At 73.5% G+C, this 57073-nt stretch carries 46 protein-coding genes and 2 tRNA genes (1 of these 48 running past the window's edge); 12 read left to right on the top strand and 36 right to left on the bottom strand.

Features of this window, described 5'->3' with window-relative positions:
* Nucleotides 1–394 precede the first annotated feature (394 nt).
* The 5 genes from ACIQVZ_RS19735 to ACIQVZ_RS19715 all read right to left on the bottom strand — a co-directional run bounded on the left by ACIQVZ_RS19735 (nt 395) and on the right by ACIQVZ_RS19715 (nt 8095).
* Nucleotides 395–1759 carry a hypothetical protein gene (locus ACIQVZ_RS19735; protein ID WP_402451506.1) on the bottom strand — a complete coding sequence of 455 codons (1365 nt, stop codon included), beginning with the start codon at nt 1757–1759 and terminating at the stop codon, nt 395–397.
* A gap of 266 nt (nt 1760–2025) precedes the next feature.
* Nucleotides 2026–4587 (bottom strand): SUKH-4 family immunity protein, encoded by a 2562-nt coding sequence (locus ACIQVZ_RS19730; protein WP_402451504.1) that lies wholly within the window; start codon nt 4585–4587, stop codon nt 2026–2028.
* 60 nt (nt 4588–4647) lie between these two features.
* Nucleotides 4648–5649: an SMI1/KNR4 family protein gene (locus ACIQVZ_RS19725; RefSeq protein ID WP_402451501.1), complete on the bottom strand. Its 1002-nt coding sequence runs from the start codon at nt 5647–5649 to the stop codon at nt 4648–4650.
* 104 nt (nt 5650–5753) lie between these two features.
* Complete coding sequence (locus tag ACIQVZ_RS19720) at nt 5754–6920, bottom strand: DegT/DnrJ/EryC1/StrS family aminotransferase (protein WP_402451498.1); 1167 nt, start codon at nt 6918–6920, stop codon at nt 5754–5756.
* Nucleotides 6917–8095 carry a Gfo/Idh/MocA family oxidoreductase gene (locus ACIQVZ_RS19715; protein WP_350877743.1) on the bottom strand — a complete coding sequence of 393 codons (1179 nt, stop codon included), beginning with the start codon at nt 8093–8095 and terminating at the stop codon, nt 6917–6919. The genes ACIQVZ_RS19720 and ACIQVZ_RS19715 overlap by 4 nt, the downstream gene beginning before the upstream one ends.
* Before the next feature lie 380 nt (nt 8096–8475).
* Between ACIQVZ_RS19715 and ACIQVZ_RS19710 the strand changes: the two genes are divergently transcribed.
* Both ACIQVZ_RS19710 and ACIQVZ_RS19705 read left to right on the top strand, forming a co-directional pair.
* Nucleotides 8476–8937: a YwqJ-related putative deaminase gene (locus tag ACIQVZ_RS19710; RefSeq protein WP_350877742.1), complete on the top strand. Its 462-nt coding sequence runs from the start codon at nt 8476–8478 to the stop codon at nt 8935–8937.
* A gap of 83 nt (nt 8938–9020) precedes the next feature.
* Complete coding sequence (locus tag ACIQVZ_RS19705; protein WP_350877788.1) at nt 9021–9530, top strand: SUKH-3 domain-containing protein; 510 nt, start codon at nt 9021–9023, stop codon at nt 9528–9530.
* A 66-nt stretch (nt 9531–9596) separates the two neighbouring features.
* Here ACIQVZ_RS19705 and ACIQVZ_RS19700 read toward each other — a convergent pair whose 3' ends face one another.
* The gene (locus ACIQVZ_RS19700; protein ID WP_402451495.1) at nt 9597–10865 is read right to left on the bottom strand and encodes a sensor histidine kinase; all 1269 of its coding nucleotides are present in this window, start codon (nt 10863–10865) and stop codon (nt 9597–9599) included.
* Nucleotides 10866–11124: 259 nt separating this feature from the next.
* Between ACIQVZ_RS19700 and ppc the strand changes: the two genes are divergently transcribed.
* Entirely contained in the window at nt 11125–13935 is a 2811-nt protein-coding gene (gene ppc / locus ACIQVZ_RS19695; protein ID WP_402451493.1) for a phosphoenolpyruvate carboxylase, read from the top strand.
* 144 nt (nt 13936–14079) lie between these two features.
* On the opposite strand, the gene ACIQVZ_RS19690 is transcribed toward ppc, so the two are convergent.
* The 6 genes from ACIQVZ_RS19690 to ACIQVZ_RS19665 form a co-directional block, all read right to left on the bottom strand.
* On the bottom strand, nt 14080–14403 hold the full coding sequence (locus ACIQVZ_RS19690; RefSeq protein WP_350877739.1) for a hypothetical protein: 324 nt from the start codon (nt 14401–14403) through the stop codon (nt 14080–14082).
* 137 nt (nt 14404–14540) lie between these two features.
* Nucleotides 14541–15119: an aminoacyl-tRNA hydrolase gene (gene pth, locus ACIQVZ_RS19685; RefSeq protein ID WP_063348046.1), complete on the bottom strand. Its 579-nt coding sequence runs from the start codon at nt 15117–15119 to the stop codon at nt 14541–14543.
* A 109-nt stretch (nt 15120–15228) separates the two neighbouring features.
* A complete protein-coding gene (locus tag ACIQVZ_RS19680) occupies nt 15229–15816 on the bottom strand; it encodes a 50S ribosomal protein L25/general stress protein Ctc (protein ID WP_350877738.1) in 588 nt (195 codons plus the stop codon).
* A 284-nt stretch (nt 15817–16100) separates the two neighbouring features.
* A complete protein-coding gene (locus ACIQVZ_RS19675; RefSeq protein ID WP_350877737.1) occupies nt 16101–17078 on the bottom strand; it encodes a ribose-phosphate diphosphokinase in 978 nt (325 codons plus the stop codon).
* Nucleotides 17079–17278: 200 nt separating this feature from the next.
* Nucleotides 17279–18733 carry a bifunctional UDP-N-acetylglucosamine diphosphorylase/glucosamine-1-phosphate N-acetyltransferase GlmU gene (gene glmU / locus ACIQVZ_RS19670; protein WP_350877736.1) on the bottom strand — a complete coding sequence of 485 codons (1455 nt, stop codon included), beginning with the start codon at nt 18731–18733 and terminating at the stop codon, nt 17279–17281.
* 145 nt (nt 18734–18878) lie between these two features.
* Nucleotides 18879–18949: transfer RNA gene (locus tag ACIQVZ_RS19665), tRNA-Gln, on the bottom strand.
* A gap of 248 nt (nt 18950–19197) precedes the next feature.
* Here ACIQVZ_RS19665 and ACIQVZ_RS19660 point away from each other — a divergent pair.
* Together ACIQVZ_RS19660 and ACIQVZ_RS19655 are read left to right on the top strand one after the other, a co-directional pair.
* Complete coding sequence (locus ACIQVZ_RS19660; RefSeq protein WP_350877735.1) at nt 19198–20199, top strand: acyl-CoA desaturase; 1002 nt, start codon at nt 19198–19200, stop codon at nt 20197–20199.
* A gap of 26 nt (nt 20200–20225) precedes the next feature.
* On the top strand, nt 20226–20993 hold the full coding sequence (locus tag ACIQVZ_RS19655) for a TetR family transcriptional regulator (RefSeq protein ID WP_402451488.1): 768 nt from the start codon (nt 20226–20228) through the stop codon (nt 20991–20993).
* Nucleotides 20994–21056: 63 nt separating this feature from the next.
* Here the strand turns inward: ACIQVZ_RS19655 and ACIQVZ_RS19650 are convergent, their stop codons facing one another.
* On the bottom strand, nt 21057–21848 hold the full coding sequence (locus tag ACIQVZ_RS19650; protein ID WP_402451485.1) for a methyltransferase domain-containing protein: 792 nt from the start codon (nt 21846–21848) through the stop codon (nt 21057–21059).
* A 110-nt stretch (nt 21849–21958) separates the two neighbouring features.
* Here ACIQVZ_RS19650 and ACIQVZ_RS19645 point away from each other — a divergent pair, with 110 nt between their 5' ends.
* Nucleotides 21959–22456 carry a MarR family transcriptional regulator gene (locus ACIQVZ_RS19645; RefSeq protein WP_350877733.1) on the top strand — a complete coding sequence of 166 codons (498 nt, stop codon included), beginning with the start codon at nt 21959–21961 and terminating at the stop codon, nt 22454–22456.
* Nucleotides 22457–22471: 15 nt separating this feature from the next.
* On the opposite strand, the gene ACIQVZ_RS19640 is transcribed toward ACIQVZ_RS19645, so the two are convergent.
* The 5 genes from ACIQVZ_RS19640 to ACIQVZ_RS19620 all read right to left on the bottom strand — a co-directional run bounded on the left by ACIQVZ_RS19640 (nt 22472) and on the right by ACIQVZ_RS19620 (nt 26404).
* On the bottom strand, nt 22472–23419 hold the full coding sequence (locus ACIQVZ_RS19640) for a LuxR C-terminal-related transcriptional regulator (protein WP_402451483.1): 948 nt from the start codon (nt 23417–23419) through the stop codon (nt 22472–22474).
* A gap of 300 nt (nt 23420–23719) precedes the next feature.
* Entirely contained in the window at nt 23720–24682 is a 963-nt protein-coding gene (gene galE / locus ACIQVZ_RS19635; RefSeq protein ID WP_402451481.1) for a UDP-glucose 4-epimerase GalE, read from the bottom strand.
* Between the two features lie 151 nt (nt 24683–24833).
* Entirely contained in the window at nt 24834–25502 is a 669-nt protein-coding gene (locus ACIQVZ_RS19630) for a LuxR C-terminal-related transcriptional regulator (RefSeq protein WP_350877730.1), read from the bottom strand.
* 195 nt (nt 25503–25697) lie between these two features.
* A tRNA-Thr gene (locus tag ACIQVZ_RS19625) sits at nt 25698–25773 on the bottom strand.
* 184 nt (nt 25774–25957) lie between these two features.
* Entirely contained in the window at nt 25958–26404 is a 447-nt protein-coding gene (locus ACIQVZ_RS19620) for a winged helix-turn-helix transcriptional regulator (protein ID WP_402451477.1), read from the bottom strand.
* Nucleotides 26405–26607: 203 nt separating this feature from the next.
* On the opposite strand from ACIQVZ_RS19620, the gene ACIQVZ_RS19615 reads away from it, so the two are divergent.
* Nucleotides 26608–27204 carry a flavodoxin family protein gene (locus tag ACIQVZ_RS19615; RefSeq protein WP_063348057.1) on the top strand — a complete coding sequence of 199 codons (597 nt, stop codon included), beginning with the start codon at nt 26608–26610 and terminating at the stop codon, nt 27202–27204.
* 20 nt (nt 27205–27224) lie between these two features.
* Here the strand turns inward: ACIQVZ_RS19615 and ACIQVZ_RS19610 are convergent, their stop codons facing one another.
* The 4 genes from ACIQVZ_RS19610 to ACIQVZ_RS19595 form a co-directional block, all read right to left on the bottom strand.
* Nucleotides 27225–28559, bottom strand: a complete 1335-nt coding sequence (locus tag ACIQVZ_RS19610) for an MFS transporter (protein ID WP_402451474.1) — start codon at nt 28557–28559, stop codon at nt 27225–27227.
* A 123-nt stretch (nt 28560–28682) separates the two neighbouring features.
* Complete coding sequence (locus tag ACIQVZ_RS19605) at nt 28683–29951, bottom strand: S8 family serine peptidase (protein ID WP_402451472.1); 1269 nt, start codon at nt 29949–29951, stop codon at nt 28683–28685.
* A 132-nt stretch (nt 29952–30083) separates the two neighbouring features.
* Nucleotides 30084–31763 (bottom strand): WXG100 family type VII secretion target, encoded by a 1680-nt coding sequence (locus tag ACIQVZ_RS19600; protein ID WP_402451470.1) that lies wholly within the window; start codon nt 31761–31763, stop codon nt 30084–30086.
* 43 nt (nt 31764–31806) lie between these two features.
* On the bottom strand, nt 31807–32253 hold the full coding sequence (locus ACIQVZ_RS19595) for a hypothetical protein (protein ID WP_402451467.1): 447 nt from the start codon (nt 32251–32253) through the stop codon (nt 31807–31809).
* Nucleotides 32254–32669: 416 nt separating this feature from the next.
* Between ACIQVZ_RS19595 and ACIQVZ_RS19590 the strand changes: the two genes are divergently transcribed.
* Nucleotides 32670–34568 (top strand): FUSC family protein, encoded by a 1899-nt coding sequence (locus ACIQVZ_RS19590; protein ID WP_350877722.1) that lies wholly within the window; start codon nt 32670–32672, stop codon nt 34566–34568.
* An 81-nt stretch (nt 34569–34649) separates the two neighbouring features.
* On the opposite strand, the gene ACIQVZ_RS19585 is transcribed toward ACIQVZ_RS19590, so the two are convergent.
* The 8 genes from ACIQVZ_RS19585 to rsmI form a co-directional block, all read right to left on the bottom strand.
* Nucleotides 34650–36506, bottom strand: a complete 1857-nt coding sequence (locus tag ACIQVZ_RS19585) for an ABC-F family ATP-binding cassette domain-containing protein (protein ID WP_402451464.1) — start codon at nt 36504–36506, stop codon at nt 34650–34652.
* Nucleotides 36507–36754: 248 nt separating this feature from the next.
* The gene (locus ACIQVZ_RS19580) at nt 36755–37672 is read right to left on the bottom strand and encodes a 4-(cytidine 5'-diphospho)-2-C-methyl-D-erythritol kinase (protein WP_402451462.1); all 918 of its coding nucleotides are present in this window, start codon (nt 37670–37672) and stop codon (nt 36755–36757) included.
* Nucleotides 37669–38592 carry a 16S rRNA (adenine(1518)-N(6)/adenine(1519)-N(6))-dimethyltransferase RsmA gene (rsmA, locus tag ACIQVZ_RS19575; RefSeq protein WP_402451459.1) on the bottom strand — a complete coding sequence of 308 codons (924 nt, stop codon included), beginning with the start codon at nt 38590–38592 and terminating at the stop codon, nt 37669–37671. The genes ACIQVZ_RS19580 and rsmA overlap by 4 nt, the downstream gene beginning before the upstream one ends.
* Nucleotides 38593–38620: 28 nt before the next feature.
* Entirely contained in the window at nt 38621–39220 is a 600-nt protein-coding gene (locus ACIQVZ_RS19570) for a Uma2 family endonuclease (protein ID WP_350877718.1), read from the bottom strand.
* 70 nt (nt 39221–39290) lie between these two features.
* Entirely contained in the window at nt 39291–40169 is an 879-nt protein-coding gene (locus ACIQVZ_RS19565; protein WP_402451457.1) for a TatD family hydrolase, read from the bottom strand.
* Entirely contained in the window at nt 40169–41788 is a 1620-nt protein-coding gene (metG, locus tag ACIQVZ_RS19560) for a methionine--tRNA ligase (RefSeq protein ID WP_363619213.1), read from the bottom strand. Before metG ends, ACIQVZ_RS19565 begins: the two co-directional genes overlap by 1 nt.
* A gap of 188 nt (nt 41789–41976) precedes the next feature.
* Nucleotides 41977–42402, bottom strand: a complete 426-nt coding sequence (locus ACIQVZ_RS19555; protein ID WP_350877715.1) for a hypothetical protein — start codon at nt 42400–42402, stop codon at nt 41977–41979.
* A gap of 287 nt (nt 42403–42689) precedes the next feature.
* Complete coding sequence (gene rsmI / locus ACIQVZ_RS19550) at nt 42690–43565, bottom strand: 16S rRNA (cytidine(1402)-2'-O)-methyltransferase (protein WP_350877714.1); 876 nt, start codon at nt 43563–43565, stop codon at nt 42690–42692.
* A 106-nt stretch (nt 43566–43671) separates the two neighbouring features.
* Here rsmI and ACIQVZ_RS19545 point away from each other — a divergent pair, with 106 nt between their 5' ends.
* Both ACIQVZ_RS19545 and ACIQVZ_RS19540 read left to right on the top strand, forming a co-directional pair.
* The gene (locus ACIQVZ_RS19545) at nt 43672–45564 is read left to right on the top strand and encodes a dolichyl-phosphate-mannose--protein mannosyltransferase (protein WP_402451453.1); all 1893 of its coding nucleotides are present in this window, start codon (nt 43672–43674) and stop codon (nt 45562–45564) included.
* 174 nt (nt 45565–45738) lie between these two features.
* On the top strand, nt 45739–47514 hold the full coding sequence (locus ACIQVZ_RS19540; protein ID WP_402451450.1) for a penicillin-binding transpeptidase domain-containing protein: 1776 nt from the start codon (nt 45739–45741) through the stop codon (nt 47512–47514).
* 25 nt (nt 47515–47539) lie between these two features.
* On the opposite strand, the gene ACIQVZ_RS19535 is transcribed toward ACIQVZ_RS19540, so the two are convergent.
* The 6 genes from ACIQVZ_RS19535 to ACIQVZ_RS19510 form a co-directional block, all read right to left on the bottom strand.
* Entirely contained in the window at nt 47540–48949 is a 1410-nt protein-coding gene (locus tag ACIQVZ_RS19535) for a glycosyltransferase 87 family protein (protein ID WP_402451448.1), read from the bottom strand.
* Between the two features lie 124 nt (nt 48950–49073).
* Nucleotides 49074–50642, bottom strand: coding sequence for an amino acid permease (locus ACIQVZ_RS19530; protein WP_402451446.1), 1569 nt, complete (start codon nt 50640–50642; stop codon nt 49074–49076).
* A gap of 210 nt (nt 50643–50852) precedes the next feature.
* Entirely contained in the window at nt 50853–52373 is a 1521-nt protein-coding gene (locus tag ACIQVZ_RS19525; RefSeq protein WP_402451444.1) for a penicillin-binding transpeptidase domain-containing protein, read from the bottom strand.
* Nucleotides 52373–53737 (bottom strand): FtsW/RodA/SpoVE family cell cycle protein, encoded by a 1365-nt coding sequence (locus tag ACIQVZ_RS19520; RefSeq protein ID WP_402451440.1) that lies wholly within the window; start codon nt 53735–53737, stop codon nt 52373–52375. The genes ACIQVZ_RS19525 and ACIQVZ_RS19520 overlap by 1 nt, the downstream gene beginning before the upstream one ends.
* 186 nt (nt 53738–53923) lie before the next feature.
* Entirely contained in the window at nt 53924–54607 is a 684-nt protein-coding gene (locus ACIQVZ_RS19515) for an ABC transporter (RefSeq protein ID WP_402451438.1), read from the bottom strand.
* Nucleotides 54604–55449 (bottom strand): ATP-binding cassette domain-containing protein, encoded by an 846-nt coding sequence (locus ACIQVZ_RS19510; RefSeq protein ID WP_402451436.1) that lies wholly within the window; start codon nt 55447–55449, stop codon nt 54604–54606. Before ACIQVZ_RS19510 ends, ACIQVZ_RS19515 begins: the two co-directional genes overlap by 4 nt.
* Before the next feature lie 186 nt (nt 55450–55635).
* Between ACIQVZ_RS19510 and ACIQVZ_RS19505 the strand changes: the two genes are divergently transcribed.
* Together ACIQVZ_RS19505 and ACIQVZ_RS19500 are read left to right on the top strand one after the other, a co-directional pair.
* Nucleotides 55636–56955, top strand: coding sequence for a VWA domain-containing protein (locus ACIQVZ_RS19505; protein ID WP_371517392.1), 1320 nt, complete (start codon nt 55636–55638; stop codon nt 56953–56955).
* Nucleotides 56956–56957: 2 nt separating this feature from the next.
* Nucleotides 56958–57073 carry the beginning of a peptidase gene (locus tag ACIQVZ_RS19500; protein ID WP_402451433.1) on the top strand. 772 nt of this gene lie beyond the right edge of the window, so only the first 116 of its 888 coding nucleotides appear in the window; it begins with the start codon at nt 56958–56960; its stop codon lies beyond the right edge, outside the window.

Here is a 57073-nt window from a genome sequence, read left to right as displayed (position 1 = left end):
GGATGGCTGTGGCGGCACTGTCGCACCCCCGATGGGGGTCGGAGGTGCGAGGCCGGGCGACCCTGGGTGGGGGCGCCCGCCCAAGCGCCGGGAACCGTGGCGCCCTTTCCTGGAGGGCGCCACGGGTCTCGGCCTCACTCATGGCCGCCGCCCCGCCGGACCGCGTTCCGGCCCGCCGTCGCCGCCACGGGTGCATCGACTACCAGCGCGGCAGGCCGACGTCGTACGCCTTCGAGGACCAACCCGGCCGGCCCCCGGTTCGCCGCCCTGGCCGGCTACCGGCGCCGGCTGGTCGACCGCAACGCGAAGGCCCTGACCGCCCCGGGGGGAGGCGGTCAGGGCCCAGGGCGCGGAGCCCACCCGGCCGATCGCGGACGAGCCGCCGGCGCGGCGGTCAGCGACGCCGGTAGCTCACCGTGTTCGGGGTGGCGTAGCCGGCGCCGTCGTCCACGATGACGATCTTCGGAATGATCCGGGTCTCCTCCTGCGGCTCCTTCTCGACGCCTTCGCCGTCCCCGTCGGCCTCGGCCGACCGGGGCGGGCCGACCGGCTTCGGCGGCGCCGCGGCCGGCGCGACCGGACCGGTCGCCACCGCCCCGGCGGGCGCCTTGCCGGCGGGTGCACCGGACGTACCGGAACCGCTCGCGGCCCCGGCGGCGGCCCCGCCCACGACCGGCATCCGCGGCCCGGCCACCGGCTTCTCCCGCGCCGCCGGTGCGACCGGGGCGACGGGGGCGACGGCCTTCCGCAGGTCGGCCACCGCGATCTCGCCGGTGTCCGCCTCCGAGTCCACCGGCGCCTCGTCCACCGGCGCCTCGTCGGCGGCCGACCGAGCGTCCGCCGGCCCGGCGACCGCCGCCGCCAGCCGCTCCGGCTCGATGGCGCCGACCGCTGCGCCGGTGAGCGAGGCCAGGGTGGCCTTGATGTGGTCCAGGTGCTTCTGCACGGTGTCCAGACGGCCGTCGAACTCGCCCTGCTCGCGTTCGCTCGCCGCGTTGATCCGCTCGGCTTCCCGGCGGGCCTGCTCGATCAGCTGGTCGGCCTTGGCCTGGGCGTCGGTCTCCAGCTGCTTGATCCGGCCGAGCACGGTCTCCCGGTGCTGCTCGGCCTCCTTGACCCGGCGCTCGGCGGTCGCGGAGACCTGGGCGTCCTCGGCGTCGGCCCTGGTCTGGGCCTGGGCGAACGTCTCGTCGGCCTTGCGGCGCAGTTCGGCGAGCGTGGCCTCGGCCTGCTCGCCGGCCTCGGCGGCGGCCACCCGCACCTTGGCGGCGTAGGAGGTGGCGGCGTCCCGGGCGCTGCGGCTCTCCCGGTCGGCCTCGGCCCGGATGCCCTCGGCCTCGGCGCGGGTGCGCTCGTCGGTGCGCCGGGCGGCCTGGTCGGCCTCGGAGCGGGTGGTGGCGGCGTACTCCTTGGCGGCGTGGCCGAGGGCCTGGCCGGCGTCGTAGACCTCGTCCCGGAGGTCCTCGGAGAAGCGCTCGGCCTTCTCCCGGACGGCGCGCGCCTCGTTCTGGGCCATCACCGCCAGTCCGGCGGCCTGCTCGCTGAGCACCTCGTAGTCGGGCTCCGGGGCGTCCTCGGCGGCCCGGCGGATGTCGGCCAGCCTGGCCTCCATCTGCCGGAGCCCGGCGCCGAGGACGCTCAGCCGCTCCCACGCCTCGTCGCGCTGCGCGGTGAGGGCGGTGAGGGCTCGGTCGACCTGCTCGGGCGCGTAACCGCGCCGGGCAAAGGTGAAGCCGTACTCGGGGACGGCGTCGCTCATGGGCTCTTCCCCTCATGTCGCGGGCTGCGGAGCCCATGATCGGACGGAACGGACGGATCCGGAACCGGTTCGGCGGCCAGGGCCGAAATCGGACGCCTGGCGGACCGGAATACGTCGAGGACCGGACGAATAGACCCATCCTCTTGACCTATTTTGCGCAGATCTGGGCGAAACCCCAACGAGGCACAGCCGGGACGGCATGCCGGAGGGGTCGTCCCAAACACCGGAACGACCCCTCCCCACCTGCGAGGATCCGCGACGACCCGCTACAGCAGGCCGTCCCAGAACTGCTCCAGCAGCACGGCCCACCACGTGTCCGCGGTCTGCAGGGCCGCCGGGTCGATCGCGGCGAGCTGCGCCTGGAAGTCGGTCGTCCAGCGACCGGCCTGGTCCGGGGTCAGCCCGTACCGCAGCCGCCACATCCGGCCCAGCAGGGCCAGCGCGCGGACGAACTCCGGTACACCCGTGTTGACGAACCGGGGTGGCTGGCCGGTTCCGTCGACGTCCACGGCGACCACGTTCGCGGTGCCGTACTGGACGCAGAGCTGGCGGCCGTAGTCGTTGCCGAGCACCAGGTAGCCGCCGAAGTCCGGGGCCGCGGGCAGACCGCGCTCGGCGGCCAGCTCGGCGAGCGTCGGGATCGGCCGGCCCTCCTGCGCCTGCGCCCAGAAGAACGGGCCGAAGTCGCGCGGCAGCCCCGCCCACACCAGGGACTGCGACACCGGCTCGGGCACGCCCTGGCGGGAGACCGCGCGCTGCTCGTAGCGGAACACGTTCTGACCGAAGGCCGCCCCGAGCTCCTGGGCGAGCTGCTGCGGCGGGAGCGGCGGCAGCGGCTGGACCGTCCCCGGCGCGGGCAGCGGCACCCGGGACGGGCGGACCCGCTGGGCCCCGGAGGCCAGCTGGTGCAGCTCGTCCAGGTGGTCGAGCAGCTCGGCCATGCCGGCCTGCCGGGACGCGTGGTCGCGGCCGTAGGCGGCGGTGTGGGTGAGCCGGACGTTCGGCCAGGACGCGGCGATCATGCGGTTGCAGTAGCCGCCCGGCAGGTCGCACGACTCCAGCTCGGTGTAGAGCTCCAGCACCTGCTCCGGCGGAACGTTCAGCCGCCGCAGGTCCTGGAGGATCTTCCACTCGGGGTGCGGGGTGCCGGGCTCGCTGCGGTGCAGCAGCTTCTGCTCGGAGCCGTCCGGGCCCCGGTAGCTGAGCGCGGCGAAGTAGCCCGGGCCGACCGCCGGCACCCCCGGCGGGACGGCGGCGCCCTGCGGCACGCCGGGCACCGGCGCCGGCGGGACGGCCGGGGCCGCACCGCCCGCGTTCGGGTAGCCGTAACCGGCCGCGGGCGCGGCGGGGGCCGCCGGACCGCCGGGCGGCGGCGGGACGGCGGGGCCTCCGGACGGCGGGGTGCCCGGGTCGGCCGGCACGGCGCCCGGCAGCGCCGGGTCGACCGCCTCGGCCAGCTGGGTCGCCTCGTACGCCGCGCCGGAGGCGGGCGCGGGCGGCGGCACCGGGGCGGGCGACGGCGCGACGGCCCCGCGCAGGCCCGCCGGAGGCGGGGGCGGCGGGGTCGAACCGGCCGCCCGGCCGCCGGGGCCGGCGGCGGGCGCGACGGCACCCGGGGTGTGCCGCAGCCCGGCGGGCGGGGGCGGCGGCGGAGCGGAGGCCGGACTGCGGCCGAGCGCGACGCCGTGCGCGCCCGGACCGGACGCGCCACCGCGCAGCGCGGCCGGAGGAGGCGGCGGCGGGGCCGACGCCGGGTTGCGGCCGAGCCCGGCCTGCGGCGCCGGGGCCGGGGCCGCAGGAGCCCCGGGGGCCGGGGCGGCGGGCGGACCGCCCAGGCCGGGCGGGCCGCCGGGCGCGGCGAGCACGGTCGGCGCGTGATCCACCGGCGCGGCCGCAGCGGGGGGCGCGGCCGGCTGCGGGGCGGCGGCGGGCGGTGCCAGGACGGTCGGCGTCTGCTCCACCCCGCCGGGCGGCCCGGACGGCGCACCCGGCAGGCCCATCAGCCCCGGCGCGGCGTCGGGCGACGCGAGCAGCGTCGGCGCCGGCTCGACGGCCGCGGGCGACACGGCCGCGGGCGACACGGGCGCGGACACGGGCGCAGGCGGCGGGACGGCGGCGGGCACGGGCGCCTGGGCGGCGGGCGGCGGGACCGGCGGCATGCCGTAGCCGCCCTCCGGCGGCATCAGCACGGTCGCGGCCTCGGCCCCGGCCGGCGCGGGCGCGTCGGGCAGGTCGGAGCCGGTGGTCCGCAGCCCCTCGGGCATCAGGACGGTGGCCGCCTCGCCCCCGGGCGACGGCACCGGCACGGGGGCCGGGGCCTGCGGCGGAACGGCGAAACCAGCAGGACCGGCCGGCACGGCGGGCACGGGCGGCTCGGCCACCGGAGCAACGGCAGCCGGAGCTCCCTGGCTCCCCAGCCGCTCCGCCTCCGCCGCGATCGCCGCGGCCCCCGCCTCCTGCAGCCACTGCGGCGGGCTGAGCAGGAAGGACGTCGCCTCGACCGGCCCGGGCGCGGGCTTCGCCGCCCCCGCCGGGTTGGCCGCGACCGGCCGCCCGTACGCCTCCTCGTACTGCCGGACCACCTCGTTGACGGGCAGCGCGGGCCAGAGCGTGGTCGCGCCGGAGTCCCGGGCGATCACCAGTCGCGCCTCGCCGGCCGACCCGTCCCCCGGACCCGACGGCCCCGCCGTCCCGTCCCCGGGTGCCACCGCCCAGCAGACGAAGCCCAGGTCGAACTCCCGGACCCGCACCTCGCGCTGCTGCGGCTGCGGCACCCCGCCGTTGATCCACTCCTCGGCGAGCTCCTGCGCCTGCGCGTACGTCACCACGCCCGGTTCACCCCTGTCCCCATCCTCGTCGTCCCCGCTCGTCGCACCGCCGCGGCCACGTCAGTCCACCGGGACGGCCCGGGCGAACCCGCCGTCCACCATCAGCTCCGCGACCGTCTCCAGCTCCGGCGGGCTGCCGGCCAGCCGCAGCAGGAACGCGTCGAAGTCCTCGCCGCAGGGCAGCAGCAGCCGGGCGCAGCGGTCCTCCGGGGCCTCCGGCGCGCCGGTGTCGCGGGCGTCGTCGTACAGGTGGAACCAGACCGAACCGACCCGGTCGCCGCGCACCTTGAGCGCGACGATGCCGCCCTGTACGTAGGCGACACCCAGGTAGTCCTTGGTGAGGTGGTCGCGCAGGCACTTGTTGGCGTACACGGCGTCCTGGGTGCCGTACTCCTCGCTGAGGGTGAGGAAGGGCTGGTCGAGCAGCATGCCGAGCTCGGGGTCCAGCGCCACCCCGACCGGGGCGCGGCCGCCGCCCAGCTTGAGGAAGGTGCGGTAGGCGCCGGGCAGCCGGTAGCCGAGGCGCTCCTCGGCGCGCTGCACCAGGTCCTCGGGGACGCCGATCGGGTCGCCGCCGTCCTTGGCCAGCGAGAAGTGCACGGGCCGGCGCTCCTGCAGCGGGCGGGTGCCGCGGCGGGTGTGGTCGGCGGCGGAGGTGGCCAGGCCGGCGTGGTGCCGCAGCAGCGCCTTGACCTCCACCGGGACGAGCTCCATCCGCCGCCAGCCGGGGGCGGCCCGGCCGACCGCGTGGTGCCAGGTCCAGCCGGGCGGGGTGGCGACGGCGGTGTCCAGGTCGGCCCAGAGCGGGTGGCCCTGGGTGAACAGCGCGGCGTTGGCCGACACGTAGTCGGTCAGCCGCAGCTCGTCCACGCCGAAGCCGTCCGGCGGGTCGGCGACCTCGGCCGCGGCGGCGGCGTACGGGCCGAAGTCCGGGTAGCCGTACTCGTCCACCCGGACCCCGGCGGGGTGTCGCTCCGCGCGGACCGGGTCCGGGAACTGCACCACCTGACCTGCGTACGCCGCGTTCGGTGCGGCGGCGACGCCGGGCCGACCTGTCGTCATCTGGGAGCCCCCACTGGCTGCTGCAAATCCTCGAAGCGCTTGCTGGACACCAGCGTAGGGGGTCGTCTCCGGGCCCGGGCCCCCGCCCGGGAGAAGGGGAACGGTCAGAGCCGCTGCCCGAGCGCCCCGGCCAGCACCCCGGCGACCCTGGTCTGCTGCGCCTCGGTGAGATGCGGGTGCAGCGGCAGGCTGAGCAGTTCGCGGGCGGCCCGTTCGGCGACCGGGAACGCCCCCGCGCGGTGGCCGAGGTGACGGAACGCGGGCTGGAGGTGGACCGGGACGGGGTAGTGCACCCCGGCGCCGATCCCGGCGGCGTGCAACGCGGCGAGGACGGCGTCGCGGTCCCGGCCTGGGCCGATCCGCACCGCGTACAGGTGCCAGACGTGCTCGTTGCCGGGCGCGGTGCGCGGCAGGGTCAGGCCGTCGAGACCGCCGAGCAGGGCGTCGTAGCGGGCGGCGGCGGTCCGGCGGGCGGCGTTCCAGGCGGGCAGCCGGCGCAGCTTGGCCCGCAGCACGACGGCCTGCAGCGCGTCCATCCGGGAGTTGAAGCCGAACCGCTCGTGCCGGTACTTCTCGCGCGCGCCGTGGTCGCCGATCAGCCGGACGGCGGCGGCGAGTTCGTCGTCGTCGGTGAGCACCGCCCCGGCGTCGCCGTAGCCGCCGAGGTTCTTGCCCGGGTAGAAGCTGGTGGCCGCGATCCGCCCGTAGCCGGTGCGCCCGTGCTGCCGGGCGCCCTGGGACTGCGCCGCGTCCTCCACCACCGGTCGGCCGTCGGCCAGTTCCAGCAGCGGCCCCATCGGGGCGAGCTGGCCGTTCAGGTGGACGGGCAGCAGTGCGACCGCTGCGGGCAGCGCCCCGGCGGCCCGCTCGGGGTCGATCAGCAGGTGCGCCGGGTCGGCGTCGACCAGTACCGGGCGCAGCCCGGCCCGCTGCACGGCCTCCGCGGTGGCGACGAAGGTGTTGGCGGGCAGGACGACCCCGCCGCCGGGCGGCAGGTCGAGGGCGCGCAGGGCGAGTTCGAGGGCGTCGGTGCCGTTGCCTGCGCCCACGCAGTGCCGGGCGCCGGTGAAGTCGGCGTACTCCCGCTCGAAGCCGTCCACTTCGGGGCCCTTGACGTAGCCGCCGGAGGCGAGCACCCGGTCGAAGCCGGCCCGGACCTCGGCCGCGACCTCGGCGTGCGCGGCCGCCAGGTCGACCAGCGGGACCGGGTCGGCCGGCGAGATCGGGTCGGCCGGCGGGACCGGGTCGGCCGGCGGGATGCCGGCGCTCACCGGGCGGCCGCCCGATCCCCGGACCCCACCGGGACGGTGGCGCCGCCGAGTTCGAGGCTGAGCGAGGCCGCCTCCAGCAGTTGGAGCACCCGCACCCCGGCGCGGCCGTCGGTGAGCGGGGCCCGGCGCTCGGTGATCGCGGCGGCGAACTCGGCCATCACGTTGCGCAGCGCCTCCTGCTCGACCAGCGCGGGCGCGACCATCTCGCCGACCCGGTAGGAGATCAGCGCCCGGTGCCGGATCGCGTCGGTCAGCTGGTCGGGCGGGGTGAGGTCGACGCCGCGGTCGTGCACGGCCAGCCGGGCCTGCGGGTTGAGGTCGTCCCAGACCAGGGTGCGCCGGGAGCCGCCGATCAGCGTGGTGCGGACCTTCGTCGGGGAGAGCCAGTTGACGTGGCAGTGGGCCAGAGCGCCGTTGCTCAGCCGGACCGTCAGGTACGCCACGCAGGCCCGGCCGGCGCCGATCGGGTCGGCGCCCTGGGCGGACACCCCGACCGGTTCGACGCCGGGCGGCAGCACGAAGTCGAGGATCGACAGGTCGTGCGGGGCGAGGTCCCACAGCACGTCCACGTCGGGCTGCACCAGGCCGAGGTTGATCCGCACCGAGTCGAAGAACTGGACGTCGCCGATCTCGCCGCCGTGCACCAGCTCGCGGATCCGGCGCACCACCGGGGTGTAGCAGAAGGTGTGGTCGCACATCAGCACCAGCCCGCTGCGCTCGGCCAGGTCGACCAGGTCGGCGGCCTCGGCGGCCGAGGTGGTGATCGGCTTCTCCACCAGCACGTGCTTGCCGGCCTCCAGCGCGGCCCGCACCAGCCGGTAGTGCGCGGCCGCGGGCGTGGCCACCGCGACCGCCCCGACCCGTTCGTCGTCGAGCACCCGCCGGTAGGAGCCGGTCGCCCGGACGGTGCTGTACTCCCCCAGCACGGTACGGGCCTTGGCCTCGTCCAGGTCGCACAGCCAGTGCAGCCGCAGTGCCGGGGTGTCCTGCGCGTTGCGGACCAGCTTCGGGCCCCAGTAGCCGGCCCCGACCACGGCGAGACCCACCGGGCGTTCCGGCGCCGGCCGGGGCGGTTCGCCCGGCGTGGGCACGTGCCCGCCGGGCGCCTGGTTGGCGGCCTGCGCGTCCCAGGCCCGCTGCCGTGGTCCGTTCCGACCGGGCTGCTCCGACGTCATCCACGAGCCCCTTCGCTCCGCCGCCGGGGCGGGCGCGGGCCCACCCCGGCGGCCCCAACGTCCGGCGCGGGCACCGGGGGCGGCCCCTGTCCGCGCGTCCGCGGACGGTCGGCCGGATCCCCTTCGGCCTCGCTGCCGGAACGGTACCGGCCGTGCCACCGGCCCGGGGGTGGTTTCGGGAAATCGGCGGACAAGTCGTGACGACGGTGTGCGGATCCGGCCCCGGTCCGGCGAGGATCGGGTGACGGCCCGGCCGGTCCCGCACGGTCGTTCGTCCGCCCCGCACCCCGGTTGTGCGGATGTCGGTGTCGTTTGACAGGCTTGCCCCGGACCGTCCCACCGGTCCTTCCGTCAGCGGGAACAGAGGAGGAGGACGACGCATGACCACCGGTGAGCCCGCGGGCCCGCCCGTGCTGCGCCACCACCGCGACAGCCTGCTGCCCGCCGTCGCCGCCGCGCTGTCGCTCAAGGGCGGCGAGGTGCACACCCTGGCCGGGGACAAGGACGCCCGACGGCCGGTCCTGCACCCGCTGGTCGGCGAGTTCCTGGACACGCTGCCCGTCGAGGCGCGCGAGCGGTTCACCGGTCGCTGCCCGGAGGCCGTCCTGCTCTCCCAGCACCTGGCCGCGGTCGACGGCCGTCGCTCCAAACGCGCCGCCCGCAAGCCGATGACCCTGCACGAGGCCCGCAAGGCGCTCAAGGGCTCCCGGATGACGACCGTTCGCATCCGGGAGGAGGGCGACCCGGCGCACGGCACCCACGCCCCGCCGTGCCGTTCCTGCGCGCCGATGCTGGAGCACTTCACCGTGCAGAGCGTCGCCGTCGGGCCGCCCGCGCCCTGACCGCGCCCTCGTACGCCCCCTGTCCCCGAGCCCTGGAGTCCGCCCTGAACCCGCCCAGCGCGCCCCCGCCACCGCCGGCCACCCTGTCCGCCGCCCCCGCCGGGCGGGTCCGCCCGCGCTTCCCCGCCGACGTCGCCGCCGAGCTCAAGGCGGCCGGCTGGCACCCCGGCCGCTGGCAGATACGGCAGGCCGAGGAGTGGGCCGACGCCCTGGTCGGGTACGGCGGGGCGGCCGGCCTGCGGCACGCGGTGTTCCCGGCGGCGGTGGAGGCCTGGGCGGAGTTCGGCGGCCTCGCCTTCGACCTGGCCGGCCCGGGCCGCCAGCTGGCCCGCACCCCGTTCCTGATCGACCCGCTGTGCGGGCTGCACCAGCCGCGCACCCTGCTCGACCTCGGCCGCGCCCTGGGCACCCAGCTCGCCCCGCTCGGCGAGGAGGCGTACGGGCAGGCGCTGCTGGCCGTCGACGAGGAGGGCCGGGTCTACAGCCTGGACCACACCGGCGAGTGGTTCCTCGGGCACGGCATCGACCAGGCCGTCACCACCCTGGTCCTGGGCACCGCCCCGGAGCGGCTGCGCACCGCCGACGGGTCCTGACGGCGGCCCGGGGCGCTCCGCCGACGCGCGCCCGGGCCTGACCTCCGGGCCGGGCCTGACGGTGCGTCACCGCAGCCGTTCGGCCCGGACCGCCAGCCGGGACGGCAGCACCGCCTCGACCCGGAACCCGCCGTCCGCCTCCGGCCCGGAGGAGAAGGTGCCGCCCAGCGCGATCACCCGCTCCCGCATCCCGACCAGCCCGTTGCCGCCGCTGGGCAGCTTCGCCGCGCCCCCGCCGCCGCCCGGGCAGGCGTTCACCACGCTCACCCGCACCCCGTTGGGCGCGTACGCGAGCAGGACGGACACCCGTGCGCCGCCCGCGTGCTTGTGCGCGTTGGTCAGACCCTCCTGGACGACCCGGTAGGCGGTCTGCTCGGCCTCGCCGGTGAACTCCTGCCGGCTGCCGCTGACGGTCAGCGTCACCGCCATGCCGGCCGCCCGGGACTGGTCGACCAGCCGGGGCAGCCCGGCCAGCGAGTCCGGCTCCGGCTGGCGCTCGTCGTCCATCCGCAGCACGCCGAGGATCTCCCGCAGCTCGTTCAGCGCCTGCCGCCCGACCTCGCCCATCAGCTTGGCGCTCTGCGCGGCCTTCTCCGGGTCCTTGGCGACGATCCGCTCCAGCGCCCCGGCGTGCACCACCATCAGGGACACCCGGTGCGCCACCACGTCGTGCATCTCCCGGGCGATCCGGGTGCGCTCCTCCAGCCGGGCCCGGCGGGCGCGCTCCTGGGCCTGCCCGGCCAGCAGGTCCAGCTCGGTCTCCAGGCCGTGCGCGCGGTCCTTGAGCGAGTCGATCAGCCGCCGCCGCGCGCCCACGTACAGTCCGGTGACCACCGGCGGGACGGTCAGGCCGACGGAGACCAGCACCGCGATCAGCACCTGGCCCCAGAGCGGCGGCTGCTCCACCGCCGTGTCGCCGGGCGTCAGCATCGACACCATCATCACGGCGACGGTCTCGGCGAAGGCCAGTGCGGACAGCGCCACCACCCGCCAGCGCCGGGTGGGCCACTCCCAGGTCGCCGCCAGCGTGTACAGCGACACCACCAGCAGCAGGACGCCGAGCATCCCCGGCATCGCCACCAGGGTCACCAGCACGGGTACGGCCGGCCAGCGGCGGCGCAGCACCAGCGAACCGCCCGCCACCACGCCGAGCAGCGAGATGCCGGCCATCCCGGCGGCGCCCAGGTGCACCCGGCCGAAGAGGAAGGCGATCGTGCTGAGCGCGCACTCCAGCGCGGCGAGCGCCGCCAGCCCGATGTCCAGGAAGGCGCTGCGCGGCCGTTCCCACCACCAGAACGGCCGGACCGGCGCGCGCTCCCCAGGCGACTTGCTCATGGCCGACAGCCTAAGCGGCAACCCCCTCCCCTCCCCACCGGGATTGTCCCCGACACCTCGCCGGACCCTCAAGTGGTCCAGACCACATGCGGCCTGCGGCGGCACTGTCCGCCATCCGGCCACCTCGCGGACAGCGACCGCCCCGACACCTATGCTGGTCGCGTCGGACAGCGCGGTCCGCACGCGTCACACCCGCCACACGCGGGCGGACCTGTGACGATGAGCCGTTGCCGAACCCCACCACCACAGGGAGCCAGCCGTGACCGCTCCGGTCCCCACCCCGGCGGACAGCCCCACTGTCCACGCCACCGGCCCAGTTGCCGACAACGCGGCCCTGCGGGCGGACATCCGCCGCCTCGGCGACCTGCTCGGCGAGACGCTCGTCCGCCAGGAAGGCCCCCAGCTGCTGGGCCTGGTCGAACAGGTCCGCCTGCTCAGCCGCACCGACGGCGAGGCCACCGCCGAACTCCTCTCCGACATCGACCTGGACACCGCCGCCAAGCTGGTCCGGGCCTTCTCCACCTACTTCCACCTCGCCAACGTCACCGAACAGGTGCACCGCGGCCGCGAGTTCGCCACCCGCCGCGCCCGGGAGGGCTCGCTGCTCGCCCAGACCGCCGACCAGCTCGCCGAGGCCGACCCCAAGCACCTCGAGAACACCCTGGCCCACCTCGCGGTCCGCCCGGTCTTCACCGCCCACCCCACCGAGGCCGCCCGCCGCAGCGTCCTCAACAAGCTGCGCCGCATCGGTGAACTCCTCGACCGCATCCACCGCGAGGAGATCGCCGCCGGCCTCTCCCAGGCCGACCCGGCCCGCACCAGCAGCGCCCGCCGCCAGGCCGACCGCCGCCTCGCCGAGGTCATCGACCTGCTCTGGCAGACCGACGAGCTGCGCATCGCCCGCCCCGAGCCCACCGACGAGGCCCGCAACGCCGTCTACTACCTGGACGAGCTCTACCGCGACGCCGTCCCCCAGGTCCTGGAGGAACTGCACGAGGAACTCGGCCGGGTCGGCCTCACCCTGCCCGACGGCGTCCGCCCGCTCACCTTCGGCACCTGGATCGGCGGCGACCGCGACGGCAACCCCAACGTGACCCCGCAGGTCACCTGGGACGTCCTCAACCTCCAGCACGAGTACGGCATCAAGGACGCCCTGGCCGCCGTCGACGACCTGCGCAGCACCCTCTCCACCTCCGAGCGGCTGGCCGGCGCCTCGGTCGAACTGCTCGCCTCGCTCAACACCGACCTGCACCAGCTCCCCGAGCTCAGCCCCCGCTACAAGCGGATGAACGCCGAGGAGCCCTACCGCCTCAAGGCCACCTGCGTCCGGCTCAAGCTGGAGAACACCCGCGAGCGGCTCGCCCAGGGCACCCCGCACGTCGAGGGCCGCGACTACCTCGGCACCCGCGAGCTGATCACCGACCTGCGGCTCATCCAGGACTCCCTGCGCGCCCACCGCGGCGAGCTGATCGCCGACGGCCGCCTCGCCCGCGCCATCCGCACCATCGAGGCCTTCGGCCTCCAGCTCGCCACCATGGACGTCCGCGAGCACGCCGAGGCCCACCACCACGCCCTCGGCCAGCTCTTCGACCGCCTCGGCGAGGAGGCCTGGCGCTACGCCGACATGCCCCGCGAGTACCGGCAGAAGCTGCTCGCCAAGGAGCTCCGCTCGCGCCGCCCGCTCGCCCCCACCCCGGCCCCGCTGGACGCCGCCGGCACCAAGACCCTCGGCGTCTTCAACACCATCCGCGAGGGCTTCGAGCGCTTCGGCGACGAGATCGTCGAGAGCTACATCATCTCGATGTGCCAGGGCGCCGACGACGTCTTCGCCGCCACCGTCCTGGCCCGCGAGGCCGGCCTGATCGACCTGCACGGCGGCATCGCCAAGATCGGCATCGTGCCGCTGCTGGAGACCACCGAGGAACTCCAGAAGGCCGACCTCATCCTCGACGAGATGCTGTCCGACCCCTCCTACCGGCTGCTCGTCTCGCTGCGCGGCGACGTCCAGGAGGTCATGCTCGGCTACTCCGACTCCTCCAAGTTCGGCGGCATCACCACCTCCCAGTGGGAGATCCACCGCGCCCAGCGCCGGCTGCGCGACGTCGCCCACCGCTACGGCATCCGGCTGCGTCTGTTCCACGGCCGCGGCGGCACCGTCGGCCGCGGCGGCGGCCCCTCGCACGAGGCCATCCTGGCCCAGCCCTGGGGCACCCTTGAGGGCGAGATCAAGGTCACCGAGCAGGGCGAGGTCATCTCCGACAAGTACCTGCTCCCCTCCCTCGCCCGGGAGAACCTGGAGCTGACCATCTCCGCCACCCTCTCCGCCTCCGCGCTGCACACCGCCCCGCGCCAGGCCCCCGAGGAACTGGCCCGCTGGGACGCCGCGATGGACCAGGTCTCCGCGGCCGCCCACACCGCCTACCGCGCCCTGGTCGAGCAGGAGGACCTGCCGAAGTACTTCTTCGCCGCCACCCCGGTCGACCAGCTCGCCTCGCTGCACCTGGGCTCCCGCCCGTCCCGCCGCCCCGACTCCGGCGCCGGCCTCGACGGCCTGCGGGCCATCCCGTGGGTCTTCGGCTGGACCCAGTCCCGCCAGATCGTCCCCGGCTGGTACGGCGTCGGCTCCGGCCTCGCCGCCGCCCGCGCGGCCGGCCTCGGCGGCGTGCTCGACGAGATGCACGGCCAGTGGCACTTCTTCCGCAACTTCCTGTCCAACGTCGCCATGACGCTGGCCAAGACCGACCTGCGGATCGCCCGCCACTACGTCGAGCAGCTGGTGCCCGCCGACCTGCACCACGTCTTCGACCAGATCGTCGCCGAGCACGAGCTCACCCTGCGCGAGGTGCTCCGGCTCACCGGCGAGGGCGAACTGCTGGAGCACAACCCCGTGCTCAAGCAGACCTTCACCGTCCGCGACGCCTACCTCGACCCGATCTCCTACCTCCAGGTCGCGCTGCTGCGCCGCCAGCGCGAGGAGGTCGCCACCGGCCGCCACGAGGACCCGCTGCGCGCCCGCGCGCTGCTGCTGACCGTCAACGGCATCGCCGCCGGCCTGCGCAACACCGGCTGACGCCACCGCGCGTACGGGACGGGGCCGCCGTCCGCCCTCCGGGGTGGGCGGCGGCCCCGTCCCGTACCGGAAGGGCCCGGGGCACGCGAAAGGGCCGGTGCCCGTGGGCACCGGCCCGGTGTCGTGTCACCGCGCGGACAGGACCTACTCGCCCGGCTCGCCCGCGCGCCGGCGCTTCAGCCACAGCGCGGCGCCGCCGGCCGCGACCACCAGGCCGCCGCCGACCGCCAGCAGCCCGGCGTCCGTGCCCATCGAGTCACCGAGCAGCGGCCCGAACTGCGCCGCCGCCGGATCCGCGGAGACGCCCGGATCCGGTTCGGCCACCGCGTCCGCGTGCGCCACCGCGCCGCCCGAGAGCAGCACCCCGGCCGCCCCCAGCGCACCGGCCGTGCCGACCCGCCGTCCGAACTGCTTCAGTCGGACCACCCGGAGCCGCCGCAGTCGGCGGACCGGACGAAAACCCCGCATCGAGAACTCCCCAGGACTCGTTCGCGTACCAGGCCGACGCTATCCGATCCCGCACAGGCTTCTCACACGGATTCAGGTTTGGACCGGCAAGCGTTGTACGACTGTTGCGTAACACCACTCCCGGACTTGATGCAGCGTCAGGAGTTGTAGGTGCCCTGCGCCCGCTCCAGCCCCTCGGACAGCAGCGCCTCCACCGCGTCCGCCGAGCGGTCCACGAACCACTCCAGTTCCTTGCGCTCGGCGCCGGAGAAGTCCTTCAGCACGAAGTCCGCGACCTCCATCCGGCCCGGTGGCCGGCCGATCCCGCACCGCACCCGGTAGTAGTCCGGCCCCAGCGACTTGGTGATCGACTTCAGCCCGTTGTGGCCGTTGTCCCCGCCGCCCAGCTTGAGGCGCAGCGCCGCGTAGTCGATGTCCAGCTCGTCGTGGACGGCGACCAGCGCCGAGGCCGGCGCCTTGTAGAAGTCCCGCAGCGCCGTCACCGGCCCGCCGGAGAGGTTCATGAACGACATCGGCTTGGCCAGCACCACCCGGCGGCCGGAGAGCCGTCCTTCGGCCACCTGCGCCCGGCTCTTGTGCGCCTTGAACTTCGCGCCCATCCGCTGCGCCAGCAGGTCCACCACCATGAACCCGATGTTGTGCCGGTTCCGGGCGTACTGCTCGCCCGGGTTGCCCAGCCCCACCACCAGCCAGGGGCCCTCGTACTCGTCCGCCATGCCCTCTCTCCTCCTGTGCGCGCTCTACGTCATCTTCCCGGACACACCGCTGCCCCGGCCGCTCCGAGGGGAGCGACCGGGGCAGCGGTCACAGCTGGTGGGGCGAGGCTCAGGCCTCGGTGCCCTCGGCCTCGACGGCCTCGTCCTCGGCCGGGGCGGCCTGGGCGCCGATGACCTGCAGCACGACGGCGTCGGCGTCGACGGCCAGGGTGACGCCGGCCGGCAGGACGATGTCCTTGGCGAGGACGGAGGCACCGGACTCCAGGCCCTCGACCGAGACGGTGACGGCCTCGGGCAGGTGGGTGGCCTCGGCCTCGATCGGCAGCGCGTTGAGGACGTGCTCCAGCAGGTTGCCGCCGGGGGCCAGCTCGCCCTCGGTCAGGACCGGGATCTCGACGGTGACCTTCTCGCCGCGCTTGACCAGCAGCAGGTCGACGTGCTCGATGGTGCGCTTGATGGCCTCGCGCTGGACGGCCTTGGGCAGCACGTACTCGTCCTTGCCCTCGATCGGCACGACCAGCAGGGCGTTCGGGGTCTTGAGCGCCATCATCAGGTCGTGGCTCGGCAGGTTCAGGTGAACCGGGGCGTGGCCGTGGCCGTAGACGACACCGGGGACGAAGCCGGCACGGCGGGCGCGACGGGCGGCACCCTTGCCAAACTCGGAACGGGTCTCAGCGGCGATGCGGATCTCGGACACGACTGCACTCCTCGGGAAGAACTGGCGCGGGGGTGCAGGCAACGCGAAAAACCGCCGGGGCCACACCCTCAGTACGTTCGGGGGTCACTCGGCGGTAACGGCCTCTGCCGACGGACGGAAATCCGACACCGGCAGCGCGTCGATCACGGAGCGGGCACCCGGCAAGCAGGCGCACGGCATCCCTCGCCGAGCAGTTTCACGAGTCTAACCGCATGAACGGCCTCCCGTGAAATCGGCGGCGGCCCCGGTCCGATCCGGACCGGGGCCGCCGCCGTCGGGCTTCGTCAGTGCACGCCCTCGAAGAGGCTCGTGACCGAACCCTCCTCGAACACCTCGCGGATCGCGGCCGCGATCGAGGGGGCGATGGACAGCGTGGTGATCTTGTCCAGCTGGATCTGCGCCGGGGTCGGCAGCGTGTTGGTGAACACGAACTCGCTGACCCGCGAGTTCTTCAGCCGGTCCGCGGCCGGGCCGGAGAGCACGCCGTGGGTGGCCGCCACCAGGACGTCCGCGGCACCGTTGTCGAACAGCGCGTCGGCCGCGGCGCAGATCGTGCCGGCGGTGTCGATCATGTCGTCGACCAGGACGCAGACCCGGTCCTTGACGTCACCGACGACCTCGGCCGACAGGATGGTGTTGGCCTGGGTCATGTCGCGGCGCTTGTGGATGATCGCCAGCGGCGCGTCCAGCCGGTCGCACCACTGGTCGGCCACCTTCACCCGGCCGGCGTCCGGCGACACGATGGTCAGCTTGGAGCGGTCCACCCTCCCGCCGACGTAGTCCGCCAGCATCGGCAGCGCGAACAGGTGGTCCACCGGGCCGTCGAAGAAGCCCTGGATCTGCGCGGTGTGCAGGTCCACGGCCATCAGCCGGTCGGCGCCCGCCTGGCGCAGCAGGTCGGCGACCAGGCGCGCCGAGATGGGCTCGCGGCCCAGGTGCTTCTTGTCCTGGCGGGCGTACCCGTAGAACGGCAGGATCGCGGTGATGCTCTTGGCGGAGGCCCGCTTCAGCGCATCGATCATGATCAGCTGTTCCATGATCCACTGGTTGATGGGAGCCGTGTGGCTCTGCATCACGAAGCAGTCCGCGCCGCGGGCCGAGTCCAGGAAGCGGACGTAGATCTCGCCGTTGGCGAAGTCCAGGGCCTTGGTCGGGACGAGCTCGGTCCCGAGCGCCTCGGCCACCTCCCTCGCCAGTTCCGGGTGGGCACGGCCGGAGAAGAGCTTGAGTTTCTTCTCACCCGACGTCGTGATCCCGCTCACTGCACCGTCTCCTCGCGTTGCTGACGCTGAACCCCGTCATCCCGTGCGGGCAGGCGCAGCCGGCTCGCACGGGGTCGGGGGAATTGTCGGTACGCCTGGACACGGGCCGTAAGCCCAGTGGCGCACGTATGACCCCAAGGTTACGCGCCCACGCAGAAACCGTCCGCCCCGGGACCGTCCTCGGGCTCCCGCCCGCCCCGTCAGGCGTCCGCGGCCCCGTCCGCCGCGGCCTTCGCGGCCTTCGCGGAGGTGGTCCCCGGGCGCTTGCGCTCCACCCAGCCGTCGATGTTGCGCTGGTGCGCCCGGCTCACTCCGAGCGCGCCCGGCGGGACGTCGGTGGTGATCACCGAACCGGCCGCGGTGTAGGCGCCGTCCCCGATCGTCACCGGGGCGATGAACATGTTGTCGGAGCCGGTGCGGCAGTGCGCACCGATCACCGTGCGGTGCTTGTTGACGCCGTCGTAGTTCACGGTGACCGAGGCCGCGCCGACGTTGGTGCCCTCGCCGATCGTGGTGTCCCCGATGTAGGAGAGGTGCGGCACCTTGGCGCCCTCGCCCAGCTCGGAGTTCTTCACCTCGACGTAGGTGCCGACCTTCGCCTTGCGGGCCAGCTTGGCCCCCGGCCGCAGGTAGGCGTACGGGCCGGCGGTGGCCAGCTCGCCCACCTCGGCGCGGTCCGCCGTGGTGTTGCTCACACGGGCGCCGGCGCCGATCAGGGTGTCGGTCAGGGTCGAGTTCGGGCCGACCTCGCAGCCCTCGCCCAGGTGGGTGGCGCCCTGCAGCTGGGTGTTCGGCAGCACGAGGGCGTCCGGCTCGTACGTCACCTGCACGTCGATCCAGGTGGTCGCCGGGTCCACCACGGTGACGCCGGCCCGCATCGCCCGCTCCAGCAGGCGGTCGTTCAGCAGCCGGCGGGCCTGCGCGAGCTGCACCCGGTCGTTGATGCCCAGGATGTCCCGGTGGTCCTCCGCGACCACGGCGCCCACCCGGTGCCCGGCGGTGCGCAGGATCTCCAGGGTGTCGGTGAGGTACTCCTCGCCCTGCGAGTTGTCCGTGGTGAGCTCGGCCAGCGCCTCGACCAGCAGCTTGGCGTCGAAGGCGAAGACGCCCGAGTTGATCTCGGCGATCGAGCGCTGGACGGCGGTGGCGTCCCGCTCCTCGACGATCGCGGCGACGGTGCCGTCCTCGTCCCGCAGGATCCGGCCGTAGCCGAAGGGCTCGGGGACGACGGCGGTCAGCACGGTGACCCCGTTGTCCTGGGCGGCGTGGGCCTTCGCCAGGCGGCGCAGCGTGTCCCCGGTCAGCAGCGGGGAGTCCCCGGCGGTGACGATCACCGTGCCGTCCAGCACCACACCGTCGGCGGCCAGCGCCTCCAGCGCCGTGCGCACCGCGTGCCCGGTGCCCTTCTGGTCCTCCTGCACCACCGGGCGGGCCGCCGGGTAGTGCGCCGCGAGGTGCTCCTGGACCTGGTCCCGCTGGTGTCCGACCACCACGACGAGCTGTTCCGGCGTCAGTTCGCGGGCCGCCGAGACGGCATGACCCACCAACGACCGGCCGCAGACCTCGTGCAGCACCTTGGGCAGCTTGTTCGACTTCATCCGGGTCCCGCCACCGGCGGCGAGCACGACAACGGCGGCAAGCGAATTGGCACCCATGCGGGGAGGCTCCTCGGTCGGTTCACAAGAGCGGGCAGAACGGGCCCGGACCGGACCGAGGCCGGTCGCCATTCGCACAGTCCGCCGAGCAGCACCGACAATACCGGCGGTTCGGCGGTACGCCCGAACCTGAGGCGTGCAGAGGCTCCGCCGCTAGGATTCGAACCCAGACAAAGGCCTCCAAAGGGCCCTGTGCTGCCATTACACCACGGCGGATGGTTGCTCAGACCCTACCCGAGTCGACCCTGCCATGGGTATCAACTACCGCGATCCGCAGGCCCCGATCCGCCGGGAACGGTCGAACAAGCCGGGCCGCCGGTTCATCCATCCAGTCGGGTGAATTCACTCAAGCGCCGTGCGGCGGCGTGTTCCCTTCGCCACGGAGCGCAACCTACGATGCCGTAGGTTACGCCAACGTAGCCTCCGCTCTCCCTCCCGCACAGGGATGCCGCAAAGGGACGCCCATGACCACCAAGGCCGGCGAGCCGAGCGCGGGGAACGCCGCGCTTCCCACCGAATCCCCCGATTCCACCGATCCCACCGACACCGCCGCCACCCGGCTGTCCGCCACCCGCGGCGGGGAGAAGCAGGGCTTCGCCGAACGGCTGGCGCTCGGGCTGTTCATCCTCGTGCCGTTCGCCGCGCTGGTGGCCGCCGTGCCGGTGGCCTGGGGGTGGGGACTGGGGTGGACGGACGCGGCGATCACCGTCGCCATGTACTTCCTCACCTGCCACGGCATCACCGTCGGCTACCACCGCTACTTCACCCACAGCGCGTTCAAGGCCAACCGCCCGATGCGGCTCGCCCTCGCGGTCGCCGGCAGCCTGGCGGTCGAGGGCCCGCTGGTGCGCTGGGTGGCCGACCACCGCAAACACCACCGGTTCAGCGACAAGGACGGCGACCCGCACTCGCCGTGGCGCTACGGGGAGAGCCTCCCGGCCCTGCTCAAGGGCCTGTGGTGGGCGCACATGGGCTGGATGTTCGACGAGGAGCAGACCCCGCAGCTCACGTACGCGCCGGACCTCGTCCGCGATCCGGCCATACGGCGGATCTCCCGGCTGTTCTGGCTCTGGACCATGATCTCGCTGCTGCTCCCCCCGCTGGTCGGCGGGCTGGTGACGCTGTCCTGGTCGGGCGCGCTGTCCGCCTTCTTCTGGGGATCGCTGGTCCGGGTGGCCCTGCTGCACCACGTCACCTGGTCGATCAACTCGATCTGCCACGCCGTCGGCCGCCGCCCGTTCCGCTCCCGGGACCGCTCGGGCAACGTCTGGTGGCTGGCGGTGCTCTCCTGCGGCGAGTCCTGGCACAACCTGCACCACGCGGACCCGACGGCCGCCCGGCACGGGGTGCTGCGCGGGCAGATCGACTCCTCGGCCCGGCTGATCCGCTGGTTCGAGCTGGCCGGCTGGGTCCGGGACGTCCGTTGGCCGGACGCACAGCGGATCGCCGCCCGCCGCGCCGCATGAGTCGTCGCTTCCAGCATGATGTAGGGGTGAACGGGAGCAGCGCAGACAGCACAGGCGGCCACCAGAGCACGCGGACGGACGCGGCGCCCGACGCGGCGCCGGCCCGTCCGCGAACCGCTGCACCGGCGGGCGGGGGCGCCTCGGGGGGTGCGCCCGCCCCGACGCCGCGCCGCCGGGGCGGGCGGGTGCGGATGACCGGCAAGCAGCGGCGGGAGCAGCTGCTGGAGATCGGCCGGACGGTGTTCGCGGAGCGCGGCTACGACGGCACCTCGGTCGAGGAGATCGCCGAGCGGGCCGGGGTGTCGAAGCCGGTGGTGTACGAGCACTTCGGCGGCAAGGAGGGGCTGTACGCGGTGGTGGTGGACCGCGAGATGCAGTTGCTGCTGGACATGGTCACGGGGGCGCTGACCGGCGGGCACTCGCGGGAGCTGCTGGAGCAGGCCGCGTTCGCGCTGATGGACTACATCGACACCTCGACGGACGGCTTCCGGATCCTGGTCCGGGACTCCCCGGTGGCCCAGTCGACCGGCACCTTCGCGTCACTGATCAGCGACATCGCGACGCAGGTGGAGGACATCCTCGGCCTGGAGTTCAAGTCCCGGGGCTTCGACGCGCGACTGGCCCCGATGTACTCGCAGATGCTGGTCGGCATGGTGGCGCTGACCGGGCAGTGGTGGCTGGAGGTCCGCAAGCCGGACAAGGCGCAGGTCGCGGCGCACCTGGTGAACCTGGCCTGGCACGGGCTGGAGGGCCTGGAGCGGCACCCGAGGCTGGTCGGCGGGCGCAAGGACTGACCTGCGGGGGGAAGGAGCGACCGACGGGCGGGCGGAAGGGCCGGCGACCCTCCCGCCCCGGGATCAGGCCCTGGTCCCGACGGCGAAGATCCGCCGGAACGGGAAGACGGTGCCGTGCGGCCCGGCCGGGTAGGCCTCGCGCAGGAGCGCCCCGTACTCGGCGAGGAAGGCGGCCTGGCGGGCGGGATCGGTCAGCCGGGTGAGGACGGGGCGCAGGGCGGTGCCCTTGACCCAGGCGAGGACCGGGTCCGGGCCCGGGAGCAGGGTGCGGTAGGTGGTCTCCCAGACGTCGGGCGCGCAGCCGGCGGCGGTGAGGGCGTCCAGGTAGCGCTCGGGCGGGTGGACGCCGGCCCTGGTGTCGTCGTCGCCGAGGAGGCCGCGCCAGCGGGGGCCGCGCCGGAGTTCGGCGAGCAGGGTGTGGCTGGGGGCGTCGAAGTTGCCGGGGACCTGGAAGGCGACGGTGCCGCCGAGCCGCAGGGCGCCGGCCCAGCGCGGGACGAGGTCGAGGTGGCCGTCGATCCACTGCAGCGTGGCGTTGGAGACGATCAGGTCGGGTCCGGCCGGGGCCGGGTCGTAGTCGCGGGCGTCGGCGAGCAGGTAGTCGGCGGTGGGCTCACCGTCGGTGCGGGCGGTGGCGAGCATCGGGGCGGAGTTGTCGACGCCGGTGAGCCGGGCGTGCGGCCAGCGTGCGCGCAGCACGGCGGTGGAGTTGCCGGGGCCGCAGCCGATGTCGAGGATCACGGGATCGCTCGGGTTCGGGAGGGCGGGGACGCGGGCGAGCAGGTCGCGCAGCGGACGGGTGCGTTCGTCCGCGAAGCGCAGGTACTGCGCCGGGTCCCAGACGGGACTGGTCATGGTCCACCTCGCAAGTATCTCGACATCAAGATATCCCAGGTAGCCTTGCTGGCACATTTCTCGACGTCAAGAGACTTCACATCGACACATCCACCGATACACTGATCGTCATGGAGGACGAGGTCGACAGGCTGGTCGCAGCGTGGCGCCGAGAGCGCCCCGACCTCGACGTGCAGCCGCTGGAGGTACTCAGCCGGGTCAGCAGACTCGCCCGGCACCTCGACCGCGCCCGCCGCACCGCCTTCGCCGAGCACGGGCTGGAGCCCTGGGAGTTCGACGTCCTGACCGCCCTGCGCCGGGCCGGCTCCCCCTACCAGCTCTCCCCCGGCCAGCTGCTCACCCAGACCCTGGTCACCTCCGGCACCATGACCAACCGCATCGACCGCCTCACCGGCAAGGGCCTGGTCAAGCGCCTGCCCGACCCGGACGACCGGCGCGGCGTGCTCGTCCGGCTCACCGACGACGGCCGCGACCGCGCCGACCAGGCGCTCGCCGGACTGCTCTCGCACGAACGCGAACTGCTCGCCCAGCTCAGCTCCGGCCAGCAGGGCGAACTCGCCGCGCTCCTGCGGCAGCTGGTCGCCCCGTTCGACAACATCCCGGGCTGACCCGCGCCCCGGAGCTCACGTCCGGTCCACCGCGGTCGCGACCGACGGCGGCGCCGGCAGGGCCGGCTCGGCCGGGCTGACCCCGGCCCGGCGGGCCACCGCGACCGCGGCCAGCGTGGAGTGCACCCCGAGCTTGCCGAGCACGTTCTGCATGTGCGTCCGGACGGTGTGCGGCGACAGGTAGAGCCGCTCCGCGACCGCCTGCCGGCCCAGGCCCGCGACCATGCACCGCAGGATCTGCTTCTCCCGCGGAGTGAGGGTGTCGACCAGCCGCTCGCTCTCGGTGCGGTCCCGCCGGGCGGTGGTCAGCTCGCGGATCACCCCGGTCAGCAGCGCGGGCGGCAGGTGTGTCTCGTCCCGCAGCACCCCCCGGACCACGGAGAGCAGCCGGGCCAGCGAACTCTCCTTGGCCACCCAGCCGGTGGCGCCCGCGTGCAGGGCCCGGGCGGCGCGGTGCGGGTCGTCGGCGGCGGCCAGCACGACCGCCCGCAGCCCCGGATGGGCGCGGCGGACCCGGGCGAGCAGGGTGATGCCGTCCGGTGCCGCAGGCGCGGCCCTGAGCTGGTCGGCCCGGTACACGTCGGAGCGGGCCGGCTCCGTACCGCGCCCGCCCGGGCGCAGCAGGTCCACCTGGCGTCCGCCGGACTGCGCCACCGGTGGGCCGACCGGGTGGCGGGGCGGCGGCACCGCCGGGGCCGGCCGCCGCCGGGCCGCGTCGGCCGCGTCCGGGCCGGGCCGGGCCCGGACACCCGCCGAAGCGGCGCCCTCGGCCCCCAGGTCGGCGTCGATCAGGACCACGTCGAAGGCCCGCCCCTCGACCGCGGCGCGCTCCAGCGCCCGCTCGGCGGCGGCACCGCTGCCGGCCGCCCCCACCTCGACGTCGGGCTCGGCGGCGAGCGCCGCGGCCAGTGCCTCGGCGAAGATCCGGTGGTCGTCGACCACCAGGACGCGGATCCGCCCCATCGTCACTACCCCCCTGCTCAGACCGACCCGAGCCCGGGGGCGGGGACCGGCCCCGGCACCCGCGGTCTGGGCCCGTCAATCCGCCCGCCCACCGGTGGCCGGTGAGGCCGAAAAAAGGGCGCCGACCCCCACCGGTACCGCACTCAGCGTACGGGCCGGGAAACCCCCTCGTGGCGGTTTGGTGAAGTTTCGTCAGGAGGTGCGCGAGTGGCGGGATTTCACGCCATCACCGGTCGAAGCGGGCAACGCCGAGGCGCCGCCCCCGAACCTCCGGGAGCGGCGCCTGCGGGGCCCTGCGGCCTACTTGCCGTGCTTCTCCAGGGCGAACTTCCAGGCGTCGGCGACGATGTCGTCCAGGTTCGGGCGGCGCGGCGTCCAGCCCAGCGCCTCGTGGGCGCGGGCCGCCGAGGCCACCAGCACGGCCGGGTCGCCGGCCCGGCGGCCGTCCGCCTGCACCGGGATCTCCCGGCCGGTGACGCGTCGGACCGACTCGATCACCTCGCGCACCGAGAAGCCGCTGCCGTTGCCCAGGTTGCAGATCAGGTGCTCGCCCGGCTTGGCCGCGTCCAGCGCCAGCAGGTGCGCGTCGGCCAGGTCCGCGACGTGGATGTAGTCGCGGATGCAGGTGCCGTCCGGGGTCGGGTAGTCCTCGCCGTACACCGCGATGTGCGGGCGCTGACCCAGCGCAGCCTGGAACACCAGCGGGATCAGGTGCGACTCGGGGTCGTGGCGCTCCCCGTAGGCGCCATACGCACCGGCCACGTTGAAGTAGCGCAGCGAGACGGCGGCCAGGCCGTGCGCGACGGCCTCGCTGGTGATCAGGTGGTCCACGGCGAGCTTGGTGGCGCCGTAGGCGTTGGTCGGCGAGGTGCGGGCGGTCTCCGCGATCGGCACGACCTCCGGCTCGCCGTACACGGCGGCGGTGGACGAGAACACCAGCTTGCGCACACCCGCCGCGCGCATCGCCGCGACCAGCTCCAGCGAACCCGCCACGTTGTTGCGCCAGTACTTCTCCGGGTCCACGACCGACTCGCCGACCTGCGAGGAGGCGGCGAAGTGCAGCACGCCGTCGAAGGAGCCGTCCAGCACCCGGCCGGCCTCCTGGACCCGACCCTCGACGAACTCGGCACCGGCCGGGACGCCCTCACGGAAACCGGTGGAGAGATCGTCCAGGACGGTCACCTGGTGCCCCGCCTCCAGCAGGTGGGCGGCCACCACGCTGCCGACATAGCCGGCGCCACCCGTGACCAGGTACTTACTCATGATGAGACCTCCAGCGGGCGACGGTCCGCCGGATCAGCGGCGGCCGTCGATGACGTGTGTACGACTGAGGCTATTCTCCCTGCCCGCCGGAGTGCCCAGGACCATGTGAACGGGCCGCCCCGGAGCCGGTTTCACGGAACCCGAGGCCCCCTCAGCCCCCGGCCATCCGCTCCAGCAGCCCGGTACGGGCCGCCACCGCGGCCGCCTCCAGCCTGGTCCGCGCACCGAGCTTCATCAGCACCCGCTGGACGTGCGTCCGGGCGGTGCTCGCGGCGATCCGCATCCCGGCGGCGATCGCCGCCGTGTCCTCCCCGTCCGCGATCCGGGCCAGCACCTGCACCTCACGGCGGGTCAGCAGCCGCAGCAGCCGCACCGCCTCGTCGTCCGGCTCGGCGACCGGCCGCAGCAACTGGTCGAAGGCCCCGCGCAGCACGTCCACGGCCACCGCCGCCTCGCCCGCCCGGGCCCGCCCGATCGCCCGCTCGACCACCCCGATCCGCTCGTCGCTCGGCACGTAACCCGCCGCCCCGGCCGCGAACGCCCCCGCCACACCGCGCAGTTCACCCACCGGCCCGAGCACGATCACAGCCACCTCGGGGCGCTCCCGGCGGATCCGGCGCAGCCCGTCGAAAGCCGTCGGCTCACTCGGTGCGGCCACCCCCAGCAGACACACCTCCGGCCGCCGGCCGACCACCAGATCGGCCGCGACCCCGGCCGGGCAGCCGACCGCGAGCACCCGGTGGCCGCGCAGTTGCAACGCCGTGGCCAGCGCCTCGGCCAACAGCCGGTGATCGTCGACCACCACGAGTCGAACGCCCATGACGCCCTCCCGGTCGGGGTTCGGCTCGCGCCCGCACCCTACGGGCGGGCGGCCGATGATGCACCATCACAGCGCATTCCGTACCCGACCCGCTAGGCCACCGTGTTCGGCCGCCGCAGCGGGCCGCCGCTCTGCGCCCGACAGCCTGATCAGGGAACAGCAAAAGGCCCTCGCCATGAAGCGAGGGCCTTCGAGTGGAGCCCCCATGCGGAATCGAACCGCAGACCTTCTCCTTACCATGGAGACGCTCTACCGACTGAGCTATAGGGGCTTGCCGGGCTTTCACCGGGCCGGTCGAACAAGGAAGACATTACACGGCTGGCGCCCCGGAAGGGAAATCGGGTCCGCGACCCCGGCGCATGCCGGACCGACCCCCGGCGGGCGGGCACCCACCCCTCGGCGCGGGCCCGGTCGGCCCTCGATACGCCCTCGGCGCGCCTTCGGCGTGCGCCTGGTCAGCCTTCGGCGTGCGCCTCGTCGAACTCCTCACGGGCGGCCAGCATCTGCCCGGTCCGCTGCTCCGTCCACCGGCCGAGCGGCGCCAGCAGTACGGCCAGCTCCCGGCCGAGCGGCAGCAGGTCGTAGACCACCCGCGGCGGCGTCTCCGGGAACACGCTGCGGCGCACCAGTCCGCTGCGCTCCAGGCTGCGCAGCGACTGGGTGAGCATCTTGCGGCTGACCCCGCCGACGCCGCGCTGCAGTTCGGAGAACCGCTGCTGCCCGCAGGCGGCGAGGCTCATCAGGATCAACATCGACCACTTGTCGGCCAGTTCGGCGAACATCGCGCGGCTGGGACAGAGCTGGGCGAAGACGTCGAGCTCCTGCTCCCCACCCTCCCACTCCTGCCCCTGCCCCTGCCGCCCGGTGCCGCTCTCCGCCCGGGCCGCTTCCTCCGTCGTCATGCTGTCCAGGGTAGCCCTACGGTCTCCAATCCATCCTTGGTAACCGATAGAGACTTGGTCTATATTGGAGACCAGTCGACGGGCCGGGTGCGACAGCACGCGCCCGCCGCCACTTGCCTTCCCCCTGCCTTGCCTGCGTTGCCTGCGTTGCCTGCGTTGCCCTGCCCCTGCCCGTACCCGTTTCCGTACAGGAGTGCCCCCGCATGACCGCCATCCGCCCGACCGTCGCCCTCGCCTACCACTCCGGCTACGGCCACACCGCCGTCATCGCCGAGGCCGTCGCCCGCGGCGCCGCCGCCGCCGGCGCCGAGGTCGTCTCGATCGCCGTCGACACCATCACCGACGAGCAGTGGGCCCAGCTCGACGCCGCGGACGCGATCGTCTTCGGCTCCCCCACCTACATGGGCACCGCCTCCGGCGCCTTCCACGTCTTCGCCGAGGCCACCAGCAAGCGCTGGTTCTCCGACGCCTGGCGGGACAAGGTCGCCGCCGGCTTCACCAACTCCGCCTCCAAGAGCGGCGACAAGGCCGGCACCCTCGGCTTCTTCCAGACCCTCGCCGCCCAGCACGCCATGAGCTGGGTCAACCTCGGCCTCAAGCCCGGCTGGAACGCCACCACCGCCACCGAGAACGACCTCAACCGCCTCGGCTTCTTCAACGGCGCCGCCGCCTCCAGCCCGTCCGACGCCGGCCCCGAGGCCGTGCACAAGGCCGACATCGCGACCGCCGAGTACCTCGGCGAGCGAGTCGCCCAGCACACCGCCGTCGTGCTGGCCGGCCGCGCCGCCCTCGCCGGCTGACCGCACCGCACGGTCGGCACCTACGCCGCCGGGTCCGCCCCCAGGAGGGGCGCCCGGCGGCGTCCGCCGTCCACCGCCCCCAACTCCGCGCCACCGGTCTCCGGCAGCAGCCACAGGCACCCCAGCGCCACCACGCCCAACGCCACCAGGTACCAGCCGACCGGCTCCGCCGTCCCGTACGCCTCCGTCAGCCGCGTCGCCACCAGCGGCGTCGTCGCCCCGCCCACCACGCCGCCCAGGTTGTACGTCAACGCGGCACCCGTGTACCGCACCCGGGTCGGGAACAACTCCGGCAGGAACGCCGCCACCGGCCCCATCAGGCACCCCAGCACCACCAGCGCACCCGCCAGCGCCACGAACATCAACGGCCGGCGCACCGTCTCCAACAGCGGGAACAGCACCAGCGACCACCCCGCCGCCAGCGCCGTCGCCCAGCACAGCGTCCGCCGCCGCCCCCAACCGTCACTGCGCGACGCGCTCACCCACACCGTCACGCCCATGCCCAGCGCACCCACCAGCAGCATCACCAGCACCAGCGAACTCGCCACCCCGAGCCCGGACGTCGCGTACGCCAACGCGTACGTCGTGGTCAGGTAGAACAGCGCGTACCCCACGGTGATCGCCCCACAGCCCAGCAGCACCGTGCGCCAGTGCCCGCGCAACACCTCCACCACCGGCGCCCGGTCCCTCGGCTCGTCCGGCCGGAACAGCGGCGTCTCCTCCAACCGCAGCCGCACGAACAGCCCCACCGCCACCAACCCCAACGACGCCAGGAACGGCACCCGCCAGCCCCACTCACGGAACGCCCGCTCGCCCAGGCCGAGTTGGACCGCCAGGAACACCCCGTTCGCCAACACGAACCCGCTCGTCGGCCCCAACTGCAGGAACGCCCCGTACCGCCCCCGCCGCCCGGCCGGCGCGTTCTCCGCGATCAGCAGCGCCGCGCCGCCCCACTCCCCGCCCAGCCCCACGCCCTGGCACACCCGCAACGCCACCAGGGCCACCGGCGCCCACCACCCCCACGACCCGAACCCCGGCAGCACCCCCACCGCCGCCGTCGACAGCCCCATCAACAACAGCGACACCACCAGCGTCGCCTTCCGCCCCACCCGGTCCCCGAAATGCCCGAACACCACCGCCCCCAGCGGCCGGGCCAGGAACGCCACCGCATACACCGAGAACGCCGCCAACAGCGCCCCCACCGTGCCCAGTTCAGGAAAGAACACCGACCCGAACACCAGGGCCGCCGCCGTCCCGTACAAAAAGAAGTCGTAGAACTCGATCGCCGTACCGATCAGCGCCGCAGCCGCCGCACGCCTCAACTGCCCCGCCCGCCGGGCTTCCTCCGCATCCATACCACCACCCTGGACACCAGCCCACCGCGCCACCAGCCCCCACCCGGGTGACCACCGCGCACACCCCCACCCCACGCGCCCCCGGCTCAACACCGGAGGCGCGCACCGGCGCAGGCCCCCAGATCACCGCACGTACGGGTCCTCCCCCGGCGCCACTGCAGGCTGCCCACTGGCCTTCCGCCGCCGCAGCACGACGAACACCACACCGGCGACCAGCACCAACCCACCCACCACACCGGCCACGACCGGCAAGGCGCCACCCGAACCGGAGGACTTCTCCGCCGTCGGCTTCACCGGCGGCGCCCCCACGGCCACATCACTCGAGCTCGGGGCGACCGAACTCGGCGCGGGCGTCGAAGTGGCCGACGGGCTCGCCGAGGGCGAGGTCTGCCCAACCGGAATCGGCGACACATTCGCAGGCCCAGGATCGCCAGGCTCTGTCAGCGCAACGCGAGGCCTGACAACTCCGTACCCGACATCGATACTGCGGACCGACCCATCAGTCGGTTTTCCTGCCGTGTTAATGAGCACCCGGAGAATCTGATTTGCCGTCCATTCCGGATGTGTCGACCACACCAGGGCCGCCGAAGCGGATACGAGTGCGGCCGAGTCCGAAGTCCCATGACTCTTGCAATAACCAGTTGAGGAGGTACAGGCTGCAAACATATCCATGCCGGGCGCGGAAAGAATAACCTGCGGCCCCTGCTCGGATTCGGCTGTCGCAATCACATTGCGATCGACCGCCCCTACCCCTACAACGCCAGGAAGAGCTCCGGGATACTCGACCGGATTACCCTTCTGTGCTTCATTCCCGACGCTTGCCACCACTAGGACACCCTTGGCCCTCGCAGCCTCAATTACGCCATTCAGATTGGCCACATCTTCTGGCGCGGGAACTGCCGCATTAATGCCCTGCGAGATATTGATGACCTTGGCGCCCTGATCAACCGCATAGGAAATGGCCTGGCCGATCTGGCCAAGGAATTCATTGGATACGAGCGCACCAGAAGACCCGTTATTGATCTTCAGGGGGAGAATTTTAACCCCGGGAGACAGACCTTGGGCACCGGTTCCCCCCATACCTTTGCCCGTCCCGGCGATGAGGCTGGCGATCCCGGTGCCGTGCCCGTCACCGAAGGAGCCCACCCCACCAGGGCTGCCACTGAAATCCTTGCCGGGCAGAAGCTGCCCCTCCAGATCTGGATGATCCAGCTTGAATCCGCCGTCGATCACGGCAATCGTGATCCCCTGCCCCTTAGTGATCTTCCACATCTCCGGTGCATGCATCGCGTCCAGATGCCACTGCTGTTGCCGGATCGTGTCTTCGGCAGCCGCCTGCACTGCGATCGGGCCGACCACAACTCCCGCCGCCAAAAGCACCGCAGCGGACATCCGCCAACGAGATCGCGTGTTCGTCCGCCCCATCACAACTCCTCGTCAATCTCTCCGTCGACCGGGGAGCGTGCCCCGAACAGGTCTGCCCGGCCACCGGGAGAGCCCGGTGGCCGGGCAGTCGTTGCCGCCCTACTCAATCACGTCCGGGTTGCTGTGCGGCGTACCGCTGGTCCAGGTCTCCTCGTCCTCGTGGAGGTAGTCGGCCCGCTTGCGGCGATCGCGCTCGTTCCGCCCGGAGCGACCCGCCGTTCCAGGGGCCATCATGCCGTTCTGCCCCGAGCGGGCTTCACCCTCAGCGACTCCCGCAGCAGCCGCCCGGTTACGCAAACCCGTACCACCCGGCGTGAACTCCCCGCCAGCAGCCGGTCCCTTGCGGCCACCGACCGCCCCTCCTCCGGTCGAGGTCAGGCCTCGACCCCGCGAGCTGCCGCCCGAACCGACGGCTCCGGAACCACCACCCATCCCCGGATGCATGCCGCCCATCCCGCCCGCGCTGCCGGCCGCTCCCGCCCGACCCGCCTGGGCCTCGCGAGCGCCGAAAACCGTCCCGCTGGGCAGACCCGGGCTGCCACCGGGCTTTCCCGGCAGCGAGCCGCCGCCGAACGGAGCCGTACGGGCGGGGATCGAGCCCCCGCCCCTGCCGGATACGGATCCGCCACCGCCCTTGGCCGGGATCGAGCCGCCGACGGCCCCGGCCGGGAAACCGGCCACCGGGCCGCCGCCCGGACCACCCGGATATCCAGGGGGACCACCGGGGCCACCCGGGTATCCGGGAATCCCACTCGGACCGTCAGGCGGGAGGCTTCCACCGCCACTGGGGCCGAGCGGGCCGGTCTGACCTGGCAGGGTCGGCACGGTCGGCAGGCTGTCGAGGCCGGTACCGGGACGGTGGACGGGTTCCGACGGCACAAAGGGAGGCGTCAAGGAACCCGGGCCCACCGGCGTCGGCGGCACCTGGCCACCGCTTCGCGGCGGAATCGGGTCAGTGTGGCCAGGCCCGCCGACCTGGCCTTGCGGACCCGACCCCAAACTCCGAGCCACGACCGAGCCACCACCGTAGTTTCCACCTGGCGGGCGGTAGCTACCCCCGGTACTACCGCCGCCGGTACGAGGGCTGCGAACGGAGCCGCCGTAGCCGCCCGAGCCACTGCCACCAGAGGCCGTCGAGGATTCGTACTTGTTGCTACTCGCATCCGGCGTACCCGGCAGAGCCACGTCCCCGAGCCCGGCCAGTTTCGTCGTCGCCGCCTCGTACGCCTGCCCCAGCTTCTCCATCTGGTGGATGGCTTCCTGGTGAGCCTTGTAGACCCGCTGGGAGGCGGCCACAGCCTCCGTCTCGGTGACCCAGGAGCAGTTCTGCTTCTTCATCATGGAGTCGACGGTGGCGGTGGTCGGCCCGGTCGGGGTGAAGTTGGCGCTCGTGAGCGCCAACTGGTTGGGCACCCCCTGGGTCGAGCGCGCCTTGACGATGTCGACATCGTCGTGTGGCACGTCCGGCACGGCCACCTTGGCGGTGCTGAGTGCCTCACCGGCCTGGTGCATGGCATCGCCGGCGGTTGTGGAGTAGTCACCGAGCAGCGCAGCCGACTGCTGCAGGTTGCCTGCCCAGGTCTTGAAGCTCTCGGCGGCCGGCCCTTCCCAGCTGACGTTGCCGATGTGCGATTTGAGTGCCGCGCCGAGTTCCTTCAGGACGCGGCCGGCCGACTTCAGCTGGGTGCCGCGGCTCAGCACCGTCGTGGGGTCGGTGCTCTGGACCATCTTCTTGAGCTGGGCGTGTCCGACGCCCTCGAAGTTCGTTCCGTCTGCCACTACTTACTCCCCGTTTCCCCGTGAGCGCCCTCGCCGACCACCATCAGAAGCCCTCGCCGCCGGCCCGCGCCGGCGCGGGGCCGCCCGCGTTCTTCGCGACGGCGTTCTGCGCGGCCGTCGTGTCGTCCTCGTTGGCCGAGTAGTTGCCCGCCGTCGCCGCGACCGCGGTCTTCATCGCCTCGATCTGCGACACGAAGTCCTTGTGCAGCTTGACGAGCTGGGTGTGCACCTTGTCGTAGGCCGCGGTCAGGGCTGTCGCTTCGGCGAACTCCGCGCTGGCGAAGCTTCCGCCGGTCAGCTTCTGTTCCTGGAGTTTGTACGGGGCCGCCGGGGAGCCTTCCATGGCCTGGAGCAGGGCTTCGATCTTCTTGGCGAACGCGGTGAGCGTGTCGAGCTCGACCTTGACGTCCTTCTTGCCGAAGGCGGAGACCAGGTCGGCGGCGCTGACGTTCGTCTGTACGGTGCTGACGAGGGGGCCGAACCCCATCATGTGGCTGAGCATAAATGGCGTGACGTCACCGGACGTGTCCGGACTGGCCCCCGTGTTCGGTGGAACCTCTCCTGCCACAGCAGTTCACCTCTCCCCCGTACGGTCGGCGGTTCGGGGTGATCCCGGTGCCGCCGATCCGCAACATACCGTCAACTTCTCGGTCGTACAGTGCTGGTCGGTGCGCCGCCCGCCCTGGGGCGGTTTCCGCCTCCGCAATCGTAGCCACCGCCCCTGTCGGGTCGGCAGGGCCCTTGGCCCGCCTGTGCGGGATCGGTACGAACTTGACACGTGCGGCCCTCGGGGGTGCCGCGCCGGGCCCCGGTAGACTGGCCTCGCCCGGTTGGACCGGGTACGCCCCCATCTGCCGCGCAATGTCGCACAGCAGCGACCCCTGGCCGCAGAACGGACGTGACCTGATGCCTGCAGACGAGTCCGCCCCCTCCTGGTGGGCCCGTGCCGCCCGTCCTTCCCGGCCGCCGTTGCCGCTGGCGCTGATGGCCCGCGCGGCGGTGGGCATGGCGGTGCCGCTGGCCGCGGGGCTGCTGGCGCACCGGTTGGATCTGGGGGTGTTCGCCGGTCTGGGCGCGATGCACGCGACGATGAACGACCGCGCGGAGCCGAGTGGCCTGCGGGTGCCCCGGATCGCGTCGGCGGTGCTGGCTTCGGCGCTCGGCATGCTGATCGGCACTTCTCTCCAGCACGTGCACGTTTCGGCGGTGGTGCTCGGTGCGGCGCTCACGTTCACGGCGTTCGCTTCCGGCGCGCTGAGTGCGACGGGCCCGCGGGGTTCGGCGGCGGGGATGCTGCTGCTGGTGTCGGCGGCGTTGGGCAGCGGGATGCCGTTGCCGGATCCGTGGTGGGCGGCGGCGCCGATGATGCTGGCGGGTGCCGCGTTCGTGGTGGTGCTGGGTCTGCCGGGGGGCGCGCACCGCCGCCCGGCCTCGGATCCGCGCAACCGTGCGCTGGCGGCCGCGTACGAGGCGTTCGGCCGGACGCTGGCCGATCTGGGCACGCCGCAGGGCGCGGCTTCGCGCCAGGTGTTGACGGCCCGGTTGAACCAGTTGCAGGACCTCCTCCCGCGACCGCACCGCCCGGGGTCGGAGTCCGCCCGTACGGTTCGGTTGCGCCGGATGTACGAGGCGGCGTTGGCCGCCACCGAGGCGGCGACGGGCCTGTTGTGGGCGTGGCGGCCGGTGCCGCCCGAGGTGGCGGAGGTGCCGCTGCGGTTGGCGGAGGCGGTCCGGCGGGGCGGCGGCGAGGTCACTGTCCCGCAGTGGCAGCCGGACACGCCGTCCCGGCAGGCCCTGGACGTGGCGTTGCGTGCGGCGGCCGACACCGTGGCCGGCCGGGAGGCGGAGGTCGGTACCGCCCCGGCGCCGCCGCCCGATCCGTGGCGGCTGCGGGTGCGGCTGCTGTCGCGCGGTTCGGTCCGGTACGGGCTGCGGGTGGCGTTGTGCATCGCGGTGGGTTCGGCGGTGACGGCCAGCTATCCGCTCAGCAAGAGCTACTGGGTGCCGATGACGATCGCCTTCGTGTTGAAGCCGGATCTCGGTTCGGTGTTCCTGCGGGCGGTGAGCCGCTCGATCGGCACGGTGCTCGGGGTGGCGGTCACGGCGGCCGTGGTGTCGCTGACGACCGACGCGTGGGTGCTGACGGCGATCGCCGCGTTCTGCGTCGCCTTGTTGCCGTACGTGACGGCGGCGCACTACGGGCTGAACACGGTGGCGATGACACCGATGGCGTTGATCCTGCTCCAGTTGGGCGGGCAGAGCAGCGCGGCCGAGTTCTGGCCGCGGGTGCTGGACACGGTGCTCGCGAGCGCGATCGTGCTGCTCTTCGGTTATCTGCTGTGGCCGGAGCGTCCGCGGCACCGGATCGAGCCCCGGCTGGTGGACGCGGCCACCGCGCTGCGGGCCTATCTGGACGCGGTCACCGGGGACGCGGGCCGGGCCGAGGTGTGGCTGCGCCGTACGGCGTACCGGGCGTTGGAGGACGCCCGCCAGGAGGTGCGGCAGGGGCTGGCCGAGCCGCCGCCGACGGGGCGGCTGGCGGAGCAGTGGCTGCCGGCGACGGCGGCGCTGGAGCGGCTGGGCGGCGCGGTGGCGGCGTTCGCGGCGCAGCTGCGGTACGGCGGCCGGGTGCCGGATCCGGCGGAGGTGGGGCGGGTGCGCCGGGCGCTGGACGAGCTGACGGCCGCGGCCCGGGAGCACCGCCCGCCGACCGGGGCGGCGGCCCGCCCGACGGCGCCGCACGACCCGGCGCGCAGTGCGCTGGGGCGTGCGGCGGACGAGCTGGAGGCCCTGCTGGCCCGGTAGGGCCCGAACGGAGCCCCCGTCCCGGCCAGGAATCCGGCCGAGCTCCGACCAGAACTCAGACGAAAGAACCCCGACCAGAACTCAGACCTGCTCGGCCAGCTCCAGCCAGCTCAGCTCCAGCTCCTCCTTCTCCTCCCGGACGGCGCGCAGCTGCGCGTCCAGCTCCGCGACCTTGGAGAAGTCGGCGGCGTGCTCGGCGAGTTGGGCGTGCAGCTTGGACTCCTTCTGGTCCAGCTTGGCGATCTGCCGCTCCATCTTCTGCATCTCCTTCTTCGCCGCCCGCAGGTCGCCACCCGACAGGGCCGACGCGGCGGTCCCGGCGTCCGAGCCGCCGGACGCCGCGGCCGAAGCAGCCGAGGCGGTCGAAGCACCCGACGCGGCCGAAGCGGCGGCGATCGAGGCGGCCATCCGCGCCCGCCGCTCCAGGTACTCGTCGACACCGCCCGGCAGCATCCGCATCTTCTGGTCGCCGAGCAGCGCGTGGACGACGTCGGTGGTCCGCTCGATGAAGAACCGGTCGTGGCTGATGACGATCATCGAGCCGGGCCAGCCGTCGAGCAGGTCCTCCAGCTGGTTGAGGGTCTCGATGTCGAGGTCGTTGGTGGGCTCGTCGAGGAAGAGCACGTTGGGCTCGTCCATCAGCAGGCGCAGCAGCTGGAGCCGCCGCCGCTCGCCGCCGGACAGGTCGCCGACGGGCGTCCACTGCTTGTCCTTGCCGAAGCCGAACTGCTCGCACAGCTGGCCGGCGCTCATCTCCCGGCCCTTGCCGAGGTCGACGCGCGAGCGGACCTGCTCGACGGCCTGGAGCACCCGGATGGCCGGGTCCAGTTCGGCGACCTCCTGCGACAGGTAGGCGAGCCGCACCGTCTTGCCGACCTTGATCAGACCGGACGCGGGCTGCACGTCGCCCTCGGAGGCGTACGCGTCGCGCAGGGCGCGCAGCAGCGAGGTCTTGCCGGCGCCGTTGACGCCGAGCAGGCCGATCCGCTCGCCGGGGCCGAGCTGCCAGGTGAGGTTCTCCAGCAGCAGCTTGGGGCCGGCCTTGACGGTGACGCCTTCCAGGTCGAAGACGGTCCTGCCCAGTCGCGCGTTGGCGAACTTCATCAGCTCGGACCGGTCCCGGGGCTCCGGCACGTCGGCGATCAGGGCGTTGGCGGCCTCGATCCGGTAGCGCGGCTTGGAGGTGCGGGCGGGGGCGCCGCGGCGCAGCCAGGCGAGTTCCTTGCGGGCGAGGTTCTGGCGCTTCTGCTCCTCGACGGCCTCGATCCGGGAGCGCTCGGCGCGGGCGAAGACGTAGTCGGAGTAGCCGCCCTCGTACTCGTGCACGGCGCCGCCCTGGACGTCCCACATCCGGGTGCAGACCTGGTCGAGGAACCAGCGGTCGTGGGTGACGCAGACCAGCGCGGAGCGGCGCTTCTGCAGGTGCTGGGCGAGCCAGTTGATGCCCTCGACGTCGAGGTGGTTGGTGGGCTCGTCGAGGACGATCAGGTCGGGAGAGCCGAGGAGCAGCTTGGCGAGGGCGATCCGGCGGCGCTCGCCGCCGGAGAGCGGGCCGATGACGGTGTCGAGGCCGTCGGCGAAGCCGGGCAGGTCGAGACCGCCGAAGAGGCCTTCGACGATGTCGCGGATGCGGGCGTCGCCGAGCCACTCGTGGTCGGCCCGGTCGGCGATCACCTCGTGCCGGATGGTGGCCGTCGGGTCGAGCGAGTCGTGCTGGGTGAGGACGGCCAGCTGGAGGCCGCCGTTCCAGGTGATCCGGCCGCTGTCGGCCTCCTCCAGCTTGGCGAGCATCCGGATCAGGGTGGTCTTGCCGTCGCCGTTGCGTCCGACGACGCCGATCCGGTCGCCTTCGCTGACGCCGAGGCTGACTCCGTCCAGGAGGGCGCGGGTGCCGTAGACCTTCGTGACGGACTCGATGGTGGCGAGGTTGACGGCCACGTCTGCTGCGCTCCTGGGATTGGCGGTCTCGGGGCGGTCCGCCGGTCGCGGCCGGGCACCCCTGTCGGGGACGCCCCGATCTCCCCAGCCTAATGGGCCCGCCGAAGCGCCCTCACCGCCTGCGGCGGCGGGGGCCCCGAAAGCGGCGGGCCCCGAACCGGCGAAGCCCCTACGGCACGGGCGAGGGCCCTACGGCACGGGCGGGGTCCCTACGGCACGAGAGCGCCGCCTACGTCACCGGCGGGGCCTTACGGCACGAGCTCCGCCCCCGGCACCGGCCCGTACGTGGCGTGCGCGGTCCGGCAGGTGCCGGAGGCCCGCAGCGCCTCGGCGACGGCGGCGGCCGCGTCGGCGTCCTTGGCGAGGAACGCGCAGGTCGGCCCCGAGCCGGAGACGAGGGCGCCGAGCGCACCGGCCTCGGTGCCGGCCCGCAGGGTGGCGGCGAGCGCGGGCCGCAGCGAGAGGGCGGCGGGCTGGAGGTCGTTGGCGAGGGCGGCGGCCAGCGCGACGGCATCGCCCTGGGCGAGGGCGGCGAGCAGTGCGGGGTCGGCGTCGGGGGTGCGGACGTCGGTGTCGCTGGAGCCGGTGCCGGCCTCCTCGCGCAGACGGTCGCACTCGCGGAAGACGGCGGGGGTGGAGAGGCCGCCGTCGGCGACCGCGAACACCCAGTGGAAGGTGCCGTCGACGGTGAGCGGCTGCAGGATCTCGCCCCGGCCGAGGCCCAGCGCGACGCCGCCGAGCAGGGCGAACGGCACGTCGGAGCCGAGTTCGGCGGCCAGCTCCAGGAGGGTGTCGAGGGGGGTGTCGAGCTGCCAGAGCGCGTCGCAGGCGACCAGCGCGGCGGCCCCGTCGGCGCTGCCGCCGGCCATGCCGCCGGCGACCGGGATGGCCTTGGCGATGTGCAGGTGCACGCCGGGGTCGGCGATGCCGTGGTGGGCGGCGAGCAGGCGGGCGGCGCGGGCGGCGAGGTTGCCGTCGTCGAGGGGTACGACGTGGGCGTCCGGCCCGGTGCAGGAGAGCGTGACGCCCTCCCCCGCCGTGGCGGTGACCTCGTCGCCGAGGGCGACGGCGAAGAACACGTTGGCCAGGTCGTGGAACCCGTCGGCGCGCAGTCCGCCCACCCCGAGCTGGACGTTGACCTTGGCCGGAACCCGCACGGTGATCACTGGGAGTCCGCCTCCGGCTCGTGCCCGGCGATCCCCGGCTCGTGCCCGGCGATCTCCGGCTTGTGCTCGGCGATCGCGGCGAACTGCTCCACCGTGAGCATCTCGCCGCGCAGCTTGTGGTCGATCCCGGCGGCGGCGAGCGCCTGCTCGGCCCCGGCGGCGGAGCCGGCCCAGCCGGCCAGCGCGGCGCGCAGGGTCTTGCGCCGCTGGGCGAACGCGGCGTCGACGACGGCGAACACCTCCCTGCGGCTGGCGGTGGTCTTCGGCGGCTCGCGGCGGATCAGCGAGACCAGCCCGGAGTCGACGTTGGGGGCGGGCCAGAACACGTTCCGGCCGATGGCACCGGACCGCTTCACGTCCGCGTACCAGTTGGCCTTGACGGACGGGACGCCGTACACCTTGTTGCCGGGCTTGGCGGCGAGCCGGTCGGCGACCTCGGCCTGCACCATCACCAGGGTGCGCTCGATGCTGGGGAAGGTCGCCAGCATGTGCAGCAGGACGGGCACGGCCACGTTGTACGGCAGGTTGGCGACCAGCGCGGTGGGCGCCGGCCCGGGCAGCTCGGTGACCTCCATGGCGTCGCTGAACACCAGGTCGAAGCTGTCGACCTTGCCGGGCATCCGGGCCGCGACGGTCGCCGGCAGGTGCTGTGCCAGCACCGGGTCGATCTCCACCGCCGTGACGTGCGCGGCCACCTCCAGCAGCGCCAGCGTCAGCGACCCGAGCCCGGGCCCGACCTCGACCACCGCGTCCTCGGCCGTCACCCCGCCTGCCCGGACGATCCGCCGCACGGTGTTGCCGTCGATGACGAAGTTCTGCCCGCGCTGCTTGGTCGGCTTCACGCCGAACGCGGCCGCCAGCTCCCGAATGTCGGCGGCGCCCAGCAGGTGGCTGTCAGGGGTGGGGTCGGTGGTGCTCACGCGCCAAGGATACGGGCGCGCGGGGCCCTCAGAGTTCGACGACCTCGGCGAGGTCGATCTCGACGGGGTACGGCACCGAGGTGCGGAGCACGCCTTCGTGCTGGGCGACGGGCAGGTAGACGCCCTTCTCGTCGTCCCGGTGGAACTCGTGCACGATCGGCAGGTTGTCCAGGCCGCGCTCGACCCGCCAGTAGTACGGGATCTTCTTCTCGGCGTACTGACCGGGCTTGCGGAAACGGTCGTCCGCGCGGGAGCCGTTGGAGACCACCTCGACCGTCAGCACCACGGACTCGACCGGCTGGCAGTCCAACGCAAAGGGGTCGATGCCGGTCTTGTCGAAAACCACCACGTCCGGCTTGGTCGTGTTGGCCTCGTCGACCAGCACGCACCGCTCCGGCAGGACCGCGTACGGCACGACACACGCACTGTGCAGCGCTCGCTCCAGTCCCGAACGCACGAGGTCATGCCAGAAATTCGTCTGCCCCCGGACCACGATGACTCCGTCCACCAGATCCCATTCGAACGGCAGGTCGAATTTCTGAGCCTGCTCGTACGTCCAGCCCTGGGACGGCGGATGCATCCAGTCGATCGGCTCGGCGGTCATCGCCACCTCCCTCACTGCACTCATGCTAGCCAGCCTAAGAAGCAGCCGGGAGTGCCGAATCGTTCCGCCGGAATCCGACTTTCGTTCGACCGGCTCAGTACCCGAAGGCCCGGGCCGTGTTCTCCGCGATCGCCGTGGCCAGCTCGTCCTCGTGCAGCCCCAGCGTGCCGGCCATCGAGCGGACGGTGACCGGGATGAGGTACGGGGCGTTGGGCCTGCCGCGGTAGGGGTGGGGGGTGAGGAAGGGCGCGTCGGTCTCGACCAGGACCCGGTCGAGGGGGGTGGCGGCGAGGGCGTCGCGCAGCGGCTGGTTGGCCTTGAAGGTGACCGGGCCGGCGAAGGACAGGTACCAGCCGTGTTCGGCGCAGACCTTGGCCATCTCGGCGTCGCCGGAGTAGCAGTGGAAGACCGTCCGCTCGGGGGCGCCTTCCGCCAGCAGGACGGCGATGACGTCCTCGTGGGCCTCGCGGTCGTGGATGACCAGGGCCTTGTCGTGCCGCTTGGCCATCTCGATGTGGCGGCGGAACGACTCCTTCTGGATCTCGACGCCCTCGGGGCCGGTGCGGAAGTAGTCGAGGCCGGTCTCGCCGACGGCGCGGACCTGCGGGAGGGCGGCGAGCCGGTCGATCTCGGCGAGGGCCTCCTCCAGCGCGGCCCCGCCGCCCGCCTTCCGCTGCTGGCCGGACCAGCCGTCCGCGTCGCCGAGGAAGATCCGCGGCGCCTCGTTGGGGTGCAGGGCGACGGCCGCGTGCACCTGCTCGTACTGGGCCGCCAGTTCGGCGGCCCAGCGCGAGCCGGGCACGTCGCAGCCCACCTGGACGACCGTGGTGACCCCGACCGAGGCGGCCCGGGCCAGTCCCTCGGCCGGGGTGCCGGCCTGCATGTCGAGGTGGGTGTGCGAGTCGGCCACCGCCACGGCCAGGGGTTCCGGCAGTGGCGGCGGGGTCGACCGGGCGTCGTCCTTGGCAGACATCAGGAGGCGGGCTTCTCTTCGAGGCGCGGGAACAGGATCTCGCCCTTGGTGACGGTGCTGCCGGCGGGCAGCCGGCCCCAGTCGGCGGTGGTGGCGATGGTCTGCGCGGCGAGCGCGCCGAGGCCGGCCTCGGCGCCGAGCGAGGTCCACAGCTTCTCGGCGGTGGACGGCATCACCGGGTTGAGCATGACGGCGGTGCCGCGCAGCGCCTCGGCGGCGGTGTAGAGGATGGTGGCGAGGCGGGCCCGGCCCTGCTCCGAGTCGTCCTTGGCGACCTTCCACGGCTCCTGCTCGGTGAGGTAGCCGTTGACCTGCTTGACGAACTCGAAGATCGCCGCGAGGCCGCCGGCGAAGTCCAGCTCCTCGCCGATCTTCCGGTCGGCGGTGGCGAGGGCCGTGGCGAGGCCGTCCGCGATGGCCTGCTCGGCGTCACCGGGGGCGGCGGCGGCCGGCAGCGCGCCGTCGAAGTACTTGCCGACCATGGCGGCGACCCGGGAGGCCAGGTTGCCGAAGTCGTTGGCGAGTTCGGAGGTGTACCGGGCGGTGAAGTCCTCCCAGGAGAACGAGCCGTCGGTGCCGAAGGGGATCGCCCGCAGGAAGTAGTAGCGGTAGGCGTCCACGCCGAAGTGCGAGGTGAGGTCGGTGGGCGAGATGCCGGTCAGGTTGGACTTGGACATCTTCTCGCCGCCGACCATCAGCCAGCCGTTGGCGACGACCCGCTTGGGCAGCGGCAGGCCCGCGGCCATCAGCATGGCGGGCCAGATCACCGCGTGGAAGCGCAGGATGTCCTTGCCGACCAGGTGGACGGAGGCCGGCCACAGCTCGGCGAAGCGCTCCGGGTCGCTGCCGTAGCCGGCCGCGGTGATGTAGTTCTGCAGCGCGTCCACCCACACGTACAGGACGTGCTTCTCGTCCCAGGGCAGCGGGACGCCCCAGTTGAAGGTGGAGCGGGAGATCGAGAGGTCCTTCAGGTCCTGCTCGACGAAGCGCAGCACCTCGTTGCGGGCCGAGGCCGGCTGGATGAAGTCCGGGTTGGCGGCGTAGAACTCCAGCAGCTTCGGACCGTAGGCGGAGAGGCGGAAGAAGTAGTTCTCCTCCTCCAGCCATTCGACCGGCCGCTTGTGCACGGCGCAGAGCTTCTCGTCCTCGGTGGCGCCGTCGAGCAGTTCGGCCGGGAGCTTGAACTCCTCGCAGCCGACGCAGTACGGGCCGGAGTAGCCGCCCTTGTAGATCTCGTCCTTGTCGTACAGGTCCTGGACGAACTCCTGCACGCGGTCGGTGTGGCGCTGCTGGGTGGTGCGGATGAAGTCGTCGTTGGCGATCTCCAGGTGCTCCCAGAGCGGCTTCCAGGCCTCTTCGACCAGCTTGTCGCACCACTCCTGCGGGCTGACGCCGTTGGCCTCGGCGGTCCGCATGATCTTCTGACCGTGCTCGTCGGTGCCGGTCAGGTACCACACCTTCTCGCCGCGCTGGCGGTGCCAGCGGGTGAGGACGTCGCCCGCCACGGTGGTGTACGCGTGGCCCAGGTGCGGGCGATCGTTGACGTAGTAGATCGGGGTGGAAACGTAGTACGCCGGGGCGGTCGCCCCGGTGGTGCTGTGGTCTGCAGTGGCCGCCATGGTCGGAAAGCTTAGTCGGGCCCGCCCGCAGCCCTCGACCGGATTGCCGCCTGCCGCCCTCGACCGGATTGCCGCCCGCCGCCCCCGACCGGATGGCCGCATGACCGGCGACGGCGGGGGCCGCCCGCCGCACTGCTCGCGGCGGGCGGCCCCCGGTGCGCCCCCGCGTGCGCTCCCGGTGCCGGCGGTCAGCCCAGCAGCCGCGACCAGAACCGGGCCCAGCGTCCGCGCGGCTTCACGGGGTCGGACACCGGGGGCGCCCCGGCCGGCTCGGCGTGCGCCGGGTAGCCGGGGGCGTGGTGCCAGGACTGGTCGGCGGTGGCGACCCGGCCCTCGCGCATGATCCGGACGGTGTGTCCGCCACACCCCGGGCAGGTCGGCTTGAGCAGCGGGGACGGTACCCGGACACCGTTGGCGTGGTATTCGAACACGACGTGCCCGTCCTTGCCGGCGTGGTGCTCGATGTCGTACGCCTGCTCCCATCCGTACCCGCATCGCAGGCAGGCGAAGGAGTAGGCCTCCCGCACGGTCTCGACGGGAGTGTGCGGCCGTCCGGCCAGGCCGGGGGCGCTCAGCGCGTTGCCACCGAGGGGGCTACCGATCATCTCGCTCATAGCCGTCTCCCAGCGCCCGCCGGGCGCTCGCCCGGCTGGGTCTTTCCATTCCAGGAAATGCCCTGACGGCCTCGGCCGATGCCCTGCTTGTGAAGAGTTGGACGCGGGTTGGGAACTCCTATACGAAAGGCCTGGATCGTTCCGGAAACCGCGACCGAACTTTCAGCTCCGTGGGCGTTTACCGGGGCCTTCCCTCAAAGGTACGACTCCCCCGGGGTCACGCAACCCCCGGAATTCACCCCTCTTTCACGGCCCTGTCCCCGCCCCCGCCGGACCCGCTTCCGGCGCTACTTCCCGGCCCCGCCCTTGGCCTCGTTCTTGGCCTCGTTCTTGGCCGCCACCACCGCGTCGAACACCTCCCGCTTCGGCAGCGCGAGCTCCGCCGCGACGGCCGCGATGGCCTCCTTGCGGCGCTCCCCGGCCTCCTCCCGGACGGCCACCAGCCGGGCCAGTTCGGCGGGGGTGAGCTCCTGCGGCGCGGCCGGCGGGGCGCCCGCGACGACGACGGTGATCTCGCCCCTGACGCCTTCGGCGGCCCAGGCCGCCAGGTCGCCGAGGGGCCCGCGCTTCACCTCCTCGTACGTCTTGGTGAGCTCGCGGCAGACGGCGGCGGGCCGCTCGGCGCCGAACGCCTCGGCCATCGCGGCGAGCGCCTCGGCGATCCGGTGCGGCGCCTCGAAGAAGACCATGGTGCGCGGCTCGGCCGCGATCGAGGCGAGCTGCCGGGCCCGGTCGCCGGTCTTGCGCGGCAGGAAGCCCTCGAAGGTGAAGCGGTCGACGGGCAGGCCGGACAGCGCGAGCGCGGTGAGCACGGCGGACGGCCCGGGCACCGCGGTGACCTTGACGTCGGCCTCGACGGCGGCGGCGACCAGCCGGTAGCCGGGGTCGGAGACGGACGGCATGCCGGCGTCGGTGACCAGCAGCACCCGGGCGCCGCCGAGCAGTGCCTCGACCAGTTCGGGGGTGCGGCCGACCTCGTTGCCCTCGAAGTAGGAGACCACCCGCCCGGCCGGGGTCACCCCGAGCGCCTGGGTGAGCCGGCGCAGCCGCCGGGTGTCCTCGGCCGCGATCACGTCCGCCGTGGCCAGTTCGGTGAGCAGCCGGGGCGGGGCGTCCGAGACGTCGCCGATGGGGGTGCCTGCGAGAACGAGTACTCCTGTCACGGGCCCCATCCTTGCAGCTACCGCGGCCCGGGGGCTTTTGGTGACGATTCGGGCAGCTTCCGAGGGAGCGGTCACACGTGCGAGAAGCGCCCCTACGATGTGGCGGATGAACGGCGACACGGCGGCGCGCACGCCCACTGGTACAGACCACACCGCGCAGGATGGCGGCGACGTGGCCGGCCTGGCGTCCTCCGCCGTCCCGGCCCCGCGGCCCGCCGACCAGGCCGGGAGCCCCGCGCGGCCCGACCGACCCGACCAGTTCGACCACCCGGACCACCCGGACCCGGACCAGCCCGACCGACCCGGCAGCGCCGCGCGCAGCTGGCGCGAGCGGCTGGCCGGGTTCGGCTACGCCGCCCGCCCGGTGGCCCCGCTGGCCGAGCGCCTGGTCCCGCCGATGCCGGACGGCCCCGGGGTGACCCCGGCGGTGGTGCCCCCGTCGCCGCTGCTGCTGCGGCTGGGCGTGTCCGTGCCGCCGGCCGTGTGGTCGTGGCTGTGCCGCTGGTCCGGCTGGCTGGGCCCGGTCGCGGTGGCGGTGTTCGCCGGGATCCTGCGCTTCACCAACCTCGGCCAGCCGCACGCGATCATCTTCGACGAGACGTACTACGCCAAGGACGCCTACGCGCTCTGGCACGGCGGCTACGAGATCAACTGGCCGGACGGCGCCAACGAGCAGATCATGACGCCCGGCGCGGCCGTCCCGTACCGCGCGGCGGCCTCCTACGTGGTCCATCCGCCGGTGGGCAAGTGGATCATCGGCGTCGGCGAGATGCTGTTCGGCATGAACCCCTTCGGCTGGCGGTTCGCGGTGGCCCTGCTCGGCACGCTGTCGGTGCTGATGGTGGCCAGGATCGCCCGCCGGCTGTTCCGCTCGACCCTGCTGGGCTGCGTGGCTGGCCTGCTGCTCTCGGTGGACGGCCTGCACCTGGTGCTCAGCCGCGCCGCGCTGCTGGACCTGGTGGTGATGTTCTGGATCCTCGCCGCCTTCGGTTTCCTGCTGCTGGACCGCGACCGCACCCGGGCCCGGCTGGCCGACCGGCTCGGCGGGGTGCCGGACGCGGTGCTCGCGCAGCGGGCGAACCTGGGCTGGCGCCCGTACCGGATCGCGGCCGGCGTCTGCGTCGGCCTGACCTGCGCCACCAAGTGGAGCGGCCTGTACGTGGCGGCGGCCTTCGGCGTGATGACGGTGCTGTGGGACGTCGGCGCCCGCCGCCTGGCCGGGGCCCCGCGCCCGTACCTGGCGACGCTCGCCCGGGACGTGGTGCCGGCCTTCGTGTCGGTCGTGGTGGTGTCGCTGGTCGTCTACGTCACGTCCTGGTGGGGCTGGTTCGCCAGCAGCAACGTGCCGGGCAGGGGCGGCTGGGGCCGGGACTGGGCGGCGGGCCGCTCGACCGACTACCCGTGGATACCCGAGGGGCTGCGCGCCCTGTGGCACTACCACTCGACGGTCTACGACTTCCACACCCACCTGAGCGACCCGCACACCTACCAGTCGAACCCGTGGTCCTGGCTGGTGCTGGGCCGGCCGGTCTCGTTCTTCTACGAGTCCCCCAAGCAGGGCCAGAGCGGCTGCACGGCCGCCGAGTGCGCCCGCGAGGTGCTGGGCATCGGCACCCCGCTGCTGTGGTGGGCGGCCGTGGTGGCGCTGGTGTACTGCCTGTGGCGCTGGGTGGCCCGGCGGGACTGGCGGGCGGGCGCGGTGCTGTGCGGCCTGGCCGCCGGCTACCTGCCGTGGTTCGCCTACCAGCAGCGGACGATCTTCCTCTTCTACGCGGTGGTGTTCGTCCCGTTCCTGGTGCTCGCGGTGACCATGCTGGTCGGTGCGCTGATCGGGCCTCCGGGGGCCTCCCGGGACCGCCGGATCATCGGTTCGGCGGCGGCCGGGCTGCTGGTGCTGCTGATCGTGTGGAACTTCCTCTTCTTCTTCCCGCTGTTCACCGGGCAGACGATTCCGATGGACGACTGGCGCCAGCGGATGTGGTTCAACAGCTGGATCTGATCGACACCGCTGTTCCCTGAATCGTCCGTATGCGGTGCACGACACGTACCAGATCCGTCACAACTCGCGGGCATTTCGTCGGCGCACCGATCGGCGCTGCCTAGGGTGGAGGGAACAGCGTGTCCGGCCCCGGCCGGTCACGCCCGTCCGGCAGACCCTTGGGGGAACAGCACCATGCGCAGAGGCGCGAAGATCGGCATCATCACCGGCGTCTCCGTCGCCGTGCTCGCGGGCGGCGGCTACGGGGCGTACAGCCTGATGGGCGGCTCGGACTCCGGATCGTCCTCGGCGAAGAAGCCCCGCACGGTGGTCGCCGAGCCGCCCTCGGCCGAGCAGGCGACCAACGGTGCGAAGGACTTCCTGGCGGCCTGGGCGGCCGGTGACCTGGACAAGGCGGCCGCGCTGACGGACGACCCGGCCGCGGCCACCACCGCGCTGACGGCGTTCCGCGACCAGGTCAAGCCGAGCGCGCTGACCCTGGCCCCGGCCGGCCCGGCCACCCCGCAGGCCTTCGCGTCGGCCACCGGCACGCCCGCGCCGGCCAAGTCCTCCGCCGGAGCCTCGGCCGGCGCGGGCGTGCCGGTGGCGGGCGCGACCCCCGGTGCCACCGACTCGCCGTCGGCCTCCGCCTCGGCCGGCCCCGCCGGTGTGCTGATGGGCTTCAAGGCGCGCGCCGAGTTCGCCGGCACCAACCGGGTCTGGGACTACAACGGCTTCCTGAACGTCGTGAAGATGAGCGACAACACCCCGGCCGTGCACTGGGCGCCGACGGTGATCCACCCGCACCTGTCCGGCAACGAGACGATCGCCACCCAGCAGGTCTTCGCCCCGCCGTCCACCGTGGTGGACCGCAACGGCAAGCCGCTGCAGGGCGCCTCGCTCACCCCGGCGCTGCTGTCCACCCTCCAGGACAACGCCCACAAGCTGCTGCCGCCGGACCCGAACAAGGACCAGGACGCGGGCAGCGCGGTGGTGATCAGCGACCCGGCCGGCAAGGGGGCCTCGGACAAGCTGTTCACCATCGTCGAGCCCAAGCCCGGCAAGCCGTTCAAGGTGACCATCGACAACACCATCCAGGCGGCGGCCGAGAAGGCGATGACGGACCTGGGCGGCAAGTCCGGGTCGATCGCCGCGATCGAGCCGAGCACCGGACAGGTGCTGGCCTTCGCCAACGCGCCGGCCAGCGGTCAGAACCGGGCCTTCACCGGCCTGCTCGCGCCCGGCTCGACGATGAAGATCGTCACCTCGGCGGCGCTGCTGGAGGCCGGGGTCAACCCGGACACCGTGGTGGCCTGCCCGGAGAAGAGCAGCAACCCGGTCGCGATCCCGAACGACTTCCCGGGCGCCTTCCCCAACAACACGCTCCAGCAGGACTTCATGGTGTCCTGCAACACGGCCTTCATCAACCAGGGCCTGACCAGCCTCAAGCCCGAGACGCTGTCCAGCACGGCCAAGGACGTGTTCGGCATCGGCCTGGAGTGGAAGACCGGCCTGCCGAACACCGACGGCAAGGTGCCGCCGACGCCGGGCAGCAAGGACGAGCAGGCCATGAACTACATCGGCCAGGGCAAGGTCCAGATGAACCCGCTGGCCATCGCCTCGATCACCGCGACCGTCCAGAGCGGCGCGTTCAAGCAGCCGATCCTGGTCGCCGGCCTGCCGCAGCAGGCGGCGGCCCGCCAGATCGCGCCGGACGTCGCGGGCAAGCTGCGCGCGATGATGAACGCCACCGCCACCGGCGGCACGGCCAAGGACGTGATGGCCGGGATCACCGACAACGCGGGCGCCAAGACCGGCTCCGCCGAGGTCGCCGGCGCGACCACCACCAACAGCTGGTTCACCGCCTACCGCGGCAACATCGCGGTCGCCGCCGAGGTGCAGGGCGGCGGCCACGGCGTGGACGCGGCCGGCCCGGCCGTCGCCTCGCTGCTCAAGGCCGGCGGCCGCTAGGTCCTCCCGTCCGTACGGAGCCCGCTCAGCCCCGCGGCAGGGCGGGCTCCGGTCTGCCCGGCAGCCGGTGCGGCGGAATCGGGCGCCGGCTGCTCCAGCGCCGGGCCGCCAGCCGCGGCCAGATCACCAGGACCACCGGCAGGGCGAGGTAGCCGAACCGCCCGGCCGGGGCGAGCATGAACGCGATCGCCAGCCCGGCGGCCAGCAGATCGGCGGCCGCGATCGCGGACACCGGCGGCCGGGCGAGCAGCCAGATGGCCACCCCGATCCCGCCCATGGTCATCAGCGCCAGCGAGACGGAGTGCCCGGTCGGCCCGAAGCCGGCCAGCACCTTGCCGGGCAGCGGGCTGCCGGCCGGGGTGCGGATGGCGGTGAGCCCGAGCGGGAAGCGCACCACCTGCTCGCGCAGCGCGTCCGCCCGGGTCAGCACGGAGGGCAGGAGCACGGCCAGGCCGGTGCCGAGCGCGATCAGCGTGGTCCGGGCGGCGGGCCGACGGCCGTACAGCCGCCACAGCAGCAGGGCGGCGACCGGCAGCGCCGGCCAGGCCGTCCACTTGAGGGTGCAGGCGAGGGCGAGCACCAGGCCGGCGCCGACGGTGCGGTCCCGCTCGGCGAGCGCCATGGCGAGGCAGCAGAGGCCGATCAGCGGCAGGTCCACCCCGCCGACGACGAGGGCCAGCGAGATCAGCGGCGAGGCGGTGAGCACGGCGAGCGGCAGCAGCGGCGCGCGCTCGTGGGTGGGCCGCAGCAGCCGCCAGCTGGCCAGCAGGCAGGCCACGAAGGCCAGCGCGAACCAGATCCGGGCGTCCCCGGCGACCTGGGCGAGGTCGGATCCGTCGCCCAGTAGTTGGCGCGGCATCCCGAACAGGGTCATGGCCGGCAGGTACGGGTTGTAGTCGGTGACGATCACCGGGTGCGGCAGGTACGGGCTGCCGGTGGTGAGCAGCAGGTGGGCCGAGCGTTCGACCACCATCACCTCGGACTGGTGGCGGCCCTGCACGGCGAGCAGGGCGAGCGGCGCGAGGACGGCCCCGGCGAGGGCGACCACGGCGGCGGCGCGGGCCGCGTAGCGGCGCGGCAGGGTGAGGCAGAGCAGTCCGGCCAGGACGTAGGCGGGGGCCGCGATGAAACCCCACGTCCGCTGGTTGGGCAGGTCGGAGACGAGCGGGAAGGCGGCCGCCCAGCCGGCCGCGATCAGGCAGCCGAGCAGTTGGACGGTGCGCATCGAGGCGAGTCGGGCGGGATTCAGCCGATCGGGCGTGGGCGGGAACGTGCTCTCGCCACGCTGGCGGGGGAACGGCCGACTGGAGAAGCCGAGGGGCGGTCGTCCTGGTCCGGACGGCGCTCCGGCGGGGGTCGGCGGGGCCGGCGTTCTGCTGCGGCCGGTGAAGCGGCCGCGCGGGCGGGAGAAGCCGGGCGTGCGGGTGCTCACCATGGTGGAAGGTTATGGGTGGTGGCCGGGCGCTGTCGCCATGGCGTGGGGCACGTAACAGGAGGTGGCATGAGGGGGGCCGCCGGGTGTCGTGGTCGGCGGCCCCTCATGTCCGGATTCGTCCGGCTCAGCTGTTCCGGTGGCCGGTGGAGCTGTCCGCCGTGGCGGCCTGTGCCTGCTGCTCCAGCTTGGAGTGCTTGATGCTGTAGCCGAAGTAGACGAGCACGGCGACGGCGAGGGCGATCGCGCCGGCCCGGAAGGTGTCGGCGTGCAGGCCGGTGATCAGGTAGGCGCAGAAGGCGACGCTGAGCAGCGGGACGACCGGGTAGCCGGGGACCTTGAAGCCGCGCGGCAGGTCGGGCTGGGTGCGGCGCAGGATGATCACGCCGATCGAGACGACCGAGAAGGCGATCAGCGTCCCGAGGCTGGTGATGTCGGCCAGCTCCTTCAGCGGGACGAAGGCGGCCAGCGCGCCGACGCCGAGGCCCACCACGAGGGTGTTCCAGACCGGGGTGCCGGTGCGCGGGGAGAGTTCGGCGAAGCGCTTGGGCAGCATGCCGTCGCGGCCCATGGAGTACAGGATGCGGGTCTGGCCGTAGATCACCACGAGGGTGATGCTGAAGATCGAGATGATCGCGCCGATCGCGAAGACGATCGAGGGCCAGGTCTGGCCGGTGATGTCCTGGAGGATCTGGGCGAGGCCGGCCTCCTGGCCCTCGAACTTCTGCCACGGCTGGGCACCGATGCCGGCGAGGGCGACCAGGATGTAGAGCAGGGTCACCACGACCAGCGAGATGATGATCGCCAGTGGCAGGGTGCGGCGCGGGTTCTTGACCTCCTCACCGGCGGTGGACACGGCGTCCAGGCCGATGAAGGAGAAGAAGATGCTGGAGGCGGCGACCTGCACGCCGCCGATGCCGAGCGGCATGAACGGGGTCAGGTTGCCGGAGTGGAAGCCGGTGAGCGCGATGCCGACGAACAGCAGCAGGATCAGGATCTTGATCCCGACCATGGCCGCGTTGACCTTCACCGACTCGCTGACGCCGCGGGTGAGCAGCACGCAGACCATCGCGACCAGCAGCAGCGCCGGCAGGTTGAACCAGTGGGTGGCGTCCGGAGCGCCGGACAACTGGTCCGGGATGGTGAAGCCGAAGGCCAGGTCGAAGAACTTGTTCAGGTACTCGGCCCAGCTCACCGCGATCGCGGAGGCGGAGACGCCGTACTCCATCAGCAGGCAGATGCCGACGCCGAACGCGACGCCCTCGCCGAGGGTGGCGTAGGCGTAGGAGTACGAGGATCCGGAGACCGGGATCGCGGAGGCCATCTCGGCGTAGCAGAGCGCGGTGAGTCCGGCGGTGACCGCGGCGAGCACGAAGGACAGGATGACGGCCGGCCCGGCCGAGGGCACCGCGCTGCTGAGCACGAAGAAGATGCCGGTGCCGATGGTGGCGCCGATGCCGATCGAGGACAGCTGCCAGAGGCCGATCGTGCGGCGCAGGTGGATGCCGGAGCGTCCGCCCTCCTCGGGCGCACCGGCCGGGAGGCCGTCCCGGCCCTCGCTCTCGGCGATGAGGGACGAGACGGGCTTGCGTCGCAGCAGACGCGCACCGAGAGAGTTGCTGGTCACAGCTGCGGTCCTTCTGGGCGGGGGAGGGTGTCCTGGCGGCCGGTCACTCGACGCGCCATGGGGTGTCATCGGGGACCAACCGAACAAAGATGGGACAGTACCCCGCGAAAGCACCAGTGTCGCAAACGAACAGTCCGGATCGGCGCATTGTACGAATTGGCGCATGAGTCTATACAAACCGGACACTTCGCAGACGGCGGATTTGCCGTCCAGCAGCTAAAGCGGCAGCTCGGCGGCGGTCGGTCGGCTGACCGACTCGACGGCGGTCGATCGACCGGCTCAGCGGCCCAGCACCGCCCGCATCACCGAGCGGGCGATCGGCGCGGCCAGCCCGCCGCCGGTGACGTCCGTGGCGTCACTGTCCGCGATCACCACGGCCACCGCCACCGGCGGCACCGCGTCCGAGCCCGCGGGCTTGGCCCAGGAGATGAACCAGGCGTACGGCGTCCCGCTGTTGTCCACGCCGTGCTGCGCGGTGCCGGTCTTCCCGCCGACCACCGCGCCGCCGATCCGGGCGTTGCCGCCGGTGCCGTTCTCGACCACGTCGGTCATCAGCTTCTGCACCTGCCCGGCCACCGCCGGGGTCATCGCCCGCCGGTACACGGCGGGTTTCATCAGCTGCACGGCGGTGCCGTCGCCCTTCGTCAGCTTGTCCACGAGCTGCGGACGCATCACCGTCCCGTCGTTGGCGATCCCGGCCGCGACCATCGCCATCACCAGCGGGGTCGCCGCGGTGTCGAACTGCCCGATCGAGGAGAGCGCCAGCTGCGACTGGTTCATCGTGGTGTCGAAGTTGGACCGGGCCGGGCGCACCGGCATGTCCAGCCCGGCGTCGTTGAAGCCGAAGTCCTCGGCCATCGCCACCATCGGGCCCAGCCCGGTCCGCACCCCGAGGTAGCCCAGCACGCTGTTGCAGCTGTAGACCATCGCGGTGTCCAGCGACTGGCCGGGCCGGTCGCACGCCGAGGTGTCGTTGACCAGCGGCGTGGTCGTCCCGGGCAGCACGTACGGGTACGGCGCGTCGGTCGGCGCGTCGGGGTCGGTGACCACCCCGGCCGCGAGCGCGGCCGCCGCCGTGACCACCTTGAAGGTCGAGCCCGGCGGGTAGGTCTGGCGCAGCGCCCGGTTGAGCATCGGCTGGTCGGTGTCGGCCTGCAGCCGGTTCCAGGCGGCCTGGTCGGCCGCGGCGGAGCCGGCGAAACTGCCCGGGTCGTAGGACGGCGTGCTGGCCAGGGCGAGGATCCGGCCGGTGGCCGGCTCGATCGCGGCCACCGCGCCCTTCTGGCTGCCGAGCCCGCGCACCGCGGCCTCCTGGGCGGCCCGGTTCAGGGTGGTGTAGACGTCCCCGCCGGGGTTCTGCCTGCGGGCGACGGCGTCCCAGACCGCCCAGCCGGCCAGTCTGCTGTCCGTCCCGGACAGCAGGTCGTCCTCGACCCCCTCCAGCTGGGTGTTGCCGTACGCCTGCGAGGCGAAGCCGGTGACGGCCGCGTACGTCGGGCCGTCGGTGTAGGTGCGCTTGTAGTCGTACCGGCCGCCGGTGGGTTCGGAGCCGGTCACGGTGTCCGCGCCGACCCGGATGTTGCCGCGCGGCTGCGAGTACCGCTCGATGGTGAGCCGCTGGTTGGCGGCGTTGTGGTTGAGGTCCTTGGCCTGGAACACCTGCACCCGGGTGGCCTGGACGCACAGCGCCGCGACCAGCAGCAGGCAGAAGACGCCCGCGCGGCGCCCGGTGACGGAGATGCCGGGCAGGCCCTGCGGCCCGTTGCCCCGGGCGCGCGGACGGGAGCGGATGCGCGCCATCAGTCCTCCTCCGAAACGGACCCGGACGCGGGCGGCACCGGGGCCGGGGCCGGTCGGCGCGCGATGTCGCTCATCCGCACCAGCAACGCCACGATGATCCAGTTGGTGACCACCGAGGAGCCGCCCTGCGCGACGAACGGCAGCGTCATCCCGGTCAGCGGGATGAGGTCGAGCACCCCGCCGGCCACCACGAACACCTGGAGGCCGACGATGGCGGCCAGCCCGATCGCCAGCAGCCGCCCGAACGGGTCGCGCAGCGCGATGCCCGTCCGGAACCCCCGGGAGATCAGCAGCGCGTACAGCAGGAACACCGCGACGAGCCCGGTCAGGCCGAGTTCCTCGCCGATGGTGGCGAGGATGAAGTCCGACTTGGCGGCGAAGCCGATCAGCACCGAGTGCCCGTTGCCGAGCCCGGTGCCCAGCTCCCCTCCCCAGGCGAAGGCGAACAGCGACTGGGCGATCTGGTTGGCGCCCTTGCCCGCCGCGATCGAGCCCAGCGGGTCCAGCCAGTCCGTCACCCGGCTGTGCACGTGCGGCGACAGCCAGCCCACCGTGACCGCCCCGACCGCCGCCAGGGCCAGCCCGATCGCGATCCACCCGGTGCGCGCGGTGGCCACGTACAGCATCACCACGAACAGGCCGAAGAACAGCAGCGAGGTGCCGAGGTCCGTCTCCAGCACCAGGACGCCGACGAAAGCCGCCCAGATCAGCAGCACCGGCCCGAGCACCCGGCCGCGCGGCAGCTGCCAGCGCCAGACCCGGCGGCCGGTGAGCGCCAGCGCGTCCCGGTGCACCGCCAGGTAGGCGGCGAAGAAGACGGCCAGCAGGATCTTGGCGAACTCGCCCGGCTGGAAGGACAGCGGCCCGATGACGATCCAGATCCGCGAGCCGTACACCGGCGGGAAGAAGATCGGCAGCACCAGCAGGACCAGCGCCACCAGCGCCCCGAGGTAGGCGTACCGCTGCAGCCGCCGGTGGTCGCGCACCAGCAGCACGACGGCGATGAACAGTGCCACCCCCAGGCTCGACCAGAGCAGCTGGGTGGAGGCCGCGCCGACGCCCGAGGTGGCGCGGTCGAGCCGGTAGATCACCACCAGGCCGATGCCGTTGAGCAGCACCGCGATCGGCAGCAGCAGCGGGTCCGCGTACCGGGCCCGCCGGCGGACCACGGCGTGCGCCAGCAGGGCGAGCACGCCGAGCGCGGCGCCGTACTCGGCCGCGTCGGCCGGCACCCTGCCGTCCAGGTTGACGCCGACCTCGACGTAGCCGAACACGGCGATCAGCACGGCGGCCAGGACCAGCAGCAGTTCGGTGGTGCGCCTGGTCGGCACCGGCCGGCTCGGCCGGGCTGCGGTTCTCGTCACGGCGGGGGGTGTCGCCACGGACCGTCCTGGGGGTCGCGGGGAGCCGGAGCGCTGTTCCGGGGGATGCCAGTCGGGATGGACCGACGGAACGAAGCCGGTTCACCCAGGTTCGTCACCCTAACGAGCACTATCCATATTTATCGGCTTTTTGCTGCGGTGTGTCCGCTCTTGGCGTGAATCCTCCGCTCACTCGGGCCGCCGTCCGGCCAGCGCCGCCGCCCCGGCCGCCGCCGCGGCCAGCAGGACGGCGGCGAGCGGCAGTTCCGCCCACGGCACGGCGACCCGGCCGGTGCGGGCCGCGGAGACCAGACCGCGGACCGCCGCGTTGGCCGGCGAGAGCGGCGCCACCAGCGCCAGCGCGGCCAGCACCAGTGCCACCGCGATGCCGTACTGCGGCCGCGCCAGCACCGGCCGGTTCGCCAGCGCCCCGGCCACCACCCCCAGCAGCACGCACACCACCGCGGCCGACGCCCCGGCCGCCAGCGCCGGTCCGACCGGCGGCTGCCGCTCCACCCCCGGGTTGGCCACCGTCCCGCTCAGCCACCACAGCGCCGCCACCTCGGCCGCCGCCAGCACCAGCCCGGCCGTCAGCGCCGCCAGCAGCGCGCCCAGGTGCACCCGCAGCGGCCCCGCCGCCGCGACCAGGCAGGCCCGCGAGGCCGGCGGCTCCGCCCCGAGCGCGCTGCGCACGTACCAGGCGCTCACCGGCAGCAGCACGGCCGCGCCGTAGCCGAGGTCGCCCAGCAGCGGGTTGCCCGCCGACACGCCCACCACCAGCAGCAGCGCGTACGCCAGGAACGGCGGCAGCCAGGCGTGCGAGCGCACCAGCAGTTCCAGGTGGTACCGGGCCAGCGCCCCGACCTGCCTCACCGCCGCCCCTCCCGCTGCCGCACCGCCAGCACCCGGACGGCCGGGCGGCCGAGCAGCAGCCGGCGCAGCAGCGCCTCCGTGTGCGCGGCCGGCACCGTCAGCCGCACGGCCGTGCCGGCCAGCGGGGTGAGCCGCGGCACCCCGGGCAGCCGGGGCGGCAGCGGGGTGCCGTCCGGGACGTCCACCTCGACCTCCGTCTCCGGGCCGCCGTCCGGCACGGGCCCCGCCTCCTCGGCGGGCCGCAGCGCGCCGTCCGCGCCGACCCGGTAGGCGGCGCTGGTCAGCCCGGCCAGCCGGGCCGGGTCGTGGTCGACGAACAGCACCGTCCCGCCGTCCGCCGCCCGCTCGGCGGCCGCCTCGTCCAGCACCGCCCTGGCGTCGGGGTCGAGCCCGGTCCAGGCCTCGTCCAGCAGCAGGACCGGGGCCTGCGCGAGCAGCGCCTGCGCGACCGCGACCTTCTGGCAGGTGCCCTTCGACAGCCGGCTCAGCGGCGTGCCCGCCCGGTCCGCGATGCCGAAGCGGTCCAGCCAGTCCCCGGCCCGCCGCCGCGCCCGCTCCGCCGACAGCCCGTGCACCCGGCCCACCCGCAGCAGGTACGAGGCGGCGTCGAACGGCAGCGCGGGCGGGAAGCGTTCGGGCACGTAGGCGGCGCCGCCCGGGCGGGCCACCCGCCCGGCGGTCGGCCGCTCGATCCCGGCCGCCAGCCGGAGCAGCGTCGACTTGCCGCTCCCGTTCGCCCCGGCGATCCGCACCAACTCCCCCGGCCCGACGGCGAGATCGACCCCGCGCAGGACCCACCGCCCGCGCCGCCCGTACCGTTTTCCGACCCCCGTCAGCTCCACCGCGCCCCCATTCCCGCCCGGACTCGCACGAAACCCGCACGGAAGGCTATCCGGCCCGGGTAGGGCGGACGTAAGTCCGCGCAGGCCCGACGGCCTTTCCACGCGCCGGAGTTCACGCCGCGGCGGGGTGGTGCACGATCCGGTCTCGTTTGGCCATCGCGAACTGATGATCCCTAGGATCACCGGGTGACTACCGGACGACGACCAAAGACCAGGCTCGGCAGCCTGCTGGGCGCCCTGGCGATAACGGGCGCCTCGCTGCTCATCGGCCTGCCCGCCCACGCCGACGAACCATCAGCCGGCGCCGCCGCGCCCAAGGAGGCCCCCAGGGTCGACCTCGTCCTGGACGTCAGCGGCTCCATGAACGAGCGGGACATCCAGGGCAAGAGCCGGATCTCGGTGGCCCAGCAGTCGCTGAACGACGTGATCGACGCGCTGCCCGCGGAGACCGAGTTCGGCATCCGCACCCTGGGCGCGAACTACCCCGGCAACGACAAGACCCAGGGCTGCCAGGACACCAAGCAGCTGTACCCGGTCGGCAAGACCAACAAGGTCGAGGCCAAGACGGCCGTCGCCACCCTGCGGCCCACCGGCTGGACCCCGATCGGCCTGGCCCTGCGCGGCGCGGCCCAGGACCTCGGCAAGGGCGAGACCACCCGCCGGGTGGTGCTGATCACCGACGGCGAGGACACCTGCACCCCGCCGGACCCCTGCGACGTCGCCCGTGAACTCGCCTCCCAGGGCATCCACCTGGTCGTCGACACCCTCGGCCTGGCCCACGACGACAAGACCCGCCAGCAGCTGCTCTGCATCGCCAACGCGACCGGTGGCACCTACACCGACGTCCGCACCCAGGAGCAGCTCACCGACAAGGTGAAGCAACTGGTCGACCGCTCCAACGACACCTACGCGGTGACCCCGGTGAAGACCTCCGGCGCCGACAAGTGCGAGAGCGCCCCGGTGCTCGCCCCGGGCGTGTACAGCGACCGCGAGAAGTTCTCCGAGCACCGCGTCTACAAGGTCCCGGTCAAGTCCGGCCAGGAGCTGCGCGCCTCGGTCAGCGTCGGCCTGGACCGCGCGGTGGCCCGGGACTACGGCGTCCTGCTGCAGGCCACCAGCGCGACCGGCCAGGAGCTGGTCCGCGGCACCGACGCCGGCAGCAGCCGCACCGACGTGATCTCCACCGGCCTGCGCTGGTCCACCAGCGACTCCAAGGGCTACATCACCACCGGCCCGACCTCCTCGTCGAGCGCCAAGCCGGAGACCACCGTCTGCCTGGTCGTCAGCAACTCGCTGGCCCCGCAGGCCGGCGTCCAGGCCGACCCCGGCCTGCCGCTGGAGCTGACCGTCGACCTGGCCACCGCCTCGTCCGCCCCCGAGGGCGCGGCGATGGGCCTGGGCCGCGGCTGGATCCTGCTGCTCACCCTCACCCTCGCCGGACTGCTGTTCGGCCTGGTGTTCGGCTGGATCGCCCGCTGGCGGATCTCTGTCTGGCGGGAGAACTGACCATGCGACGAACCACGCGCACGACCCTTCGCGGCGCCCTCGCCGCCCTCGCCCTGCTGCCCGCCCTCGCGCTGGCCGCCCCGGCCGCCTCCGCCGCCTCCCCCTCGCCCTCGGCGAG

The sequence above is a fragment of the Kitasatospora sp. NPDC098663 genome, assembly GCF_044760075.1.
GTDB lineage: Bacteria > Actinomycetota > Actinomycetes > Streptomycetales > Streptomycetaceae > Kitasatospora.
This window is presented reverse-complemented; position numbering and strand designations above follow the sequence as displayed.

Excerpts from the sequence above, each read along its gene's own strand:
- ACIQVZ_RS19735 (WP_402451506.1), bottom strand. The coding sequence starts at position 1,759 with ATGAGCGACGCCGTCCCCGAGTACGGCTTCACCTTTGCCCGGCGCGGT.
- ACIQVZ_RS19725 (WP_402451501.1), bottom strand. The coding sequence starts at position 5,649 with ATGACGACAGGTCGGCCCGGCGTCGCCGCCGCACCGAACGCGGCGTAC.
- ACIQVZ_RS19715 (WP_350877743.1), bottom strand. The coding sequence starts at position 8,095 with ATGACGTCGGAGCAGCCCGGTCGGAACGGACCACGGCAGCGGGCCTGG.
- ACIQVZ_RS19710 (WP_350877742.1), top strand. The coding sequence starts at position 8,476 with ATGACCACCGGTGAGCCCGCGGGCCCGCCCGTGCTGCGCCACCACCGC.
- ACIQVZ_RS19700 (WP_402451495.1), bottom strand. The coding sequence starts at position 10,865 with ATGAGCAAGTCGCCTGGGGAGCGCGCGCCGGTCCGGCCGTTCTGGTGG.
- ACIQVZ_RS19690 (WP_350877739.1), bottom strand. The coding sequence starts at position 14,403 with ATGCGGGGTTTTCGTCCGGTCCGCCGACTGCGGCGGCTCCGGGTGGTC.
- pth (WP_063348046.1), bottom strand. The coding sequence starts at position 15,119 with ATGGCGGACGAGTACGAGGGCCCCTGGCTGGTGGTGGGGCTGGGCAAC.
- glmU (WP_350877736.1), bottom strand. The coding sequence starts at position 18,733 with ATGGGTGCCAATTCGCTTGCCGCCGTTGTCGTGCTCGCCGCCGGTGGC.
- ACIQVZ_RS19660 (WP_350877735.1), top strand. The coding sequence starts at position 19,198 with ATGACCACCAAGGCCGGCGAGCCGAGCGCGGGGAACGCCGCGCTTCCC.
- ACIQVZ_RS19650 (WP_402451485.1), bottom strand. The coding sequence starts at position 21,848 with ATGACCAGTCCCGTCTGGGACCCGGCGCAGTACCTGCGCTTCGCGGAC.
- ACIQVZ_RS19645 (WP_350877733.1), top strand. The coding sequence starts at position 21,959 with ATGGAGGACGAGGTCGACAGGCTGGTCGCAGCGTGGCGCCGAGAGCGC.
- ACIQVZ_RS19640 (WP_402451483.1), bottom strand. The coding sequence starts at position 23,419 with ATGGGGCGGATCCGCGTCCTGGTGGTCGACGACCACCGGATCTTCGCC.
- galE (WP_402451481.1), bottom strand. The coding sequence starts at position 24,682 with ATGAGTAAGTACCTGGTCACGGGTGGCGCCGGCTATGTCGGCAGCGTG.
- ACIQVZ_RS19630 (WP_350877730.1), bottom strand. The coding sequence starts at position 25,502 with ATGGGCGTTCGACTCGTGGTGGTCGACGATCACCGGCTGTTGGCCGAG.
- ACIQVZ_RS19620 (WP_402451477.1), bottom strand. The coding sequence starts at position 26,404 with ATGACGACGGAGGAAGCGGCCCGGGCGGAGAGCGGCACCGGGCGGCAG.
- ACIQVZ_RS19615 (WP_063348057.1), top strand. The coding sequence starts at position 26,608 with ATGACCGCCATCCGCCCGACCGTCGCCCTCGCCTACCACTCCGGCTAC.
- ACIQVZ_RS19610 (WP_402451474.1), bottom strand. The coding sequence starts at position 28,559 with ATGGATGCGGAGGAAGCCCGGCGGGCGGGGCAGTTGAGGCGTGCGGCG.
- ACIQVZ_RS19605 (WP_402451472.1), bottom strand. The coding sequence starts at position 29,951 with ATGTCCGCTGCGGTGCTTTTGGCGGCGGGAGTTGTGGTCGGCCCGATC.
- ACIQVZ_RS19595 (WP_402451467.1), bottom strand. The coding sequence starts at position 32,253 with ATGATGGGGTTCGGCCCCCTCGTCAGCACCGTACAGACGAACGTCAGC.
- ACIQVZ_RS19590 (WP_350877722.1), top strand. The coding sequence starts at position 32,670 with ATGCCTGCAGACGAGTCCGCCCCCTCCTGGTGGGCCCGTGCCGCCCGT.
- ACIQVZ_RS19570 (WP_350877718.1), bottom strand. The coding sequence starts at position 39,220 with ATGAGTGCAGTGAGGGAGGTGGCGATGACCGCCGAGCCGATCGACTGG.
- ACIQVZ_RS19565 (WP_402451457.1), bottom strand. The coding sequence starts at position 40,169 with ATGTCTGCCAAGGACGACGCCCGGTCGACCCCGCCGCCACTGCCGGAA.
- metG (WP_363619213.1), bottom strand. The coding sequence starts at position 41,788 with ATGGCGGCCACTGCAGACCACAGCACCACCGGGGCGACCGCCCCGGCG.
- ACIQVZ_RS19555 (WP_350877715.1), bottom strand. The coding sequence starts at position 42,402 with ATGAGCGAGATGATCGGTAGCCCCCTCGGTGGCAACGCGCTGAGCGCC.
- ACIQVZ_RS19545 (WP_402451453.1), top strand. The coding sequence starts at position 43,672 with ATGAACGGCGACACGGCGGCGCGCACGCCCACTGGTACAGACCACACC.
- ACIQVZ_RS19540 (WP_402451450.1), top strand. The coding sequence starts at position 45,739 with ATGCGCAGAGGCGCGAAGATCGGCATCATCACCGGCGTCTCCGTCGCC.
- ACIQVZ_RS19535 (WP_402451448.1), bottom strand. The coding sequence starts at position 48,949 with ATGGTGAGCACCCGCACGCCCGGCTTCTCCCGCCCGCGCGGCCGCTTC.
- ACIQVZ_RS19530 (WP_402451446.1), bottom strand. The coding sequence starts at position 50,642 with ATGACACCCCATGGCGCGTCGAGTGACCGGCCGCCAGGACACCCTCCC.
- ACIQVZ_RS19525 (WP_402451444.1), bottom strand. The coding sequence starts at position 52,373 with ATGGCGCGCATCCGCTCCCGTCCGCGCGCCCGGGGCAACGGGCCGCAG.